This window comes from Hydrogenovibrio sp. (genome assembly GCF_965140365.1).
In the GTDB taxonomy this organism is placed as follows: Bacteria; Pseudomonadota; Gammaproteobacteria; order Thiomicrospirales; family Thiomicrospiraceae; genus Hydrogenovibrio.
This window is the reverse complement of sequence record NZ_OZ223196.1, coordinates 1,898,342-1,953,212: the sequence shown is the minus strand read 5'-3', so window position 1 is coordinate 1,953,212 and position 54,871 is coordinate 1,898,342. Positions and strand designations below refer to the sequence as shown.

The window sequence follows — 54,871 nt, the reverse complement described above, 5'->3', positions numbered from 1 at the left end:
TTGGGCGTGGATCATCTGGACGCCATCCCGCAAACCGCTTTCGGGTTCCCGGTGGATGTGGGGGATGAGGTGACGCAGTTAGCGCAGCGGTATGGATTGGCGAATTTACAAAACCGCCAGGCCTGGCCGGAATTGGTGTCGCATCACCCGAGCCTGTTTGCATTGCAGGCTTCCGCCGACGCGCTGCGCAACGAGGCGGAATATCGCAAGAATAAGGATAGCTTCCAGCTCGATGCGTTCGGCACCTTGGTGTACAACGATTCCGGCAATCATTATTACGATGATATGGAAGGGGCTCGCGGCGGAGTGCAATTGACCGTGCCGTTGTATTTGGGCGGCCGCACTGAGTCGTCGGTGTCCAAAGCCCGGTATCAATCGCAAAAACGCTTGGCGCAAAAGCGTCAACAGCAATTAAAGCTGGAAGCGGAAGCGAAAAATGCCTGGCTGGGATTGCAGACCGGTGTGGCGCGGGTCAAGGCCTTGCAGTCGGCGTTGGTGTCGAACCGGGCGGCCTTGAAAGCCACCGAGCAAGGGTTACAGACCGGACGCCGTAATATTCTGGATTTGCTCAATGCGCAGCGCAGTTTGCACAAAACCGAGCGAGACTTGCCGGTTTTGAAGGCGCAAATCGGTGAAGACCTGGCAAAATTTTATTGGGCCATAGGAAAAATGAGTGAAGAAAACAATCTCTGGCAGAAATAAAGTTGAGTAAACTGGGTCTACTAAATGAATGTTTTTTAAGTGTTTGAACCAACAATCTTTTGTATGAAAACAACAGGAGTAAAGCGTATGTCTAAGCAAAATCGAAGAGACTTTTTGAAGATGGCGGGTGCCGCCACCGCCGCGACCTTGACCGGTAATGTTCTGGCGTCCGACAACCCGTTCGGCTTCAAGGAAATGGCCGGAGGCTATCAGCAGGTCGCCGAAGGAAAATGCGGCAGCATGAAGGATAAAGAAGGAAAATGCGGCGGCATGAAAGATAAGGAAGGAAAGTGCGGTGAAGGCAAGTGTGGCGAAGGCAAATGCGGCGGCATGAAGTGATGATTCCGTAAACCCTGATCTTAAAAAGCCGCCCATTTGAGCGGCTTTTTATTTTAAGATGAGCCAAGATGGATGTGTCTTTAACGATTTGTAGATTTGAATAAGGGTGAGTGGATGACTTTACGATTTGAACCCACTTTGCAGGGTGTGGGCTTGGGATTACGTCGCGACTTTTTCGACGAGATTCTCGCCGACCCGGATTTCGATATTGATTTTCTCGAAATCGCCCCGGAAAACTGGCTGCGGTTTGGCGGGCGTCAAGGCCGTGCATTGCGTCAGTTGACCGAGCGTTATCCGTTTGCCTGCCACGGTTTGTCGCTCGACCTGGGCGGTCCGCATCCGCTTGATGAGGCTTATGTGCTGGAACTCAAAACGTTTTTCGAGCAGCACGATGTCCGAGTGTACACCGAACATTTAAGCTATTGCGGCGATTCCGGCCATTTATATGACCTGATGCCGATTCCGTTTACCGAAGAGGCCGTGCATTATGTGGCCGATCGCATCAAACGAGTGCAGGATTTGTTGGAAAGACCGATTGGGGTGGAAAACGTGTCTTTCTACGCCATGCCGAGCAATGAACTGACCGAAGCCGAGTTCATTAATGCGGTGGTGTCGGAGGCCGACTGCGGATTGTTGTTCGACGTTAATAACACCTATGTCAACAGCATTAACCATCGCTATGATGCACGTGAATTCATGCGGCAAATGCCGACCGAACGAATGATGTATTTTCACATGGCTGGGCATTTCGACGAAGCCGAGGATTTGAAAATCGATACCCACGGTCAGGACGTTAAACAGGCTGTCTGGGCGTTGCTGGACGATACCTATGCACAGCAGGGTGTTTTCCCCACCTTGTTGGAACGGGATTTCAATATTCCGCCGTTGACGGAGTTGATGCAGGAAGTGGCACAAATTCGAACCGCCCAGGCAAAAGCGGTCACAAAAACCGCTGCCAATGGCCCAGCGGAACACATTAGAAAGGAAGGCTGATGGACGAACTGGATTGGCAGGCTTTGCCGAACTTTCAGAAAATGCAATATCGCTTCGCAGCCCGCATTCGGGATCCACAAGGTGCAACCGAGACAGTCGATGATTTTGTCAAAAAGTCACCAGGCCTGGCGGAATCCGAGGTAGACCCGACTTTGCCGATCGAAGAGCGGCGTTGGAAAGCCTATGAGGATTTGTTTTTCAACAATGTGCAGGACTTTTTTTCCAAGTTATTTCCGGTGCTGAAATCGGTGTTAGGCGAAAAGCGGTGGGCAGAACTGGTGCGCGAATATATGCAGAAACACCGGGCCCGAACGCCGTTGTTTCACGAGCTGGGCGAAGAGTTTTTAGTGTTCTTGCAACAAGCCTATGAACCGCAGCCGCAAGACCCGGCGTTTATGTTGCCGTTGGCGCATTACGAGTGGGTAGAATTGGCCCTGTCGGTGGATGAAGCCGAGGGGTTTGAGAATCCTCCGGGTCTGACGGCCGATTTGGACGCGGTATACGAATTGTCGCCCGTGGCTTGGCCTTTGGCGTATGATTGGCCGGTGCATGAATTGGGGCCGGATGACATGCCTGAGTCGCCGCCGGAAATGGTCACCACGCTGCTGGTGTATCGCGATTCGGACGATGCCATTCAGTTCATGGTCTTGTCACCGGTGCTATACGAGTTCATTCAGCGTTTGGCGAATGTTGAGATTATTGAATCCGCCGAGGCTCCTGATACGGCTGCTGCACCGACGGCTCGAACCGTGTTGTTGGGCTTGGCCGAAGCCTTGCAGGTTCCGGTGTCGGACCTGGAAGGTTTTGCCCGGTCGGTATTGCAGGATTTAATTGATCGTCAGGTGTTGCGTCCTGTTCAAAGTCCGGCATTAAGCGGATAGGCACTTCATTTCGAACTTGGTTGCATCCAGCGGTTTACTGAATAAATAGCCCTGGCCTTCGTCGCATTCCAACGCCTTGAGAATATCCAATTGGTTGGGGGTTTCAATGCCTTCGGCCAACACTTTCATACCCAGACTGTGGCCCATTTTGATAATCGCGCGGACGATGGAGCGCGCTTCTTTATTGAATTCGATGTCATCGATAAAGCTTTTGTCGATTTTAATGCGGTCCACATTCAAGTGTTTGATGTACGACAGGGACGAATAGCCGGTACCGAAATCGTCGATGGAAATTTCCAAGCCTTTTTCCTGAAGAGTGCTTAGGCAGTTGGCGTTTTCGTTGTTACCGTTGCGCTGGATGTTTTTCATCATCACCGATTCGGTGACTTCGATGTCGATGCGGTTGGCGGAGAGTTGGCTTGTCTGCAAGATGCGTTCCACTAAATCGCCGAAATTGCCGGCCAGTAATTGAGTGGAAGACGCGTTAATGGCGACACGAGGTAATGCGACTTTGCAATGTGACCAGGCCTGGAGTTGATGAGCGGCGGTCTCCAGCACGAATTCGCCGATGGCGTTGATGAGGCCGAATTTTTCCGCCAGCGGAATGAATTCGTCAGGTGAAACCATGCGGTCGCTTCTCGGCCAACGCACCAACGCTTCAGCTCCAACCAATTTGAGGGCGTGCAGGCTGTATTGCGGTTGATAATGTACTTGAAATTCTTTTTCACGCACGGCCCGGTGCAAGCTTTCTTCGATTTCGTGCAGATAACTCAGCTGCTGGCGCATGTCTTTCGAGAACAGGCAATAAGGCGTGTGTTGCACTTTTTTAGCAGTGTACATGGCGTAATCGGCATGTTTGATCAGCGATTCCGGTGTCTCGCCGTGTTGTGGATAGGAGGCGATCCCGATGCTGCAAGTGACTTCGTGATTAGAGTGATGAATGTGATTGACTTTCTTCACTTGCAGGAACAATTGGTTGGCGAGTTCGGCTAATTCGGATGGGGTGTGGCGTGAGGTGACCAGTACGGCAAATTCGTCGCCGCCGAGACGCGCCAGAAACTCGCCTTCCGGAACCGTTTTCTTGAAAGCTTGGCCGACATGCCAAAGAAATTCGTCGCCAATGGTGTGCCCCAAATGATCATTGACCCATTTGAAATCATTGAGGTCGATGTAGTAGAGATGAAACGCTTCGGTCTCATGTTTTTCAATCATGTCTTGAATTTGATGATTGAAAGAATAACGGTTTGGAAGCTGAGTCACCGCATCGTAGTTGGCGGTGTAGGTCAACTGATTTTGAATGTTCTTCAACTCGGAGATGTCGGTCAAAATGATGGAGTAATAGCTGTCCGGTAAGCTTTTGTCTTGCAGCTTATGGATGTCAATCATCATGTATTGGTTTCGATAGTGATACATCGCCGCTTCACCGCGCCAAGATTTATGTACGGCGAGGTATTCCTGAATGGCGGGTAGGTTGAGTTCGCAGAAGGCTTTTTCCAGCATTTCCCAAACCGATAACGTATCACTTAAATCACCTGCCAGCCGTAATTCAGTGAGTTTTTTGTTACTGATATGCAATTGACCTTCTTCATCGAAGATACCGATGGCTTCGCTCAGGTTTTGCATGAGATTGCGGTCGAGTAAGAGTTCATGGGTACGTTGGTGAACCCGTTCTTCCAAATGGTCGCGCAGGCTATCTTGATTGCGCGCGTAGCGTTTGAGTTGGTCAATGGTCAGTAAGGCAATGATCAGTAAACTGACGATAATGGGGATGGCGACCAATAGAATCATACTGCGCATGTCCGACAGTATGGCCGCAAAGTTGGCCTCCGAATGGTTTGACGCGACTTGGTAATCGGCTTCCAAACGGTTCAGGGTGCTGATGACTTGTTTTTGAAGCGGCAGGGTGACATCCACCAGTTGCTTGAGTGCGGCATCTTTTCGGTCATCCATCAACAGAGTGTAAACGGTTTCCTGGAAACGGCGGTTACGGGTCATGATTTCGCCAGCGTCTTCGATGATGTCGATCTGGGAAGGGGCGAATGCATTTTCACGCAGCGCGCTCAGGTTCTGGATGACCATCTGTTCGTAGCGGAACATGTCCATATGCAGGGCGTCGATTTCAAACGGATCCTTGGCATTGATCATGCGCACCATCAGGATACTGCGCTGGGTGGCGGCATTGAACAGGGCATCCAGGTTGCTCTGGTAAGCGGTGTTTTCCTGGTGGGTTTCGAAGGCATTGGCGATTTTACTTTCGTAGTTAAAGAAAATGCCGGAGGAGATCGCCACCAGGATGATGACGAGGCTATAGCCGATGACCAGAAAGTGAATGAAATTGCTTGAATTCTTATACATAGCGGGTATTTTGATAGAATGGATTTTCATAAGCAATTTAAAAAAATTAATGATGATATGTGAAATTGTTGGTGCGTCAAAAGCCTGATTTCACGACGTTTCTTAAGGAATTAGCCCATGGTCGAAACGGAAAACTGTTTGTATAAAAGCGCCTTTTGGGTTCAGGCGGTTCAGAATTTCATTCGTAAGGATGGGTTAGATTCGGTGACGGTGCTGGCTTATGCTTCGTTGGTGGGGCTGGTGCCGTTTTTGACCATTATGCTCAGCGTGTTTTCGATGTCGGACAGTTTTCAAACCTTTGAAGATGCGGTGATGGACAAGGTGTTACATTATTTGTTGCCGGCTTCGACACCGATGGTGGAATCTTATCTGCTTCAATTTTCCCAGCAGGCGAGTAAATTACACGGGATTGGCATTTTCTCCATGCTGATGATTGCATTGCTGTTGCTGTGGACGGTCGACCAGAAAATTAACGCCATGTGGGACAAACATTTGCAGCGCAGTTGGTGGGTGAGCTTATTGCATTACATTGGTATCAGTGTCGTCGGGCCGGTGTTGCTTGGCGGGAGCCTAGTGTTGAGTTCGGTGTTGTTGGCCGCGCCGATTTTGCCGGGCGTGCCGTTGGAAACGGTGTTTTTGAATCAATTGCCGATTCTGATCAATGTGATCGGTTTCTGGTTTTTGTACCGTTTTGTGCCATTGCACCGGGTGCCTTGGCGCTATGCGTTGATGGGCGCAATTTTAGCCACGTTTGAGTTGGAGTTGCTGAAATACGGTTTTGGCCTCTATGTGAAGTGGTTTCCCACCTATAACCTAATTTACGGCGCGTTTGCGGTGATCCCGCTGTTTTTGCTGTGGTTGTATCTGCTTTGGTTCATTCTGATTTTCAATGCCTCGGTGGTGCACCAGATGATGGCGAAGCCGAAAGCCGCTTGAGGTATTTTGAGCGGTTTTGAAACAATTCGAGGAAAGGGCGGTCTTATTAAGCAACCCCCTGATTTAAACAGGGGGCAAAGGGAATCCGACGGGATGGAATCGAATGTCGAATAAAACGCTGTTTTTTGATCAATTGGTCCGAGCTTATGCGAAAGACCTGTTCCGTTATGCGTTCTGGATGAGCAAAGACGTGAATGTGGCCGAAGATTTGGTGCAGGAAACCTTTTCACGTGCCTGGAAAGCCTTGGATAAGTTGCAGGATGAGCAAGCGGCTAAAGCGTGGCTGATGACGATTCTGCGCCGTGAAAATGCCCGTCGTTTTGAAAAGCAATCACCGGAGTGGGTGGCGATGGAAGAGGCGATGATGCCCGACAGCGTTGAGCGTGAGCCGGAACGGCAAATGGAACGACAGGCGTTGTATCAGGCCATCCTGTCGCTGGATGCACAATTTAAGGAGCCTTTGTTGTTACAGGTGTTATGGGGGTTCAGCGGCGAGGAAATTGCCGACCAACTCGGACTGAAACTGGCGACCGTTAACACTCGTCTGTTCCGAGCCCGACAGCAACTTAAACAACAACTGGAACGGCCGCCCGTGACGGTCGGTTTGAAAGGAAATCGCACATGACCGAACTGGAATTTCGACGCAGACTGTTGGAGTCGCCGAACCAATTGGACGAGGCGATGCAAGCGTATTTGGCCGAACATCCCGACAAAGCGGCCGACGTCAAGGCACAAAAAGCCTTTGAAACGGAGTTGGTACAGACAATGCGGGTGACGCCGCCGGAAGGCTTGGAAGATCGTATTCTCTTAAAGAGCCGTTTCGAAGCGTCGCCACAAAACGATGGCAGCTGGTTCGGCAATTTGACGGCGTTTGCGGCGTCGTTTGCCTTGGTGGCGGTCTTTGCGGTTTGGCAGTGGCCGTTACAGCCGGGTGTCGGTTCAAACGGGCATCTTGCAGCGAACACGCAGGAAGCCTTGCTGGAACAAGCGGTGGTGGATCATATTATCGACCATGCGCGGGAAGCACCGGACTTGATGAAAGCACAACCGCTGGATCAAGATGAAGCCGCTTTGCAGAAATTGTTTGCCAAGGTGGGGGCGGTGTTGGATAAACCGGTGGACTTCATGAGCTATGCCGGAGAGTGCGAAGTGAACGGTCAGAAAGGACTGCATCTGGTGTTGCAGGAAGAAGCCGGGCCGGTGACGATTATTGTGTTACCGGGTAAACAGCTCACCACCATGCAGGCGTTTAATCGTTCCGGCTTCCAGGGGCAGATGATTCCGGTCAAAGGGGCGATGGTGGCGATTGTCGGCGATTCCTACCAGGAACTGGCGATGGCGCAAATGCACTTCTTTAAAGCGGTTCGCTTCGGTTAAACGCTCTTCATCGATGGCGAATGGCGTCTTTAACCAACCGGACGGCAGTGGCAAAATCGACGTTGCCATTCAATTCCCAACAGGGCAAATCGCCTAACATGGTCAGATAAGGTGCGGTGTCCGGCTCGATTTGATTCGGTAGAAACACATTCTGGCGGTCGGCATAGAAAGGGCCGGGGCTTTTGATGATGGCGGGCAGCAGATGCGGACTGTCGTTCAGCGTGGTTTCGGTCAGGCGCGTGGTTTCGGCGGAGCCGGATTGCCAGTTGAGAATGATCAATGCATTTAACGGGCTTTCGGCTTTGAAACAGTCCGGGTGGTACAGCCGGTTGACGTCGGCATCGTATTTTTCTTCCAGTTGGCGCAGTTCTTCGCGGGGCAATCGTAACAATTCGGCGCGCCGTTCGGCGGGAATCAAAGCGTGCAACCGCGGATTGTGAACGATGGTGCCGGGGTTGATGCGCGGTTGCTTTGGAATGCCGCGCATCCATAATTCACCAGGCCTGGCCGATTCGGTGATTGTCTGGTCGGCGAACAACAAACGGTCGTTGCTGATAAAGTGCTCGCCGTTTTCCAATAAATGCAACATCAAGGTCGATTTTCCGCCGCCGGACAGGCCGGCAATCGCGAGGCCGTGGCAGTTCAGTTGCAAGCCAGCGGCGTGGCCCAACAACCAACCGCGGCGCAGGTGTTCGTTCAAATATTGGGTGAGAATGAAGTTGATGATTTGGTTCGGATGGCTTTCGGTGGGGCCGAATGCCATCGGTTGGTCATGGCGTTGCCAGAACAGCATCCCGGTTTTGACTTTATAGATGAAACGTTGCGCTTCCAGGCCGTTGTCGAAATCCAAAAACGCATCTTTACGCCCGCTTTTGCCGGCTTCCCGCTTCCAGTCTTCCCAGTGTAATCCTTGATTCAAAAAGTGATCGGTTTCGTAAGCGGTCACGGTTTGGTCCGCTTGTGGGAAACCGTCGTTCAAATCGCTCAAATTGCTTAAAAGGTCGCCGAAATAGTGCTGCAGGGTGCTTAGAAGAGTTTTGGAATTGGATTCGATGGCCAGCGTCCAGCCGGGCAAACTTAGGGTGAGCCGTTGCGGTTGCAGCGGCGTGTTTTCTTGAAATTGGCGAATCTGTTGAACGAGATTGAGGGGCAAAACAGTTTCCTTGTTTGGTTTTCGTGCAGGGTTAAGAGGCGGTACTCAGTGTTTGAATCACATAATCGGCGTATTCCTTGGCCATATTCAAGCCCAACCCTTCGTGCGCGCCCTTGAAGCCACCAAAAGCGGAGACTTCGAAGCAGACCGGTCCGTCTTCGGTTTCAGCGATGTCGACGGTGGTGTAGCTCAAATCGAATTGCGATTGAGCACGATACGCCATCTCGATGATGTCATCCGACGGTTGCGCTTCGGCATATTTGCCGCCGGAATGGATGGTGGTGTTCCAACTGTCGCTACCGGACACACGGGCATAAGCACCGCGGTATTCACCGCCCAGAAACACCAGCCCCATATCCTTGCCGGGCAAGGCGAGTTTTTTTTGTAAGTAAAAGAAGCCCTGTTTGTCGTAATAGTCTTTCAGGCGTTGTTTGACGGCTTTTTTGCCGTCGTCGCAGCACAGGACTTCCATACCGCGAGCCTTGGTGGAAAACAGCGGTTTGAGAATGGCTTCGCCGAATTTTTCCACATACTCGAAAGCGGCGTCCAAATCTTCGGTAATGATGGTCGGCGGCATCGGAATATCGGCTTTGGCCAGTGATACGGTGCAACTCATGCGATCCACCAAACGGATGATTTCCTGAGGTTTGGAGAAAATCCGCACGCCGCATTTTTCCACGAACCGTAGAATTTCCAAACGATCGATGACTGTCGGGCTGTAGGTCTGGGAAATCTTTTTGATAATGATGCCGTCCAACTGACACAGGCAGCGGCCTTCATAGCGCACCGACGGTTCGCTGAGGTCGGCCACGACTTTTTCGATGTCGATGACCCATCGAAAGCCGGTTTGGGCTTCGATTTCGTCGGCCAATACTTCGGTGGACCATTTGCCGGGAATGCCTACCACGGCGATTTTTAGATCGTCTTTAATCATGGAAAATCTCTTTCGGTATCCGGTAAGTCGTTCGTTCTGCTTCCGTCAGGCGAATGACTTGTTCAATCAGGTAACGACCTCGAAAATGCATGGCTTTGGCGTGCTGTTTATCCAGCACGAAGCGCGTTGAGGTCAAAAAAGAACGGCTTAATCCTAAAGCCATCCGTAGGTGGTAACTGGTATCGTCAATGCTTTCGGCATAATCTTGGCCGAATTCGTAAATCGCCTGCATGGTTTGAGCAATCAGTTTGCGGACCTGAGGATCAAAATTCGACAGACGATAGGCCGATACCATCAGGACTGACAAGTCCTGTACGAAGTCGAGGTACTCGGAACGGTGCAGGTCGATGAAATTGATGTCGTTATCGACCGGGTCGTAAATGATGTTGTCGAGATTGAAATCGCCGTGGATGTAAACGCCCAGCGGACAAGGCAATTCGGCTTCCAGCGCTTCGGCGTCATCGACCAGGACTTCAAGTGTCGGACTTTTTACGCCGTTGATGCTGACCGATGGTGCTTGGAACTCGGGGTGAACTTCGTAAACGTCTTTCAAACGCTTGCGCAATTGCGCCATGAAGTTAGCCGGATAGGGTTGGTCGGCGCGGGTTTCTTCCCAGATTTGGGTCAGGGTTTCAAACAGTCGGTTCAGCGCCGCTTTCAGGGTTTTACGGTTTTTCTGCAACAGAAGTTTATCAAACGTTTCGCCGGTCAGATACTCGAACAGCAGGGCCGCTTTGTTGCCGCTTTTATGGTAGGAATAGACTTGCGGGGCGATGCCGGGAAACTTTTCGTGCCAGTTTTCGATGCCGGTTTTTTCTTCCTTGAGTTTGGCTTTGTCACCTTCCTTGAAAACGGCGAGCATTTGGCCTTCCGACTCTTCGGCCGTCATGACGCCGGAAATGGTGCATCCGGATTTGGTTTCGCCCATGGCGCGAATGGTGAGGTCGTCTTGCTGTGGGTTGAGTTGCAGGGCAGTCAAGGTCGCTTCCAGTGAATGGTAACGGTCGATTTGAATCATCTGGCCCATATTGGCGGAGATGATGCCTTCACCGATGCGCAGCAGCGCTTCGCCCATGTCGCTGATGTCGCGAATGATGAAACTGGCGTGCAAGAGCGCTTCGGTCTGTTGGCCTTTTTTGAGCCGGATTTTGTATTTTTCGAGTTGCTGGTCGCAGCGTTTGTCGATGTGGACTTTCAAGCGGCAAATGTCGATGGCGAGCATGGAGGCGTCGGATTCGATGGCCGGTTCAATCAATTCCAGCCCGACTTGCAAATCGTTGAGGGCGCGGAAAACATTTTTTTTGCGCAGCAGCTTCAACGCGGTGCTGGATTGTTTGGCCTGGAAAATAATCGCCTGCAACTGACGGGAAAGCGATTTCAAACCGTGGTTGATGTGTTCGTAGCTTTGAACGGTGATGCGGATGTCTTTGTCGGTTTGCTCGCTCAGATAGGCCGCGGCACGGTTGAGCAGGTTGACGTGGTAGTTGTCGATGTAATCCACGCGTTTTTGACCGTTTTCTGCTTGGCGCAGGTCGCCTGTTTCCAAAAACAGGGTGACGGAATCGAGTTGTTTTTGCACTTCGATAATCAAAAAGCGCAAAGGGTCGTAAAGTTCCGTAAGTGGTTGCATCTGGCTGTTCGGCTACTGAGTTCGGGTTATTTTTTGGGTTTTTTCGGGTCGATAAACAACGGCAAGTCTTCGAAGTCGTCGCTTTGATCGGAGGACCAGCTGATTTTGATATTCAGGGTCTGGCCTTTTTTCGATTTATCGGCTTTGATTTTGAGGTTCGCCAATTTTTGCGGGGTCAGCATGAACTCTTCCTCTTCATCGCTGAACTCGATGGCGCCTTTTTTAAACCCCTGCGTGATCGCTTTTAAATAGCTGATGATGGCTTCTTTATCTTGCAGAGATTCGTGTTCGAAGTATTTACTTTTCTTAGCCATACCCTACCTTCTATTGCTACCTATTGCTGTTTCAGCTGTTTGGGGTGGAATTGTTTGGTCATGGGAAAATCGCTGCTGAGCGCAGAGACCATGCCGTCGGCATAGAAAATTGTAACAGCTTCGCCGGGGGTTTGTAGGTTAGATTTACGGCGGCAATTGGCATTGAGTTGGGTGTCGCACTCAAAATTCAATAGACCTTGGCGAAGAAATAACTGTTGGCCTTCGCGGTGACTACGGTGGCCGTTGACGATGGCGAAGATGTGGTTGCGGCGTAAAATGTCGCTGCCGCGTTCGGTTAAAGGCCAGTCGTTGGCGCGGTATTTGGTGCGGAACACATTACCGAATTCGCTGTAGTACATTTCGAAAATTCGACCCTGATTCATTTGTTCGCGAAAGGTCTGGTTGAGTTCGTCGGCACTGTGCGCTACCAGTTTTTCGGCGAACTGATCGTCCAGACCGGCGTGGCTGAAACAATAGCTGCCCGCGAGGTGAATCAAGTCCAGCGATTGGAAAAACCACGCGAACTCGCCGTCCGGCTCTAGGAACAGTTCCTTCGCTTTGGTCACCGCCTGGTAAATCTCCGGCAGGCTTAAACCCTGTTCGCCGCAGGCGAGGATGAAATCATCCTGTTTTTTACGAATCTGTTTCAGTTCTTTATCGATTTTGCTTTTCGGCATGGTGTGTTGCGCGTAGGCCGGAAAGAAATCGAACCAGTCCTCGGATGGAAACAAACGCTGGCGAATCACCGAATCGGCCAGGCCTGGTAGTTTTTCTCCCTGACAATAATGACGGTGGATTTCGGCAAACAAGCTGGCGGTTTTGCGCCCCATGCGGACGAAAAAGTGGGCTTGACGCAGGTCGTCCATAAAGTCGGTCGCCAGCAGCCCGGCGTAAATACGGATGTCGTGGTTACCGGCCAGCAACACCAGGTCGCATTCGGCGTGTTTGAGCTGGGCAATCAGGCGGAACAAGGCCAAGTTGCTCGGCCCTTTGTCGAAGCAGTCGCCGCCGATGATGATTTGTCCGCTGCGCCCCTTCGTGGTGAGGGTAATCTGTTCGACGGTGCTGTCGAGCGTGACCAGATAACTCAGTTTCAGCGAACGTAAAAAAGCGTCGGCATCGGCGTGCAGATCACAGAAAAAATAGGTATCTTTTTTCGGCGCCAGCCAGTTGTCGGTCGGGAATGGCACTTGTGGGTGTGGCTGAGGTTGCCAGGCGGTTGCGGTCGCAGCGTACATAATGAATTCTCCTTAATCAATCATCGACGGATTGGCGCGGGCGCGTTGTTTCCATTCGCCGTGGCAATGCTGCCAATTTTGCGAAGGGGTTCGGTATTCAAAATACAGTGGGCGGGCGTGGTACATGGACTTTTGGGCGATGTCTTCAAACGACAGCAGGCCGAGCAAAAACGCGGCGTGTCGAAAGGAAGCCCCGTGCCCCACGACGATTTTTAAGGTCGGCGATGTTTCCGTTTGTGCCAGTGAGGCGAAGGTTCGGTTGATATGCCCCGCGACACGTTCGCCGGCCGACAGTAAGGATTCCGCGCCGTGTACCGGCAAACGGTAATGGCTGTCGGATTTCCAGTTCAATGGTGGCGCTTCTGTTCTCGGGTCCTGTTCCAGCAGGTACTCGATTTCGGTGACACTCAGGTTTGCCAAAGCGCCGACAGAGCGTTCGTGCAATGTTTCATGTTCAACGACATGACCCTGGAAGCCGGTTTGGCTTTTGAGCTCGCGCTGTAAAATGTCAGCGGTTTGCCAGGCGCGTAAAGAATGCGATGAATCGATTGCCGGATGAATGTTGAGGTTGTGGTCCTGGGCGTAACGATGTACGTCTTCGGCGGCGCGAGCGGCCTGTTGTTGGCCTAAAGTCGTCAGGGCACCGTGTTGTAACGCGCTGGGCGTATTGGGTTTTTGATGGTATTCCCCGTGTCTGAGGAACGCCAAAATGTGCGTCGATTGGTTCATTCCGGCCAGTTTAGAGCCGTTATTTGAAAACCAGGTGATAAGCGGATGACAGTTTTATAACAATTGAGGCAAGGTCGCTTAAAGAGAGGAAATAATAAAGCCCGCTTAGGCGGGCTTTATAGGTGGCGTTGAACGGCTTGGATTACAAGGAGAAGTCGTTGAAATCGTCTTTGCCGACGGTGGAGTCCACCTGGCCGACCAGGTAGGAGCTGATTTCCGACTCCTGCGGGGCGACCTGAACGTTGTCGGACACCAGCCAGTTGTTCATCCACGGTAAAGGGTTGCTCTTCTGTTCGAAAATCGGATCCAATTTCACGGCGCGGATACGGGTATTGGTGATGTACTCGACGTAGTCTTTCAAAATGCCGGCATTCAAACCGATCATGGAGCCGTCTTTGAACAGATACTCGGCCCATTCTTTTTCCTGTTCAGCGGCTTCGCGGAAAATTTGATACACCTTGTCTTCATTTTCCTTGGCGATTTGCATCATTTCCGGGTCGTCTTTACCTTCGCGCATCAAATTAATGATGTGTTGGGTGCCAGACAAATGCAGGGCTTCGTCACGGGCAATCAGCTTAATGACCTTGGCGTTGCCTTCCATCAAGGAGCGCTCGGCGAAGGAGAAGCTGCAGGCGAAGGAAACATAGAAGCGAATGGCTTCCAGTACGTTGACCGATACGATGGTCAGGAATAAGGCGGTTTTCACTTCTTTACGGAAGGCGTCGTCTTTCTCCAAATCGATTTCTTCGGCATACATGCGGTTGGTCAGATAAATCAGGTGGTCGTAATGTTCGGTGACGCTGATAGCACGCTTGACGATTTCGTCATTGGTCACAATGTCGTCGAACACCAAAGCCGGGTCGGATACGATGTTACGGATAATGTGTGTGTAAGAGCGGCTGTGAATGGTTTCCGAGAAAGACCAGGTTTCAATCCAGGTTTCCAGTTCCGGAATGGAGACCAATGGCAGCAGTGCGACGTTCGGCGAACGACCTTGTACCGAATCCAGCAGGGTTTGGTATTTCAGGTTGCTGATGAAAACATGTTTTTCGTGTTCTGGCAGGTCAGCGTATTCTCCTCGATCACTCGATAGGTCGATTTCTTCCGGTCGCCAGAAAAAGCTCAATTGTTTTTCGATCAGTTTTTCAAAAATCGGGTGCTTTTGCTGGTCGTAACGCGCCACATTGACGTTTTGGCCAAAGAACATCGGTTCTTTCAACGCATTGTTGGAAGAACGGCAAAAGGTAGAATAAGTATGTTTATCGTTACAGCTCATAAAGAAGTTTTCCTGCCAAAAATAAGCAAAAATAAAAGGGTTTTCCAGCGTGGAATTTTGATTACGCAATAGAATGAAATTGTAGCGTATTTTTTGCGATGGTGACATCAAGTTTTTGCAACATCGAGTGTGAGCATTGTACGCGAAAAAATTATTATTGCAATTAAGAATTATTATTATTTAATCAGTCTTAAAGGGCCCAAGCCATTCCAATAAAATGATCGTTAAAGCGGGTAAGAAAGAATTGAGCGGTCATTTATTTGTCATTTGAAAGCCGCACCGGTTGGCCGTTTTTTTTGGTAATATAAAAAATAAAACAAAATTTTAACGGACTCTTTTGAGTTGGATTGGGGTCTGTTTTGACTGTGTGGACTGAGATAAATGGGATTTAAAAAAGAATTGAAGTGGTTGAGGGGGCGACGCATTGCTGTGTGCGAACCGGATGCGCAGCGCTTTGCCGATATTGAAAATTTTTTGAAGCGCTATGGCATCAGTGTCGCGGCCTTCAATGACGTGGATGCCGTGGTCGCGGAAATTGAAAAGCGTCGCTATTCCACTCATCGTGTGTACTTGGCGATACTGATTGATTTTCAGTTGGCCGCTCAGGTGGAGGCAGCCTGGCAGGAAACAACGCACGATAATCCCACGATTCTGAAAACCCCGGTGGTATTGATGCGGCGCGATGATGAACTTTCTCAAGCGCTGCCGCTCATTGGCAAAGGTTATTTCCGTTTTCAATTGGCACAACCGGTGCAGCCAAAAGCCATGCTGCGATTGTTGAATCGCTTGAATCGTTGGAAAAAGTGGCGGGAAGAGTTAGCCGTGCCGCCACGCCCCAGTGCGGTGTTGAGCCACTGACTGACTTTTTAATCGGCCGAGTTTAACTTTCCAGCTGGGCTTCCAGTCTTTCCCAGCGTTCAAACGCGCTTTCCAACTCCGCTTCGCAGGCATTCAAACGTTCCAATACCGCCTCATGCCCGGCTTCTTGATAAAACTCGGGTTCGCTGATTTGCATTTGTAATGCTTCTAATTCTCTTTCCAGCGTTTCGATGGTTTCCGGCAAGGCATCGTATTCCCGTTGATCTTTATAACTCAACTTTTTCGGTTTCTTGGTGGGGGTATTGGTGCTGTTTTCACCAGGCCTGGTGGATTCTTTGGTTTTTGTTTGAGTGTCCGTTTTTTGAGCGGGGACGTCGTAGTGCGCCGGTCGCTGGCGCAACCAGTCGTCGTAACCGCCAACGTATTCATTCACCTCGCCCGGTGCGTCGAACACGATGGAACTGGTGACCACGCTGTTTAAAAACGCCCGGTCGTGGCTGACAATGAGCACGGTGCCGGGGTAGTCCAGCAGCAATTCTTCCAGGAGTTCCAGGGTTTCAATGTCCAGGTCGTTGGTGGGTTCGTCCAATACCAGCAGGTTGGACGGTTTGGCGAATACGCGTGCTAAAAGCAGGCGGTTGCGTTCCCCGCCGGATAAGGCCTTGACCGGTTGACGGGCGCGTTCCGGGCTGAACAGGAAGTCGCCTAGGTAGCCCATGATGTGTTTACGCTGACCGTTGATTTCAATGTAATCCGATTCCTCTAATACACTGTCCACAACGGCTTTATTTTCATCGAGCTGGTCGCGGTGCTGGTCAAAGTAAGCAATCTTGAGATTGGTGCCGAGTTTGATGTGGCCGGATTGCGGTGTCAATTGGCCGAGCAGAAGTTTCAGCAAGGTGGATTTTCCGCAACCGTTGGCACCGATAAAACCGATTTTGTCGCCGCGTAAAATCATGGTGGAGAAATGGTCGATGACGGCTTGGTCGGGCCAGGCAAAGGAAATATCGTCCACTTCGATGACTTGTTTACCGGAGTGATTGGCTTGGTTGTATTGCAGGTTGGCTTTGCCTTGTTGCTGGCGGCGCGTCTTGTGGGCTTCGCGCAGTTTTTCCAGTGCTCGAACCCGGCCTTCATTGCGGGTACGGCGCGCTTTGATGCCTTGGCGAATCCAGGCTTCTTCCTGTGCCAGTTTTTTATCGAATTCAGCGTTGGATTTGGCTTCGGATTCCAGTTGAGCGGCTTTGCGCTGCAAGTAGGTGGCGTAGTCGCATTCCCAGTTGTGCAGGTGGCCGCGATCCAGCTCCACAATGCGCGTCGCTAAGGCTTGCAGGAAGGAGCGGTCGTGGGTGATGAATACCAGACTGCAGGATAGGTTTTTCAAAAAGTCTTCCAACCACTGAATGGACGGGATGTCCAAGTGGTTGGTCGGTTCGTCCAGCAAGAGAATGTCCGGGTCCTGAATCAGGGCTTGCGCCAGCAGGACTCGGCGCTTCATCCCGCCGGACAGTTCGGAAAACTCGGCCTCGGCGGGTAGGGATAATTTTGAGATCAGGGTTTCCACTTTTTGATTCAAATCCCAACCATCCTGGTCGTCAATGGCTTGCTGGGTGCGGGTCAATTCGTCTAAGGTTTTTTCGGAGCCTTCTTCGCCCAGTGATGTGGTTAATTGATGAAACCGTTCGATTAATTGACCGATATTGCCCAGGCCTTGTGCGATGATGTGGAAAACACTGCCTTGAGTATCGTTGGGGACTTCTTGTTGCAGTTTGGCGATTTTGACGCCGTCTTGCAAAATCCGGCTGCCATCGTCGGCTTGAAGACTACCTTCAATGACTTTCAGCAAGGTGGATTTGCCTTCGCCATTGCGCCCGACGATACAGACTCGTTCATTGGGTTCGATTTTGAAATCGATGCCGTCCAATAGTGTTTGGGTACCGAAACTGAGTTGCGTGTCGCGTAGGAAAAGCAGTGCCATAAATGTATTAACGCCTTCAAATTTGCCGAGTTGAGTGTCACTAGGGGAGCATTTTAATCCAGTGGCGGGGATTTCGCACCCATGTTGCCGTCTTTTTATGCCGGGCTGGTGATGTCTTCGATGTAAGAGCACAGCACCCGATCATCGTTTTCGAGCGTGGTGACGAAACTGGTGATGCGCAAGGTTAATTGTCGGCCGTCTTTATGGAAGGCGCGGCGCACAACGGCTTCCAGGTTCGGGGTGGCGTTGCGAATATGGCGCTCAATGGCTTCAATGCTGGCTTGGCGGTCGTCTGGATGGAAAAACCGGGTATAGATCTGTCCGGAGAGTTCCTGGCTTTGGTAGCCGCAGAGTTCGATCATTTTAGCGTTGATTTCGACGTTGTTTGAGTTGAGATTGAACAGGGACAGCGGTACCGGTGCGTTGGCAAAGGCTCGCTGGTAAAGGGTTTCCGGGTGAAACTCGATGTCCGCCAGTGCCTGAAGCTGTTTCGGTAGTTTCTGTACCGCGGAGAGGTCGGTATGCGTGCCGATGATCTTATAAGGGTGGCCGTTGGCATCGCGTTCGGCTTGGCCCCTGGCGAGAATCCACACTTGGTGGCCGTGTTTGTGGCGCATGGGGAAGACGGCTTCGTACCATTCAGTCTCGCCGGAAAGGTGTTTTTCCAGGTTTTTATGCACCGCTGTGACGTATTTTGGGGGCACGCGTTTTTCCCATTCCATCATTTTATCTTCGAGTTCGTAAGGCTCGTAGCCGAGTTGTTTTTTCCAGGTCGGGGAGTAGAAAACCGTGTTGGTACCGAGCAGGAATTCGAAAAAACCGACGTTTAACGAATCCAGTACCAAATTGAATTGGTGTTTGTTTTCACGGCTTTGGGCTTCTTCCAGGTGGCGTCGCGTGATGTCTTCCCAGCTTAATACCAGCTGTCTAGGCTCGTGAGTCTCGTCAATCAGGACCAGTTCTCGAATCCATTTAATTTCACCGTTTTGATTGAGAATACGAAATGGCAGGCGTTCGAAGCTTTGGGTTTCCTGGTGCGCGGCATAGGCATTCAGTTCACGTTGGTAACGTTTACGGTCGTCGGGGTGCACCCAGTCGAGCAATTGCATGGGGCGGTTGTCTGAGAGGTCAATCAGTGCGTGTAGGCCTTCTGAGTGATGCACCACTTCATAAGGGGGATCCGGTTGGCAAACCAAGCAGGCAATTCGATGGCGGTTGAACAGGGTCTCGAATTGTTTCGAATAGACGCTGAGGTTTGAGTCGGTCATGAGGTCTCCTCGGGTTAGCGTGGTTTTACCGATAGAATGAGATTATTGCTGGAGTGAATTTCACGCATGGTGATCTCGCAATCGCTCATGTCTTCCCAATAGCGGATGACTCGGAGGGTTTTTTCGGGGGTGCCTTTCCATAGGTTGAACAGTAATAATCCACCAGGCCTAGCGAGTTTTTCCAGAGCGAGTAAAAAGATGTCGTCGGTGAACTCCGCCGGCATGCTGTCGCCATCATAGAGATCAATGACAATGACATCGTAGGCTTCGGTTTCCTGTAAAACATACATATAGGCGTCCGCTTCTTGTGTCTTAATGAGCGGCGTGTCCGGCAGGTGAAAATACCGGTAGGCGATATCGATGACCGCCGGGCGCAGTTCGACCACGGTTTGCTGGCATTTCGGAAAAATGTGATGCATTTGCGCGGGTAGGCTGCCGCCGCCCAGTCCCAGTGTCAGCATTCGGTGAATGGGCGCAGAATGTTCCAAAATGGTTTCCATCAAGGCTTCTTGATATTCAAATGCGAGTGTCATGGGGGCGTTGAAATAGAGACGGCTTTGTTCGACACGCGTGCCAAAATACAGGCTGCGCGCCACTTGGGTGTCGACGACTTCAATCAAGCCGAAGCCGTCTCGGACACAGTGGATGATTTGCCCTTTGGGGGTGTTTTTGCGACGGCGTTTGGACGCTATTGAAGCCACCATAAGCGTGCTCTCAGTCCATAAGGCGTGGTGTAGCCGACTTCGACAAAAGAAACGTCGCCGTTCGGGCCGATAATAAATGAGGCCGGTACGGCACGTGCGCCGAAGGCTTTCATCAGGCGGCCGTCAAAGTCGTTGACGATTTGATCGGGGTTCATATTGTGTTCTTTTGCAAAGGCCAGGAGTCCGTCATCATCCATGGATTGGGTGGCAATATTGATGACCGGGTAATCTTTGGAGAGCCGTTCAATGCTGTCGCGTTCCAATTGGCAAATCGGGCACCAGGTGGCCCAAAAATGCACCATGACGGGCTGGCCGCGGTAGTCCGCTAATCGAATGGGTTGCCCGGTAATGGATTCGGTGTCGAAGGCCGGCGCCGGGCCTTGGACGACGTCGCCTTGCATGTAGGGTCGAAGAGTGAAGTAAACGATGACGAGGAACAACGCAAACAGTAAGTTTTTGACCCATTTTCGCTGCCAAAAGGCAAGTTGCACTGAGTTCTCGGAATCGATGTTGGGCGGTTTGGACATTTTCATGGTTCTTGCAAGTTTTGGGTGGCGGATTTGGGTAAAATTATCGCCGTTCATATTAGCCTAATTCAGGGACAAAACAAAGGATAAACACAGAAAACATGAAAGCGGATTTTTGGCATCGAAAATGGGAAAACGACGAAATTGGTTTTCATCAACCGGGGGTGAATGGACTGTTAGAAACCTATTGGTCACAGCTTGCGCTGTGTCGTGGCGATGCGGTTCTGGTGCCTTTGTGCGGCAAGTCGCAAGATATGGTTTGGCTGCATGCCGCCGGGCATCCGGTACTGGGTGTGGAATTGAGCGAAAAAGCCCTGGCGGATTTTTTGGTTGAGAATGGGTTGCAGGGGCGGTCGGCTCAACACGACCGTTTTTGTGGTTACGAACTCGACGATATGACTTTGTTTTGTGGGGACTTTTTTCATTTATCCGCTGACGATTGCCAGGCGATTAAAGCCGTTTACGACCGAGCGGCACTGGTGGCCTTGCCGTCGGAAATGCGGGTGCGATATGCCGAACACATGAAAACGATTTTGGATAAAGCCGTTCCGATGTTGTTGATTGGATTGGATTACGATCAGGCTTTGAAAGCCGGACCGCCGTTTTCCGTGCCGGAAAGTGAAATTCGTGATTTGTTTGGTGACCGTTACCGAATCGAGGTATTGCATTCGGACACGTTTGAGCGCAAAGGCGTGGCCACCACCGAAACGGTGTATCGATTGATGCCGCTTAATCCGGCATGATTTGGTTGAAATTCTCGAAGTAAGGAAAGGCTTTCGGGTCGATTTTATCCATTTTCGGACTGACATGGACAGCGGCCAGTTGATAAGCAATGCCGAAGCTTTTGGCGGATTCCAGCGCGTGGAGGTTGTCGTCGACCAGTAAAGTGTGTTTCGGGTCGAAATGCACCTTGTTTTGAATGGCCGTCCAAAGGGCACCATCTTCTTTCGGCATACCGAAATCATGGGCGGAAATCATTTCATCAAAGTAATGACCGATTTCGGTCATCTCCAGTTTGATGGCCAGGCTGTCACGGTGGGCGTTGGTGACCATAATGACGTGTTTACCCAAAGTTTGCAGGCGTTGCAGGAAGGTGATGACTTCCGGGTGTGCTTGAATCATGTGTTTGAGTTCATGCTTCAGATCGGCAATGGGCAAATCGAGCTGTTCGCTCCAATAGTCCAGACAATACCAGTTTAAGGTGCCTTGCTGGGAGTGGATTTTCTCGCGGATGATGCGTTGGGCTTCGTCTTCGGTAATTTGATTCCGCTCGGCGTACATTTGTGGAACGTAGGTCATCCAAAAGTGCCAGTCGAAGTGTAAATCCAGCAAGGTACCATCCATATCAAGCAAAACCGTCTCGATGTCATTCCAGGGGATGGCGGGGCCTTGAGCGGTGGGTTTAATTCGCATTTTAACTCCTATTTTCGTATGATGCTCGCTATGGAAACGAAAAAATCGCCCGTTATTCTAACGAAAAAAAACTGGCTAACACGCGGATTTTCACCGTAGAGGGATTGGATATTCTCTATGGGAATGACACACAAGTGCAATTTGAGCGCCTGGTCAGTTCCGCGCATGGGGCTGTTTTGATTGTACCGGTTTTGGATGATGCCTTAGTGTTGATTCGTGAGTATGCCGCCGGAATGGAACGCTATGAACTGGGTTTCCCGAAAGGGAAAATCGATCCGGGTGAAGATTGGCGGCAGGCGGCGCTGCGCGAAAGTCAGGAAGAAATCGGCTTTTACCCCGAACAGGTATCGCTGTTGGACTCCCTTAGTTTGGCGGCCGGTTATATGACCCATCAAACGCATGTGGTTTTGGCGGAAGAATTGCGCCCTCAAAAGGCGGAAGGGGATGAACCGGAACCGTTGGAAGTGGTTCACTGGCCACTTTCCGACTGGAAAGCCCTGTTAGAACACCCTGAGTTTTCAGAAGGTCGCGCTTATGCGGCGTTGATGTTGGTATTGCGCCATTTAGATCGGATTTAAGGTTGTGGTTTAAGGGCTGGTGTAACGTCGGGCCGCAAGATGCTATCGAAACTAAAAAACCGCCAGGCCTTTATACCCTTTAGGGTGTGGCGGTTTTTCGTTTAAGTCTTTTGGCTCGCGGACTAGGTTTTTTGCATAAAGGTGTCAATACGGTCCAGTGCGTTCACCAAATTCTCCATGCTGGTGGCGAAAGAGATGCGTAGATGGCCGTCGGCACCAAAGCCCGAACCGGGAACCGCCGCGACTTCGACCTCTTCCAATATTGCGGTCGCAAAATCGGCATCGGTGTCAAAGCCTTTTTGCTTCATGGCATCGCGGACGTCCATAAAGGCATAGAAAGCCCCAGCGGCCGGAATGCACTTGAAACCGGGAATTTGATTGATACGTTCCACCACGAAATCGTGGCGTTTTTTGAATTCCACCAACATGGTTTGAATGCAACCTTGGTCGCCGTTCAGGGCTTCCACCGATGCGGCCTGGGAAATCGAGCACGGGTTGGACGTGCTTTGTGATTGCACTTTTCGCATGGCTGCGATGATGTCTTTCGGGCCGCCGGCGTAACCGATGCGCCAGCCGGTCATCGAATAGGCTTTGGAGACGCCGTTCATCACTACGGTGCGATCGGTCAGCTCTGGGCTGACTTCCAGAATGTTGGTGAACGGCGTGTCGCTGAGCAGAATGTGTTCATACATGTCGTCTGAAGCAATCAGGATGTCCGGGTGCTTGGCGAGCACATCGCCCAGCGCCTTGAGTTCTTCCGCAGTGTAAACCGCACCGGTTGGGTTGGACGGACTGTTAATGACCACCAACTTGGTTTTTGGGGTAATCGCGGCTTCCAATTCCTGAGGGGTAATTTTGAAACCCTGCTCAATCCCGGCTTCAATGATGACCGGTACGCCTCCGGCCAATAGGGCCATATCCGGGTAAGAGACCCAGTAAGGGGCTGGAATAATCACTTCATCGCCGTCGTTCAAAACGCCTTGGCACAAATTGTAAAAACTTTGTTTCCCACCGGACGATACCAGTATTTGGTCGGCTGCAAAGGTGAGGTGATTGTCACGTTTGAATTTGGCGATAATGGCGTCTTTCAACTCCGGCGTGCCGTCCACGGCGGTATAACGGGTCTGGCCGTTTTCGATGGCGTGAACCCCGGCGGCTTTGATGTGGTCCGGTGTGTCAAAATCCGGCTCGCCAGCGCCCAGGCTGATAATGTCTTTTCCGGCGCGTTTCAGCTCGGCGGCTTTGGCGGTAATCACCAAGGTCAGGGAAGGTTTGACTCGATTAACACGATTGGACAGACGTGACATAAATTTTCATCTCATTCAAGTTGGTGGACGGTGCCAAACAAACCGGATGTTTCAATGGTATCGCGATTCCCTCTGGTTCTTAAAATGTATTTTAGGATTCAAACGGGTTTCGGTTTTGTTCTGCTCGGCACTCAGGTAAAATGTTACGGTCATTTTACAACCAATTCAGCCTTTTTTTAAGTGAAAAATTCAGTGTTTAGGGCGGTTTTGGCGTAAATTTTCTTTAATCGGCAACCGAATTGCTCGGGCCGACAACAATTTGTTTTTTAACGAACCCGACGCGGAGTCTCGACGAGCCCATGGCCAAAGCATTTGAAATTGTTTCCTCTTACCAACCGGCTGGCGATCAGCCGAACGCCATTGCGCAATTGGTGGAGGGGCTGGAAGACGGGGAAGCCTTTCAAACCCTATTGGGGGTGACCGGCTCCGGAAAGACGTTTACCATGGCCAATGTCATTGCGAAAGTTCAACGGCCAACCATTATTCTGGCGCACAATAAAACGCTGGCCGCGCAGTTGTATGGCGAGATGAAAAGTTTCTTCCCGCACAATGCGGTGGAGTATTTCGTCTCCTACTACGATTACTATCAGCCGGAAGCCTATGTGCCGGCCTCCGATACCTACATTGCCAAAGATTCCTCGGTCAACGAACAGATTGAGCAGTTACGGTTGTCGGCCACCAAGGCGTTGATGGAGCGCAATGACGTGGTGCTGATCGCCACCGTTTCGGCCATTTACGGGTTGGGCGACCCGGATTTGTATTTGAAAATGATTCTGCAGTTGCGTCTGGGGGACACCATTTCGCAGCGCGATATTCTGGAACGCTTGACGAGCATGCAATACACTCGGAATGACGTGGAGTTGTGGCGAGGGTGTTTCCGGGTGCGGGGCGATGTCATTGATGTTTTTCCGGCCGAAGCGGAAGAATATGCCATTCGCATTGAATTGTTTGACGACGAAGTGGATTCGTTGGCCTGGTTTGACCCGCTGACCGGTGAAGTCCTCAGCCGCCCGACCCGCATCACTGTTTATCCGAAATCCCATTACGTGACCCCGCGGGAGCGGGTGCTGGAAACCATTGAAAAGATTAAGGATGAACTGGTGGTTCGGTTGCAGGAACTGCGCGACGCCAACAAGCTGGTGGAGGCTCAGCGTCTGGAAGAGCGCACCCGTCTAGACATCGAAATGATGATGGAATTGGGCTACTGTTCCGGTATCGAAAACTATTCGCGTTATTTGTCCGGACGCGGCCCGGGCGAACCGCCGCCGACTTTGCTGGATTACCTGCCGAAAAACGCCTTGATGTTCATTGACGAAAGTCACGTGACCATTCCGCAAATTGGCGGCATGTATAAGGGGGACCGGTCGCGCAAAGAAAACCTAGTCAACTTCGGTTTTCGTCTGCCGTCGGCCTTGGATAACCGCCCCATGCGGTTTGATGAATTCGAGCGCATTATGCCGCAGACCATTTTTGTATCCGCCACACCGGCAAAGTACGAGGCCGAACATCAATCGAAAATCGTCGAACAAGTGGTGCGGCCGACCGGCTTGCTGGATCCGGTTTTGGAAGTGCGCCCGGCGCTGACGCAAGTGGACGATTTGTTAGGCGAAATCGGTTTGCGGGTGGATAAAGAGGAACGTGTTTTGGTGACGACCTTGACCAAACGCATGGCGGAAAACCTGACCGAATATTTGGAAGAGCATAATGTGCGGGTGCGTTATTTGCATTCGGATATCGATACGGTGGAGCGGATTGAAATTATCCGCGATTTACGACTGGGCGAATTTGATGTACTGGTCGGCATCAACCTGTTGCGGGAAGGGTTGGACATTCCGGAAGTATCTCTGGTGGCGATTCTCGATGCCGACAAAGAAGGCTTTTTACGTTCGGAAAGGTCTTTGATTCAAACCATCGGCCGGGCGGCTCGAAACGTGGCGGGTAAAGCCATTTTGTATGGCGATAAAATCACCGATTCGATGCAACGGGCCATCGATGAATCGGAGCGCCGCCGCGCCAAGCAAATTGAATTTAATGAGGCTCACGGTATTACGCCACAGAAGTTGAATAAGAAAGTGGCGGATATTTTGGAAGACTCACCTTACGCGCCGCGTGCGGGGGCTTCGGCGGCCAAACTGAAAGCCGCCGAAGCCGAAGCGGATTATACAACCGAGAAAGCCCGGTCCATGACGCCGGCGGAATTGGCATCGGAAATCAAGCGTTTAGAGAAACAAATGTATAAGGCGGCCAAGGATTTGGACTTCGAGTTGGCGGCCAAGTTGCGAGACGACATTAAGGGGTTGAAAACTTCTATGGTTGGTGTCGGCGATTTGCGTTAAAATAGTAAGAATATCGCTTAATTTTTTAAAGAAATCTGAATGTTATACGCGCTCGTTTCCAAAAAAGGATTTATGAAACACGACAGCACTTCTCTTCAAAGACGCTTTGGCGGCCTAATAGCGGCGATATTAGGGGCTTGGATGTTGGTTTTTCCGCCGGCGGTTGTCGCGGAAGACACCACTTCGGGCAGTCAAGCATATCAAGCGCGTTTTGAGCAGGCGATTCAAGCATCGCAGTCTGGCGACATGGATGGTGCGATTCAGTTGCTTCAAGCACTTTTGAAAGATTATCCGCAGGATTTAGCGGCCAGTAACAATTTGGCCGCCGCGTACATCAAACAACATGAGTATGGTAAGGCGCAAAAAGTCCTGGAGTCGGCGTTGAATGCGGACCCGAAAATCGCGTCACTTCGAAAGAATCTGAACCAAATTTACGCTTACCAAGCACAGCAGGCTTATCAGTCGGTTTTTGAAAAATCCCAAGTGGATTTGCCGCAGGGCCAATGGATTTTGTCGGCGGGCACCGAGTTGAAAACACCGGAACAAGCGCAGTTAGCGCTGGTGGAAAACAATATGAAGCGGGTCGCGAACCGTGTTGAAAGTTGGCGTCAGGCCTGGGTGGAACAGGATGTGTCCCGTTACCTTGGCTATTACAGCCCGGATTACGCATCGGATAATTATAATAATCACCAGGCCTGGGCAAAAAGCCGGGATCGCAGTCTGACTCGCCCGAATTATATTCGTATTCAGCTGGACCAGATCGAGGTGGTGCCTTTGACACCGAAAACCATTCAAGTGACTTTCTGGCAGGCCTATGAATCGAATACGTTTAAGGACCGGGTCCGTAAAAAACTGGTGTGGCAGAAGCAAAATGAGCAATGGAAAATCGTACAGGAAAACGTGCTTTATGACTGAGTGCTGTGTGCGGGAAAAGTGGCGGAAATATGGCTTTAAGCGGGCCATGACGGCGTTGTGTTTTGCCGGATTGTCGATGTCCGTTTCGGCGGAGGACGGCGCTTTACAGGCTGAACACTCATTGCTGTCCGGCTTGGTGGCGGTGAAAACGGCTTCGTTCGATCAAGCGGTTTCCCAAGCTCAAACCTTGGCCAAGGATATGCCGGAATACAAACTGGCTCAATTGGTCAAGGCCGAGTTGTATGCCATCCGTGCCGGCAAAGCCGATTGGGTCGAGCAACAGCGGCGACGCAATCAACGCGAAGCCGAGTCGCTGTTGTCAGAAGCCAAAGTGCGTTGGCAGCAGCAGGAAAATGACGGCGTTAATCAAAATACCACTTGGGATGCGCTTTTGACGCAATACGTTTTGAAGACCAGTGATGAACCTTACTTAGTGATTGTCGATTCCGAAGCGCATCGTTTGTTCCTGTACCGTAAAAATGAAAACGGTTATCAGGAAGTGGTTAACTATTATGTCACGCTGGGTGAAAAAGGCACTGGCAAACAAGTGCGCGGCGACATGAAAACCCCCATCGGTATTTACAGAATCGAGAAAGAGTTGCCGGATTCCAAATTACCGGAACTCTATGGTGTGGCGGCTTTGACACTGGACTATCCCAACAGTTGGGATAAGCAAAAAGGTCGAACCGGTTCGGGCATTTGGCTACACGGTACTCCGCGTGACACCTTTAGTCGAGCTCCTTTGGCGAGCCGGGGGTGCGTGGTGTTGAATAATCCGGCGATGGAAACACTGGTGTTTAAATACGGTTTGTTGCCATCGACTCCGGTGATTATCGCGCAGAATATTGAACGTAATTTCATTGAACGCAATGATGAAAGTAAGCAACTGGTGTTGTCGCAAATCAATCAATGGTTACGTAGCCAGAACGACTATCACGTGGATTGGGCACAGGTGAGTGTTTATGCTTATCCGGGTGAAAAAGGCGTGTACTATGTCAGTTTCCCCGTTGACGATGGACGCAGGTTGGTGGAACAGTATTGGCAACGTCAGACCGAAGGGCGTTGGCAATTAGTGTTTGAAACCGAACAGGAATCCAAAAACGCGCCGAAAGTGTCGAAAAACCTCGCCTTGTCCAGCAATCCTTAACCGCTTTCAGTTTCCTTTTCACCCCGTTCAATCGAGTGGGGTGGGCTTACAGATCCCACTCTTTTTGTTCAATTTTTTCCGCAACCCAGTTTTCCAGATCCTGAAGCATGTGATTGATTTCCGTTTGATTCGGCATGCGTCCGGCCGATTTCAATTCCAGCGTTAAAACCGGTATATTAAGGTGTTCACCCGCGTAACGCCCCAAGGAACCAGGGTAGGTACCCAGGGCGCGGTGTTTGAGGTGCCCGATTTTATTGGGTTGGGCATGTTCCGGTCCGTCGTAATCCAACAATCCATAAGGTGCATGCACTGAAATGATGGCGGTGGGCTTGAAGCGTTCAATTAATTGCACCATCCATTGGGTTTCCGGTTCGCTGCCCGCCGTCGGCCCCGGATAACGACGCTTATTCATACGATAGTGGTTTTTCCAGGTTCGAATGGCCAGTTCATCCCAGTCAGGGGAGGGGAAATTACGGTTTAAGTCAACACCGTCGGCATTCTGGCGGGTGGCCGGGCTCCGGAAAAGTCCGTCCGGGTTGGCCAGTGGCAGAAACAGCCAATGGTATTCGGTTTGGCTTTTCGGGCTTAACAGCGCTTGCAGCCATAGGTAGCTGACACTGATGGCTGCGTATTCGTCGCCATGAATGCCGCCGATAAATAAAATACGGCCTTTGGGAGGCTGGTTTTCAATCGGCAGGACTTCTTTATAGGTTAAAGGACGTTGTTCAACCGTTTTATGCTCGATGCTTTGGTTTAGATGTAAGTCTAGACACCCTTGGTAGTCGACGGTGCGCAGCTTATTGGCGAAGTCCTTGCAGAATTTGGTAACGGCGGATGTGGAGGGGGATGCCGAAGCCGTTGCTTGAATGCCAAATATCATCAAACCGCCCCAAAAAGCGACATGGATGGCTTTTGACAGGTTGTTTGCGGTCAGGTGAAAAGGATGGTCAAGCGGTTTGCGTTTCATATCGAGCGTTTTTCGCCGTTTTGATTTTTTCTTAAGGGGCTATTTTAGCTCAGGCGACGCCACGGCGTTAAATTTTGTGTATCACCGGTTCGAAGCCTTTGGCTTTATAGGTTTTCCAACGTTCACGCCCCATTTGAATTAATCGCTCGGATTGATCCAACACTTCAATGGTGCGACTGTATTGTTCAAAGGCTTCGGGAAAAACCGGGTGAATATTGAGCAGTACATCCTGGCAGGGCGAGGAAATCGACTCCGTCCACAAACGGATGGGGGCGGAAAGGGTGTCCGATTCCTCACCGAGGACGTGCGGAATAAACGCTTGCGGTTGGTATTGCCAGAGCTGGAGGTCGAATCGGGTTCGAGCCTGCTCTTCATCGAAACGAACGTCGCATAAGCGATTTTCACGGTGGATTTTATTAACGAGTTTGGCAATGAAGGCTTCGCGTTCTGCGTCGCCATCGCTGCTCAGTACATAAAACACCACGTCCTGTGTGTCCGACATAAAATCCCCGTTTAACGAGCGGCTTGGTTCATCAAAAAGTCAACTACGGCTGCAACCGGACGGCCGGTAGCGCCTTTGTTTTTACCGCTGACCCAGGCCGTGCCTGCAATGTCCAAATGCGCCCATTCGACGTCTTTCGTGTAGCGCGCCAGGAATTGCGCGGCGGTAATGGTCCCCGCCGGGCGTCCGCCGATGTTGGCCATGTCGGCGAAGTTGGACTGCAACTGTTCGTCGTATTCGTCACTCAACGGCATTTGCCAGAAACGGTCGTAGGTTTTCTGTCCGGCGGCCAACAGGTCGTCAACCAGCGGCTGGTTGTTGCCCAAAACGGCCGACATTTCATGGCCAAGCGCAATGATGCAGGCACCTGTCAAAGTCGCCATGTCGATCACTTTTTTCGGCTGGTAGGTTTGTTGTGCATAGGTCAGCGCATCACATAAAATTAAGCGCCCTTCGGCATCGGTATTGAGAATTTCAATGGTTTGACCGGATAGGGATTTGACCACATCCCCCGGCTTGATGGCGTTGCCGGCCGGCATATTTTCGGTGGACGGGATCACTGCGACCACATTCAGTTTCGGTTTAAGGCGTCCCAACGCTTCAAAGACCCCCAGTACCGTGGCGGCACCCCCCATATCGTATTTCATTTCATCCATGGATTCGCCGGGTTTTAATGAAATCCCGCCGGTGTCGAAGGTCACGCCTTTGCCGACCAAGGCAATGGGGGCTTCGTCTCCGGCGCCTTGATAAGACAAGCAAATCATTTTCGGTGGCGTGTGCGCGCCTTGCGCCACGGCCATAAATGCGCCCATGCCCATTTCAATCATTTCATCCTGGTCAAAAATATTGACGTCAAATCCGTGCGTTTGGCCTAATTTTTGTGCGGTTTCGGCTAGGTAGGTTGGCGTACAGAAATTACTTGGCATATTGGCCAAGTCCTGTGTTAATGCCATTCCCAAGGCGGAAGATTGCGCCTGTTCCAATTGTGAAACGTTGTTTGCCGATGCTTCGGCCGGGAACGTCATGCCGTTCAGTTTTGGCTCTTTCGGTGTTTTTTTATTGCGGCTTTCGTGTTCGTAATCGTACAGGCTGCGTTGGAAGGCCAGCGCATTCTGATAAATGGACCAGGCCTGGTCATTTTTGGCGGGCTGCACGTCGGTCAAGGTGTTAAGAACCTCTTGGGCCCCGGAGTTATCCAATGCTTTGGCGGCGGCGTTTAAGCTTTCCAAATAGGCTTTGACAGTCAGTTTACTGGTGTCGCCGAATCCGACCAGCAGCACGCGGCGGCAGGGGACGCCTGCCGGTTGGAACACCATTTGGGTTTGTCCCGGTTTGGCCAGAAAGTCTCCTTGTTCGAACAAGCTTTCGGTCAGGCCATTCAGCTGAAATTCACGGCCCAGGTCGCTGGTTTGCCCTTTGTCGAATACCGGTAAAAGCAAGGTGTCGAACGCATTCAGATCGGCGTTTGAAGAGAGACTAAACTGGATTTGTTTCATGTCGCGGAATTCCTTCTTGTATAATCGTGAAAACAAATGAATCTTTCGCCTGGCGGGCTGCGAATCGGTCCGCCAGATGCGTGCGTTTTCAATTGGTTTGATGGCGGCTAAGCCGCTTTGAAATATCTCATTATTCTAACGCTTTGGTGTCTGTTTTTGCGAATTCTTGATAAATATCTCTACAAAGAATTATTTGCGACCTTCTTCGCTGTTCTCTCGGTGCTGTTGCTGATTACGTTCGGTACCGAAGCCACCAAACTGCTCGCGGTGGCGGTTGAGGGCACCATTCCTTCCACCATTATCTTCAAGGTGCTGCTGTACAAAATTCCGCCGGCTTTGGAGGTGATTTTGCCGTTGGTGGCGTTACTGAGTGTGATGTTGGCGGTCGGACGCTTGTATCAGGATCAGGAGATGGTGGTACTGCAAAGTTGCGGCGTGCCGATGCGTTATTTTCAGAAGCGGGTGTTTTGGTTTCTGTTACCGCTGGCTCTGGTCACCGCCTGGATTACCTTATGGGTAACGCCTTGGAGTTATCAGCAGGAACGTCATTTAGTGGCGGAAGCGCAGGTGACGTCTCCGCTGGCCGCGCTCGTACCGGGGAAATTCAACCCTCTGCCGAACGGCGAAGGGGTGTTTTACACCCGTACCATTGACGATGACGGGGATTTGTCATCGGTTTGGCTGCGGTTGAAAACCGAAGAACAGGATGTGTTGATGACGGCACCGCAAGGTCGGTTCGAATGGATTGACGGCAAGCTGGCACTGGTGTTGTTGAACGGTCATAGTTATGAAGGCCTGGAAAAGGGCGACGCTTTCACGGCAAGGGAGTTTCGGCGTTTTGAAGGCTTTCTGCCGGAGATTCAGGTGACACCGCCGAGCCAGAAAAAATTTGAAATCGCCAGTATGCAATTATGGCAATCAGCCAACCCGGATTATCAAGCTTTATTTCAATGGCGGATGGTGACGCCATTCAGCATTGTGGTGTTAGGACTGCTTGGACTGAAAATGAGCCGTTCCGGCCCGCGGGAAGGGCGGTTTGCAAAAGTGTTTTTCGCGCTGGTGCTGTATGTGGTGTATAACCAGTTGCTGGTGACCTTTCGTGAGGCCATCGCCAATGAGTCTTTGCCGACGGCCATCGGTGTCTGGCCGATTCCGGTGTTGTTTTTGGCTTACGCGCTTTATCAGGGCTCCTTGAAACCAAGTTGGTTTGAGTGGCCGGATATGCGGCGCTGGTTTAAAAAGCCCGCGGAGTCCAAATCATGAATGTGAAGATGAATTTAATTGAACGTTATCTGGGGCGCGTTCTGGTCGGGCACACTTTATTGGTGCTGATGGTCTTGCTGGTGATTTTGGGCTTCTCCGAATTCATGATTCAAGTCGGTAAGCTGACCGATGAGTACACCTTTGAAAAAGGCGTGATTTATACGGTTTTAAAGTTGCCGGTGTACGGATATGAGATCTTCCCGGTGGCGTTATTGATTGGGACCTTGATCGGCTTGGGCGGCTTAGCCAACCATGCCGAATTGACGATTTTGCGCGTGACCGGTTGGTCCATTGGGCGTATTTTCTGGGGGGTGATGAAATCGGCGTTCATTCTTTGGATATGCGCGGCGGTCATCGGAGAATGGGTAGCACCGGCCAGTGAGAGTTATGCCAAAAAAATGCGCGGCGAGGCATTGCATAAAAGCTTTTCCATTGGCGCATCCGATGATTTCTGGATGCGGGAAGGAGAGCGTTATATTCACGTCGGCCAGGTAATCTCTGATACCCAGTTTTATGATGTGCGCATTTACGATATGCAAGACGGTGAATTGAAGCAGACCATGGTTGCCAAAACGGCGCGTTTTAAAAATGGGGAATGGCACTTACTGGATGTGGATGGGCAACGTTTGGACTGGACAATGACCCCGTCTCGTTTGGCGGATAAACCAGATTGGAAGCGTTTGGATTTCACGGCTTTTAAAGAGGTTTCTCAGCCGGTATCGCTTCCGGTGACGCCTGAGTTATTGCAAACCTTACACGTCGAAACCCGTTATATGGGCATTTGGGATTTATATCAATACATCGATTTTCTGGAGGCGAACGCTTTGGATGCCGAACCTTATAAACTGGCGTTTTGGCGCAAGGTGGCCATGCCGTTTGTGATTCTGGGGATGATTGCGTTGGTGTTCCCGTTGATTTTCGGGTCGCAACGTCAGGTGAGTATCGGTCAGCGGGTGTTTGTCGGTATTATGATTGGTATGAGTTTCCATCTGTTGAATCAGATTTTCGGTAACCTCAGTGTTGTCTATCAGCTCCCGGCCATCGTCGGGGCGTTTCTACCGTCTATTGTGTTGGTGTTGAGTGCGCTTTTCTTATTGCGGCGCTTGCATTAAGCCTTGTTTATCACCGCCCGGCCGGTGGTTATCTTATCTTTTGACCTGATCTTTAACTCAGGGTTCCGCTTAATAATCCAGTTCGATTTGAACCTGTTTGAAGACGGTGTCGACCGTGATGGCATCCATGCAGACTGGTTCGGTGCAAGGTGTTTTCCGGTGGTTGGCGGCGCTGACGCAAGGTGAGCAGGCTAGGCCGGCGAAAATCGGTGTGCTGTTGCCCAGAGAACCGTACAGTTTTGGCGTTTCCGGTCCGAACAGAACAAAAGTTTTAAGCGGGGTAATGGCCGAAAAATGGCCTGGCCCGGAATCGTTGGTGACCATCAGTCGGGCAATGCTGTACAAAATCGGCATTTGCAGAAGCTTCAATTGCCCAGCGAAGTTAATGCAACGTTCGTGACCGACTTGCTCCAGAAGCTGTTGCGCTTCTTCGCGTTCGTTAGGCGCGCCGGTAATCAACACCAGCGCATTCGGGTATTGAGCCAAAATCTGTTGCATCAATGCGATGAAGTTGGCTTTCGGCCAACGACGTTGTGGCAATAAATCGCTGGCATTTGGGTTGATGAGCACCAGTTCATGCGCCTCACGGTCGTAATCGGCATAACAGTCGGTGACCTTTTGGTGCACGAATGCCTTTTCGTCTTCACTGAAGGTGACTTGATCCAAGCGGATGTGGTCGTCGCTGATCAGCACCTTGGCATAAGGCACTTCCGGTTTCGGCGCTTCCAGGGCATGAATGAGCGCCATGAAGTTCTTGGCGATGTGGATGTGCGGGTTGTAGCTGACTTTATGGGTCAGCATCTCACCGCGATACAAGCCTTCGCCGTGGAAGTTATGGTAGCCAACGCGGTTGTTGGCGCCGCTGAAGCCGGTCAGCAAAGCGGACACCCGTGAAAAAAGTTCGAGGTCGATGGCGGTGTCGATACGGTTTTTACGACACCAGAACAGGTAACGTACCGCGTCACGCATCAGTGTGAATAAGTTGTCTTCGCACAGGGTAAAGATGTTTTCTTGCGGGATCGTATTCAACAGGTCCAGGCTGGGTTTGTTTTTACTGAAAATCACGAAAAATAGCTTGGCGTCAAACACTTTTTGAGCACGTTTCATGGCCGGGTCGGCAATGATGGTGCTGCCCATTTCCGAGAGTTCCACAAAGAGGATGTTTTTTGGTGTGGTGGGCTGTTTGCCTTTTAACCAATAAAGGGTTTTCAACACATAGGTGCTGACGAAGGTCAGTGGAATCCCCAAGTGGTGATCGATTTTTCGCATTAAATCTACATTCATGGCGTTATTGTAAGTCTTTTTATCTTGTTTCGGGAAAATTGCTTAGAGGTATTTGTGTTGGCTGGTCAGGTAGAAATACAGTCCCGGCAGCGCGCTGAGAATCAGAATCAAGCCATAAAGCAGCGACATGGCCAATACCAGGTTTTCGTCAATCCCAATCATCATGAATAATGCTACCAGTGCGCCTTCGCGTACGCCCCATCCCGCGAAGGAGATCGGCAGTAAGGTCAGCAAAATCGCAGGCGGAATAATCACTAAGTAAGCCACCAGCGGTTCGTTGATGCCCACACTGTGGCCAATGCCGAAAATCGCCACCATCGACAAAAGGTGAATCACAATCGACAAGCCTAGCTGCTGGCTGATGCGTTTCGGAGTCTTGTAGATGAAACGGAAGCGCTCGGATAACTCGTAGAACAGACGGGTCAGGCGGTAGCGTTTGAAAATATCGAATTTATGGATCGCCATTAGTACGAAGAGGCCGAACAAGGACGCGACCAAAATGCCGTTGATGGTCATAAAGACTTCGTAAGGCATGAGGTTGGATTCGATCATATTGGCGAACAGATTTAACAGCAGCAAGCCTACCAGACCGACAATGCGGTCAATGAACACGCCGTAAAAGGCTTCTTTAACCAAGCCGCCGTGCGCGGTGACTTCGGCAATTCGGTAGGCGTCGCCACCGATGCTGGTCGGTAATACCTGATTGAACAGGCTGCCTTTGAAATAACTTCGGAAATAAAACCCGAAGCTGTGTTGGAACTTCAGGATGCCCATAATCAACGACCAGCGATAAGCCGCTACGGTTTGGCTGAGCATCTGGACGACCAAGGCGGCCAACAGGAAAGTGCCGTTGGCGTTAAGAATGGTGTCCCAAACCGTTTGCATATCGAACTTATATAAAATAAAGCCGATAATCGCGATGGAGAGACCGAGTTTAATGAGGTTGCCCAAACCGTGTTCCTTACGTCATATGAGTTTTGGGAAGAAATTGCGGGCTATTATCGCAAAACCGAAACGAAACTGCGAATCGAAGTGATGCACAATGTTCGCGAACGCTTTTTTTAAGTCGGCTGTTGTCACTGTTTTTTCTGGACGAAAGGGAGTTGCGCCGCCCAGCCGGAGTATTGCACCGGCTGGAACCCTTGGCAGTGATATAAATGATAAGTCACGATGGTGATGTCGCCATGCAATGCGGGCATCTCTGCAAGCGGCTGGCATTGCTGAAAATGCCCAGGCCTGGCCGTTTCCGGTGGATGATCCTCATAGGAGGGGATTAGCAGCAAGCCATCGGAACCGGCTGGCGGGTTACCGAACCAAAGGTCAAATTGGTCGAAACGATTGTCGGTGACGTACACCGGTTGCGGGTAGGCATACCAGGCGATACGGCTGGCTTGTGACCAGTTGGCCGCGAATAATGGCGGTTGCTGTTGGTCGTTTTGAAAACTTTCCGCCATGGCAATGGCTTGTGGCCAGGCATGCAGTTCTCGAACCGGGTTTTCATTGGCGGGGAACGGCATCCAAGGTACCGCCAACTGGCTGTTGAGGGCCAGACTCCCTGCCAGAGTGATGGCGGAACTGACGTAAACGAATACACGGGTGGCTTTGTGTTGCCTGTGTCGCCATAGCCAATACACCACCGCCGGGCTAATGAAGAGCCAGGCCAATTGCGTCCAGTGCGGCAGGCTCATTTCGTAACCGGAATTCAGCGCGAAAAGCAGAATGATTGGTAGCGCGAAGGCGGCCAACAGACGAGCATTTTCACGGTGCGCCTGGAACCAGGATGACACCATCAACCAAAGCCCGATCACGAATAAGGCTAATGAATAAACGCCCAATTGCGCCAACTGGGTGTTGACGGCTCTGAGCCAATCCCAATGGTCGTGATGTTGGCCGTGATTTAATTGGTAGAGAAATGAAATCCAGTCATGGGTCGCATTCCAATACAAAACCGGCGTAATCATCAGTGCGGTTAAAGCCATCGCCAGCCAGAGGCCTTTGTCTTTCAGCCAGTAAAAACGCTTTTCCACCAACATGACCAGCAACAGGGACAATACCAGAGTAATCGCGGTGTATTTCGATAAAGCGGCCACGCCGAGCCAGAAACCAATCCACAGCCAGTTTTTCAACGAGTTGCTGGAATTCAGTGGCGACTCCCGCAGGTTAAGCAAGTGCCAAAGTAGCATCAAACTGGCCAGCATCAATGGCGTGTCCGGTAACATCGAAATGCTCAGTAATTGGAACATAATGGCGCTGTTGACGAGTGCGAGGGTCCAGAAGCCGACCCAGTGAAAACTTGGGAACAGGCGTCTGGCCAATTTGTAAAGCATCCCGTTGGCGAGTGCGAAGATGATGGCCGGTAAAAGTCGTAATCCGAGGTCGGAATGGGTAAAAGGCACCATCAAGGCATTGAGCCAGCCCACCATCGGCGGGTGGTCGAAGTAACTCCAGTCCGGCTTCAGGCCATAGAGCGCGTAGTGGGCTTCATCGACACTTAAATTCAGTTGGCCGGCCAGTAATAAATGCCACACGCTGACCAACAGCACCAGCCAGAAAGCCGCGCGTGCCGGACGGTCAAGGGATGAAAAAGCGCTTGTCATCGGTTTCATAAATTCGGTCATTCCGTTTCGGTTAAGAGTGTCTTATAGGGTTCGCCGGCAATTTCCTCGACAAATCGGGGCACCAAATAGCCCGGCAGACGGCGGCGAAGCTGTTCGAAAATCGCCCAGGCCTGGGGTTTTTCAATGTAAAAGTCGCCCGCGCCCGCGACCTTATCCAATAGGTGACAATAATACGGTAAAACGCCCTGTCGGAAGAGTTTTTTGCTCAAGGCCGCCAAGGTGTCGGCCGAGTCGTTCACGCCTTTTAATAATACCGATTGGTTCAGTAATGTCACCCCGGCGTTGCGGTATGCCTGCAAGCACGCGGCGGTTTGCTCACTTAACTCGTTGGGATGGTTGCAATGCACCACCAATACCGTTTGCAACCGGCTTTGTGACAGCTTCGCCAACAGCTGTGGCCGGTTGGCGCGTTCCGGTGCCACCACCGGGGTGCGGCTATGAATGCGTAAGGTGGTTAAATGCGGTATGGTTTCCAGTTCATCGATGACATCCACCAGGCTGTTTTCCGACAAGGTCATGGGGTCGCCGCCGCTGAGTATCACTTCTTCGATGTCGGTTTTGTGTTTCAGGGTCTCAATGGCCGCTTGCCAGTGTTGTTTCTTGGCCTGTTCGTAGGGAAAGTGGCGGCGGAAACAGTAACGGCAGTGGATGTCGCAACGTGGGCTGGCAATCAACAGGGCGCGACCGTGGTACTTATGAATCAAACCCGGCTGCGGGTTGGATTGCAAATCGCCCACCGGGTCGGTGACAAAACCGGGCACGTTTCGCCGTTCGGCCAGGTCTGGCAGAATTTGTCGTAACAAGGGGTCGTCGGGTTGGCCTTTTTCAATTTGATGTGCAAAGTGTTTCGGCACTTTCAGCGGAAAGGGGCTGTCGATATCCAGCGCCAGGGAATCCGGCGCGAGTTCGATTAAATCGCACAATTGTTCGATGGATTGAATCATGTGGTTCCGTGTTGTTCTGCCCATGAACGAATCGGACCCGGTTTCCCGGTTTTGTGAGAAGAAACTACCTTCACGGGTGGAGTTGCGTTAAAATATGCGGCTTATTTTACATGAAATGGTCTAAAGGGCGCCTCTATTAATTCCCGGTTGAATTCTGCGGGACTTAAAGACCACTTATTCTAGGCGTGCGGCACCGACCTTAGTCATTCTAAGGTCAAGACGCATAACAACGAAGAAGTGGTCTTTAAGCCCCGCCCAAAGGGGCTTATCCAAGTTATTCAACTCCGCGTTGCGAACGCTTGCCAGGTCTGGACATGACGGCACGTTCACGCCTTGATCTGAATAACTTGGCGTTGCCAGAATCAATCTGGAATTAATAGAGGAGCCCTAAAATAGTTAAATGCGCGCCGCCGCCTGTTTCGCGGCGTGAATGTAAGGGTGAAAAATCATGGCAACAGTCAGTACGAACGAATTTAAAAACGGTTTGAAATTTTTAATGGACGGTCAACCGTGTACCATTGTGGACAATCAAATTGTTCAACCGGGGAAAGGTCAGGCGTTTAACCGTGTGAAATTTCGTAACCTGATTACCGGACGCGTGTTGGAAAAGACGTTCAAATCCGGTGAAAAAGTCGAAGCGGCTGATGTCATGGACACCGAATTGCAATACTTGTACAACGACGGCGAATTCTGGCACTTCATGGACCCGGATTCGTTTGAACAGTATCAAGCCGGTGAAGCGGCCTTGGCCGATGTCAGCAAATGGTTGATTGAGCAGGACATCTGCACCGTGACCTTGTGGAACGGCGACCCGATTTCCGTATTGCCGCCGAAACAAGTGACTTTGGAAGTCACGGAAACCGACCCGGGCTTGAAAGGCGATACGGCCGGAACCGGCGGTAAGCCGGCGACTTTGTCGACTGGTGCTGTGGTGCAAGTGCCGTTGTTTATTCAAATCGGTGAACAGGTCGTCTGTAATACTCAGACCGGGGAATACGTTTCCCGCGCCAAGTAAGTTGACGGTTTTCAATCGAGGCGAAGTATGACATCGATTGACCATTTAAAAAAACGCTCGCAGGCTTTGAAAACCCTGCGGGCGTTTTTTTATGCTCGTTCGGTCATGGAGGTGGACACGCCAATGTTGTCTGCGTCCGCAACACCGGACGTGCATTTGCGCTCGCTCGCTACTCAGGTTCAGGTGCCCGGTCAGGCCGACCCCAGCCGGTTTTATCTGCATACCTCGCCGGAATATCCGATGAAGCGTTTGTTATGCGCCGGCAGTGGCGATATTTTCTATCTCGGCAAGGTGTTTCGCGACGGGGATGTCAGTCGTCGGCACCAAGTCGAGTTTACACTTTTGGAATGGTATCGCCTGGGGTTCGACTTGCCGGCGATGATGGACGAAACCGTCAAGGTCGTGCAAACGCTGCTCGGCGAGCGGGCGGTGGAAATGATTTCCTACGAAGAGGCCTTTGCCGCCTACGCCGGTTTGGATGGTATTCATGACGCCAATGCCGAAAAGTGCCAGGCCTGCTTAAAAGCGCATCAGGTGCCGGAAATCGTGGGTGTGGACGCTGACGACAAACCTTTATGGGAGCAGTTGGTGTTGACCGAAGTTATTGAACCGCAATTGGGGCGGGAGAAAATCACCTGTTTATATCATTATCCGTCCCGCGAAGCCGCGCTGGCACAAATTCATCCGCAAGATGAGCGTTTAGCCTTGCGGTTTGAGGTGTTTGTCGACGGTATGGAATTGGCCAATGGTTATCAGGAGTTGGGCGATGCCAGCGAATACCGCCGTCGTTTTGAAACCAGTCTAAAACAGCGCGAAGACAATCATTTGCCCAAAGTGCCGTTGGACGAAGCCATGCTGACCGCATTGGCCTCGGACGGTTTACCGGCGTGTTCCGGCGTGGCTTTGGGGGTGGATCGCCTGTTAATGTTGGCCTTTCAGGCCGAAGACATTCGCGAGGTTGTGCCATTCGCCATCGAAGAGGCTTAGGGCAAAAGAGGACTTGACAGGCCATGTATAATGGCTTAATGAAGCTGTAATCGGAAGGACGTGTGTTCGATACGCTAAAGGCTTCGAAAACAATAACATCGACGATCGATTTCCAGGAGAACTCCATGTCAGATTTGCCTATCACGCAAAGATCCGTAATGACCTTATTTTCAGATTCCAAAGGCCCAAGCTCACACCGTGTGCGTTTGATGGCGCAAGAAAAGGACATCCCTTTGGAAATCATCGAAGTGGATACCAGCGAGGGCATTCCGGAAGACCTTCTGGAGTTGAACCCGTATGGCACTTTGCCAACCTTAGTGGACCGTGATTTGGTGTTGTACGACCCGCAAGTCATTGTTGAGTATCTGGACGAGCGTTTCCCGCATCCGCCGTTGTTGTCGGTCGATCCGATCTCCAAAGCGCGTTCTCGTCAGATGTTGCGTCAAATCGAACAGGAATGGTATCAGCTGGCTGAAACCATTGCGAACAGTGACGATGAAAAAGAAGTCAAGGAAGCGCGCCGCGATTTGCAGGAACGCCTGATACAAATGATTCCGGTGTTTGAGCATCAGCCGTATTTCATGAGCGATGAATATTCATTGGTTGACGTGAGTTTGGCGGTTCTGATGTGGCGTTTGCCGTACTTGGGGATTGATCTACCGAAGTCTGCCAAGCCGGTCATCGACTACGCTGAAAAAGTGCTGGAACGTGAAGAGTTCCCGGACAGCTTGTCCGACGACGAACTGGATATGCGAGAAGTGGTTTAAAGCGAGCTTGATGATGATTTCCAATCGCCCTTATATGATTCGTGCCATGTTTGACTGGATTGTCGATAATGACTGGACGCCACACGTGCAAGTGGATGCCAATTATCCGGGGATTGAAGTGCCGATGGATTTTGCACAGGATGGCGTTATCGTGTTGAACGTACACCCGAATGCCATTCGCGAGTTGCAGTTTGCCAATGATTGGTTCAGCTTCAAGGCGCGCTTTCAAGGTATCGAAAGACGGTTGGGCTTCCCGCCGGAAGCGGTGTTGGCGATTTTTGCGCGTGAAAACGGCCAGGGCATGCCGTTTCCGCCGGAACCTTATCCGGAAGAAACGCAGGAGGCTCCATCCAAACCGCCGATGTCGGCGGTGAAAGATTCCGGTGTGTCTGACGAAACCTCAGAGAAAACCACTCAAGAAGCCGACAAAGACGGGAAAAACAACAAGACGAATAAACCCAAAAAAGGGTCGCACCTATCGGTGGTTAAATAAACGGCTTAATGTCGTTTCAAGCAAACGGTTGAAGACATTTCATTTCCGGAAACGCCCGCATTAACGCGGGCGTTTCTGTTTCTGGAAACAGTAGTTTTAAATTCGGCCCCGCATCCATGGTGAAATACACCATCACGCCTTCCTGACGCAGTTGCCAGACTTGGTGCATAGCGGCGACCGATTCCGGTTGCCAATACAAAATGGGCGGCCAAGTGGCGATCATGGTGGCATGCATCGCCAAGGCATTGTTTTCCGCGGTTTCGCCCAGTGTTTGAAAGTCTTTGTCCAGAATAGCACGGTGAATTTTCACCAAGTCCTGTTCCGCTTTTTTCGGCCAGGCCTGGTACAATTCGCAATGATTGACCGTCTGTTGCATACCTTGCGTTGAACCAACGGATTTGGCGGAGATATCGATTTCCAGCAACCCGACACAAAACTCCGGCCAGGCCTGGTCAATTTTCTCGGCATAGCTGTCCAAGCCGTCTTCTCGTTCCCCTTTATGCCAGATGGCAAATCCCTCGTACAAAGAGCGACTGGCGCTGCCGCTGCCCAGGCGGGCCAGTAATGACAAGTCGCGGGAAGAGAGTTGCCATTGAAAACAGTCGTCCAGCGCTTTAACCAAGGCCGCGTAACCCGATGCCGATGAAGCCAGTCCGGCGGCCGTCGCGACCGTGTTGAGCGTTTCAACGTGAAAACCGCCGCGAGCGTTGGGGCGAAAGAAATCCAGAAAACGACTTAGGCGTTTGGCAAAGGGCGCTTCTGGAGCTACTTCTTCACCATTCAAAGTAATCGAATCGGGGCCGTTTTCATGCCAGCTTAAACGGGTTTCGGTGCCGAGTTCCGGTAAGCTGATGGATAGGCTACTGTTGGTTGGCAGGTTGAGTGGCACATCGCGTTTGCCCCAGTATTTACTGAGTGCGATATTGACCGGCGCTTGGCCAAAACCGGTTTTGACGGGTGAGTGGTTTGCGGGTAGTAAGTGTTTGATGAATTCAGTCGGTGTCATGGTGTTTCAAAGGGTCCGTGTCTAATTAAAGTCGGTTAAGGTGTCTGAACGTCCAAGCCTTTCGGGTCAAGGTTAATGGGCAAAGGGTCAAAGCCGGGCAGGGCATTGCTGAGTTGACCGAATCCCAAAACGCAATCGCCCAGGCCGGAACCGGAAATTTTACTGGCGGCGATGCCTGCATCCTGACGCAAGCGGTAAACCAAATCCGAGAGCACCGGGTCGTTGACGCCTAATGCGTCCATTAAGCCTTGGTAGCTATTGACTAAGCGGTAAAACCCGGCTGAGTCGTCATTCTGTAAAGCCTGGTAGGCCGCTTCGGTTGTCTGGCCCATGAGTTGGTAAAGGTTTGCCAATAGTTCAGGTTGGTGTTGCCAATCGTCGGCCACTTTCTGCAGAACCTCGGCCGTCGGCGTTTTGTAGCCGCAATAGACCAATGTTAACGCGAGGTCCGCGTTTACGGATTCGACGGTTTGCGTTTGCGGGTCAAACAGGACCACACCGCCGGTTAGGCTGGCCGCCAAATCCGTGCCGGACCCTCGCCCTTGCAAAGTGTGTATCAGGTTTAATCCGGTTTGAAAGCGCTCCTGGAAATCGGGCGTTCGCCCGGTAAGGGCGTCCAGCCCGCCCAGTAACGCCGCCAATAGGGCGGCGGAACTGCCCAGTCCGAGCGTGGATTTGAAGTCGCTTTGAATGGTAAGCGTCAGCCCGTGGGGCAAGGCCGACTGATAATGGCGCAAGGCGGCCAGTACCCACGTTAATTTGGGATGTTCGCCCAAGCTGTCGAGGTCGGTTTCGTAATCGCCCAGCTCTGACAGAATATGGATTCGCCGGTCGGCCCGAGGTTCCCATTCAATTTGCAACCGTTGGTTCAGCCCGCAAGCAATGGCTTTTTCACCGGCCACAACGCTGTGTTCGCCCATCAGCATAATGTTAGCGGGGGCACTAGTGATGTACTTCACATTGACTCCCGGTTTCATTGAGTTTTAAAGGGTAGTAAGGGTAACCGTAAGCATCGCAAATCTCTGCCGGGGCTTCCGGGCCGATGCAGAGCACTACGCCGGCTTGGTCGCCGCTGATGCTGCCCGCGCCGCATATTTTGGCCGAATAGTCGCTTTGGTGCAGTGCCGCAATGAAAGCCTTCACCTTGTCCGGTACCACGCCAAGCTTCTCCAGTAACGCTTGGTTTTTGTGGACGGCATCGTTTAGTTTATCGGCATCGGAGGATTGCCAAGCGGCCTCCATTTCCGAGGCAAGGTGTTTGAAATCATCCCAAATGGGGCTTTGGTGTGTGAAGTGTTTATGGACGTGGTTGACGGCTTGCCCGGTGGTGGAGCCGGGCTTTCCGGTATCGACCACCCAGGCATTGAAGTTTTGGTGGGGCAGCTGCTGTAACGGTACGCCTTGTTGAAAACGCAGTAGCCCGCCTTTGTAAACCGTGGCCGGGTCCAGTCCGCTGGATGCCCCGTGTTGTCGGGATTCCACTTGTTGTGCCAGCGCCAGAAGGTCAATTTCGGTAATGTCGATTTGGTGGTGGACGAATAAGCTGTGCAATAAGCTGATGATGATGGACGCCGAGCTACCAAGCCCTTTACCGCTCAGATTATGTGAGTGTAACTTGATTTGCCAATGCCCCGGCTTCAGGCGTTCAAGGTTGTGGAATTGTTGGAGCGTTAACAGCACCAAATCCACCGGCTGTTGCAGTACGGTCTGAATCGCAAGGGTATTCTTTTCGTAAAGGGCATAACGAGACTCGATATGCGTCACGCGCTTTTGCCAGGTTTGATATGGGTACGCCATTTTTTGATTGAAGTCGGTCAGCTCAATTTCCAGAAAGGGTTGATGATCTGGTGTTTCAAGCGGAATGAAGTCAATCTCACAAACGGTGTCCAACGCCACGGCCATGCACAAAGCCGGAGCCCCGAACAAAACCGAGTGTTCGCCGGTAAGGATGAGCTTGGCGGGCGTGGTACAGACAGTCTTCATGCGCGTTCCGTTTGTTTCGTTCCGCTTATTATAACGAATGCCGCTCGAAAACGAGTCCAGTTTCCTTTTTTCGAAGGTTTGCATAATCTTTTCACAATGTCCTTCAGCCCACGAAAAACGCTTGTTTTAAAGGAAAAGTGCTGTAACGGCGGTCGGGTTTTGGGTGCGCCTCCCAAGCGAGCGTTTTACTTGAGGGTAAAAATCTTTAGAATTAAAAACTGTATCTCCTAAATACGTTAGCGCGGGTCACAAGGGTGTTGGCTCGGCATGAAAACCTCTGTCTTTGACTTAAACACTACTTTGGAGCGAGTATGAAAATGAAAAAACTAACGCAATTGAGCTTGGCCGCCGCTATTGGTGTGTCTGCCGCTTTGCCTGTTCAAGCCGAAGATATGGCTGTTAATGTCAGCCGTCTGACCATGGATGTCGCCAATAAAATCGCAACGGCCACGATTGAGGCTTGCCGTGAAAAAGGCATTCCAGTCAGTGTCACCGTTGTCGAGCGTAACGGAATTCCACAAGCGAAGTTACGTGACACCATGGCTCCGCCGGTTTCCTGGTCCATCAGTGAGAAAAAAGCCTATACGGCCGTGATGTTCAACGTGAAAGGTTCTCAATTAAGCGGACGTGCCAACAGCCCGTTGCAAACCATGGGTGAAGGCTTGGCCTTTATGGCCGGTTCCGTTCCGATTACGGCTGGAGGCAAACTGTATGGCGCTGTGGGTGTCAGTGGTGCGCCGGACGGTATGGACGATGAAAAATGTGCGGCGGCCGGTGTGGAAGCCGTACAAATGGATTTGGAAATGATGTAATCACGTCATGATCGTGATTTAAAAATCGGCCAGGCCTGGTCGGTTTTGTTTCTCCTTAACCGGCCCGAGTGCCGGTTTTTTTATGCTTGTCTGGCTGACCCAACTCAAAGGAATATCGTCCAGCGCACGGGAGGAGGATAATTTTTCATTCGAGGCTAGACTTTGTGAGAATTTGACAGTAAAATACGCCACTTCTTTCGGATAGCTGTCTGAGCGGTTGAAGGAGCACGCCTGGAAAGCGTGTATAGGTTAATAGCCTATCGAGGGTTCGAATCCCTCGCTATCCGCCATTATTTTCCTTTTCTTAATTGTTTGTGACTTTCTAAGTCAGCCCAATATTCCCAATACCAGTAATATCGAACCGGCACTGACTAATGTGGTGAGGTAGACCAGTTTTGAGGCCAAATGTGCATCGCATCCATAGCGTGCGGCCAAGACAACGCTTAATAAGGCCGAAGGCATTGCAGCTTCCAGTAACATCACATCCTGTTGCCAGTCTTGCAGCGGTATCGCCAAAGAAGGCAGCCACACTAGGAATGGACTCACCAGCAGTTTTAGCAAAATCGCGATGGTGGCTAAGCCGATCACGGCTCCTAGGCCATGAAACTGCAGCATGACCCCAATGGTGAGAATGACGAAAAAGGTATTGGCTTGGGCGATTAAATGAATGGCCGAAAAGACTTCTTTGAAAAAGAATCCTTCCAAGGGGGCTTGTAATTGCCCATAGGCGAAACCGGCCAGAATGGACAGAAAAATCGGGGATTTGGCAAACACCCAAAGACTGCTTGCCACCGAGCCGACTTGACCTTCCTGTTGCCCAAAGTGAATCGCGACTAGTGTGCCCACGGTAAACAAGCCGACCCCGACACCCAACTCAGAAATAAAGACGGCTTCGGACAAGGCTTCGATATTGTTGGGAAAAAGCTGCCCAACCAGAGCGTAGCCCAGTAACGCTGAACTGCCGAAAGCCGACGCCAGCATAAAACTGCCTAGTTGCGCTCGTGACAACTTAAGAGCACGGCCCAGCCACCAGGCCAAAGCTAATAAAACCACTTCGGCGACGAATAGAAACAGCACCACTAGGGCATAATCCCATTGCAAATCGCGGGCATGGGCGAGGGCGTAAAAGATGGTGGCCGGGAGTGTTATGTGGGTAACGATGCTGGCAAAAAGAGGGCCATGATCGGCTTTCAGCAATCCAGCGGTGCGTAAAGCGACCACCAGTGAAATCAGAGCAATCAATACAGCAATGGCCGGAAAGGTATTCAGCGACGACATGTAACCCCTGTTAGAAGCAAGAGATGCTTTGTTTAGGATATTAACGTAACGTCGATTTTAGCAGGAAGTTATTTTTGCTGGGCGGAAAAGGTCGTGCGTTAGGCCGGCTGAGAGTTTGATTCGTAGCGACGGATATGGTTTTCGATGCCTGCCAAACGGAAAGGCCCTTTATTGTTGTGCGGGAAAGCAATATTTTCCACATCGCTGTCGGTTTGATGGTAAAACGCCAGATATTGTTGGTAATCCAACGGCTGACGAGAATCGATCTGTTGGCGATGGCTTTCGGTCATTAAGTGCTGTTGGTATCCGGGCTGGATGATGCCGCTGAAAAATTCCGCGACACAGCCGGAACCGTAGCTGAAGAAGCCAAAACGCTTGCCGGTCAAATCCTGAACGGCGTTATCCAAAAACGAACAGAAACCAATGAATAAAGAGGCGCTGTAGCTGTTGCCCACCAGACGGTTGTAAACTTGTCCTGGCGCGGTTTGTTCGCGGAAGGTATCGGGTGTCAGCTTGGCTCCGACTTTTTTGACCAGTGTTTTATGCGCTTTTTCGGTCATGCGCGAAAAGGGAATGTGGTAACAAAAGGCATCGAAATCGTCAAAATGACGACCGGTTTCTTCCACGAAATGTTCCCAGGCCTGCTTCAAGCTGTTCAGGTACACTTTGGTGGAGTATTTACCGTCCACCAATGCGGTGGTGCGTTTGTTCGGGCGCCAGAAGTCCATGACATCGTCGGTGTAATAGCCGGAACCGGGTTCGATGGCCAGAATGCGCGGTGCTTCTTTGACCAGCATGGCGACGGCTCCGCAGCCCTGAGTGGCTTCGCCGGACGAGTCCACGTCGTATTTGGCGATGTCGGCGGCAATGACCAGAATGGTTTCCTTCGGGTTGGCTTTGACCATGGTGGTGGCCATTTGCAACGCCGCGGTGCCGGCGTAGCAGGCGTGTTTGAATTCCACCACTCGGCAACGGTTGGATAGATTCAACAAACCGTGCAGGAAAGCGCCGGCGGATTTGGATTGGTCCACGCCCGATTCCGTGGCGAATAACACAGCAGTGATGGCGTTACGGTCGATTTGTTCAATAATCGGAGCCGCCGCTTTGGCGGACAAGGTCACGATGTCTTCATCCGGCGGCGCAATGGACATTTGTTCCTGGCCGATACCAATGTGGTACTTATTGACGTCGGTTCCTTTTTCCTCGGCAAAGGTGTCCAGCCCCAGAGCGTAATCCGAGGTCGCGAAGTGAATGAGATCAATACCTACTTTCATGCGTTAAAAGGAAATTCCGTTACGGCTCTATCAGTGAATCGTTTAAAAATACATCCGCCAGTGTCGGTGCGCCCAGCAGAAATTGCGCGGTGCGGAATTCCTGCTTCAATTGTTCTATTTTTGCTTGAGTTGCAACGGTGGAATCCATCGCCGGTTTCAGTAACGGCGCCGCTACCCCGCAAATTTGGCCGCCCATTATAACCGATTTAATCATGTCGATGCCATTGCGAATTCCGCCGCTGGCAATAAAGTGCGCTCGGTCCTGAAACGGGCGGGCTTGCAGCAGGGCTTGCGGCGTGGTTAACCCCCAATCTTGAAAGGTTTCGCCCAAACTGGCTTTCGGGCTGGAATGCGCCCGGTGCGCTTCGATGCGGCTCCAGGAGGTGCCGCCGCGCCCGGCGAGATCGAACCATTGAATGCCGGCGGACAAGCCCCGTTCGATGTCTTTAGCGGATAAACCGCAACCGACTTCTTTCAGAATAATCGGCACCGAAAGGGCTTCGGCCAGTTGCGCGATTTTATCCGTCAACTGAGCGAAATTGGTATTGCCTTCCGGTTGAATGACTTCCTGCAAAGGGTTGAGGTGCAGGTAAAGCGCATCCGCTTCCAGAGTGTCCACCATGCGTCGCGCTTCGTCCAGGCCGAAGCCGTAATTCAATTGCACGGCCCCCATATTGGCAATCAATGGCACCGATGGCGCGTATTGACGCAGTTCGAAGCTGGCGCGGGCCGAATCGTGTTGGATCATGGCGCGTTGCGATCCCACGGCCATGGCGACTCCACTGGCTTCGGCCGCTTCGGCCAGACGGCGATTAATGGCTTGCAAAGTCGCGGAAGCACCGCCGGTCATGGAGGAAATCAGTAGTGGACTGGACAACGGTTTGCCAAGAAAGTCGGTACGGCTGTCGATATCGGCGAAGTCGCATTCCGGCAGGCCGCGGTGCGTCAACTGGATGCGCTCAAAACCGGATTGTCCACGCTCGATCTCGGCATCCTCTAATAAATAATGGATGTGATCCTGCTTGCGCTGTGTGATGTTCGAATCGGTCATGATGCCGCCGTTAATCAGAGTCGGCTTGACGTTCAAGCTTTAAATGTGCGGCCATCAATTCGCCGGGATTGGTTTGGGCCGCCAGTAACGACAGCTCACCGCATAAAGCGGTGGCGCCGGCAATGCAGGCCAGGCGACGGGCATTTTGACCAGGCCTGGCGGTTTTGTCGTCACAGCCCAATTGTTTGAGGTTGTCCAAAACGAAGTCCAAGCCTTTACCGTTGCCGACGGTGCCGACAATCAGATTCGGTAAGGTGGTGGAAAAATACAGGTCGCCGTCCGGCGTGACTTCCGCATGGTTGATGGCTTGTGAGCCTTCGACGATATTAGCGGCATCCTGTCCGGTGGCGAGGTAAAAACCGAGCAGCATATTCGCCACATGGGCGTTGGCACTGCGCAAGCCGCCGGAAACAATGCTGCCGATCAGGTCTTTTTTGATGTGCAAATCCACCAAGGCTTCGGGGGTGGTTTTCAGAAAACGTTGGCACAGTTTGCGGGGAAGGGTGGTTTCGCACACCACGTTTTTACCGCGTCCCAGAATGCCGTTGACCGCGGAGACTTTTTTGTCCGTGCAGTAATTGGCGGAAATGGAAACATAATCCAGTTCCGGGTATTGTTGCAGAATCCACGGGATCAGACGATCGGCGGCATTGGTGACCATATTGTGGCCGGAAGCGTCGCCGGTGTGGAACTCCAAACGTAAATAAATCAGTTTGCCGACAATTTGCACATGGGTGTCCAACAGTTTCGCAAAGCGGCTGGATTCCGATACGACGGCCTGTAAGTCATCCTGACGTTGTTGCAAAGCGCGGGTGTCGCGCAGGGCAATTTCGGCATTCGGTGCTTCCAGCAGTACCGAGCGGGTCATCCGTTCGTCGATGACGGTGACGCGAATGCCGCCGGCATGGTGGGTCACGCGCGCGCCACGTGCCACGGAGGGCCATAATGGCGATTCATAGGTCGCCATCGGCACCATTAGGTCGTCGGTGTTCACCTCGCCGATGAGTTTGAACGGACCGACCGACTGCATGGGAATCTGTGCAAAGTGCGTGGACATTTTGTCGGATGATTCATTTTTCATATTGGGGTATTATATGCGAACTTAAGCAGTGATTGATTGAAAAAATGATGGTGAAGCCTGGCTTTTCGGATATCGAAACCGGATGTTGGGAACCATCGAAATGAAAAGGAAAGTAAAAATGGCATTAGCGACCGCAAGACACATTCTTGTCGACACCGAAGAAAAAGCGTTAGCGTTGAAAAAACAAATTGAAGAGGGTGCGGATTTTGCCGATGTGGCGCGTGATAATTCTCAGTGTCCATCCAGCCGTAGCGGTGGCGATTTAGGACAATTCGGACCGGGCATGATGGTGCCGGAATTTGATAAGGTCTGTTTTTCGGCCGAGGTCGGTTCTTTGGAAGGGCCAATCAAGACTCAATTCGGTTATCACTTGGTAGAAGTGACGGATAGAACCGAATAAACCACTCGGTTTGACTCACCTTTAAAAACGGCCAGGTCTGGCCGTTTTTTAGTTTGTGGGGTTGGTTAAATTAACTTAGCCCTCGCCTTCGCGACGTTGACCGCAGAAGAAACCTAATCCGACACTTGGGGACTGGAAGGTGATGACGCTGCCTTTCGGGAAATGAAAGACATCCCCGACTCGGGCATGGACTTCTTGACCGGTTTCGTCGGAAATGATCATTTCGCCTTCGACGATGATTTTCATTTCATGATAGGTGTAGGTGTACACCAACGGCTCATCGGATTTCTCCATTTTGAAAAAACCGCCGACAATGGTCTTGTCCGGGTCTTCGGAAACCACCAAATCCGTTAGGAAGGCATTGCAGTTATTAACGCCCATGCTCGGGATTTCGGTACGTTTCGTCGCTTGTGGGTAATGTGTCATCGCCATGACGTTCTCCTTTACTACAGTTTGAGTGCGTGATAAAAATCGCCCGGCGCTGCCGCCGAGCGGGTAAACAATGATTCGTGTGTATCAGTTTTCCAAATCGAACTGTTTCAGCCAGTCCAACAGGATGGGGTGATAGCGGGTTAAGCCTTTGTATTCAATCAACTCTTCCGGCAGGGTTTTCATGACGCGGTGCATGCGTTTGGCCCATTCCGGGTTGGTGACTAGGTCGTTCATGCTGATCAGGTAGGTGCGGATGCTGAACATCAGCGCATTGCTTCGCGGCATGCGATCCAACACCTGAAGTTCGACGCGAAGATAGACTTTTTCGCCGACGTTTTCCGGCGTGACGCTGTCGCGGTCGGTGCCCCAGTTCGGATAGGTTTCCGGTGAGGTGTCCATACGGGCGTTGATGGTCAGTGTCCAGTTCAAACGACGCACCGGCTGGTTGACGGGGATGGCGGTCAGGTATTTCAAGGCCCGATCAAAGATGCCGGCCTCATGCGCCAGAGGGACTGGACCATGCCATTGCGAAAAGCTCATACCAGCGTCGAACGCTAGAGACCAATCCGCTGGGCAGGTGATGATGCCCGCGTCCATAAACAGGTCGTTGTCCCGTTGGTCGAGCAGGGCGATATCGCCTTGCACCTGACAGCCCATGTATTCCATCGGGGGTTGCGGTAGCGTTTGGCTGTCGCCGAAGGTGAAGGTGTCTTTGATGCTGAGTAGTTTGTTTTCCCATGTCCAATGTTCTCCATCTTTTTCTAACGTGAAATAATTCGGGTAATCTTGCGCCATGGTCGTCATGGCGCGGTCGATGAAATCCCAACAGGCAAGGTCCATGTGCTCCATGGCCAGGCAGCGTTTCGGGTTTTCGGCCAGAACCTGTTTGCGTTCCGCCATTTCCGACAGGTAGTGTTCGTCGATGTCGAACAGGTGTTCGTAGACCGAGCCTTCCGGTCCGGGCAGGGCGTGGGGTTCGATATTGACCGAATACATGTATTCGTCTTCCGGAAAGGGGAACGGAAAGCGTTTAATGGCTTCTTCACTGTTGGTGTAGGTGAAATCGTTCCGGAAGGTTTGTACGGGTTTGGGTGCTAATCTCATCGTCAATTTCCTTTGTTTAAATGTCTAGATGTAACCGGCCGGACTTGGCGCGTGACACGCAAGGCATAATGCAACGGTTGCCGGCCTTTTCTTTTTCGGACAGGAACTCATCCCGATGTTCGATATCGCCATCCAATACCGGACTCATGCACTGGCCGCAAACGCCGCCACGGCACAGGTTCGGTATTTCGACTTCGTTGGCCTCCAGCGCTTCCAGAAGCGATTGGTCTTCCGGTACATAAATGGTTTTGCCGGATTTCTTCAATTCCGCTACAAAGGGTTTGCCGGGTTTCGGCGCGGCAAAGGCTTCGTAATGGATGTGGGACGCTGGCCAACCGGTTTGTTGGCCCCGGTAACGCACCGTATCGATCAGCGATTCCGGCCCGCAGATGTAAAGATGCGTTCCTTGCGGGCATTGGGCCATGATGTCGGCGATCTCCGCCCGGCTGGAGGTGATGGAATCGTAGGTGTGCAAACGCTCGCCAATCATCTCGCGGAGTGCTTCCACATAGGCGCCAGTCTGAGTGCTGCGATACATATAGTGCAGTTCGAAGTCCGCGTCTCGACGAAGCATCTCTGGAATGTACGACATAAACGGTGTGATGCCGACACCCCCGGCGAAGAAGACGTGTTTTTTGGCTCGCCAGTCCGGCGAGAACAGATTGTTCGGCGGTGTAATCGTCAATTCGTCGCCTTCGTGTACCTTCTGGTGCATGAATTCGGAACCGCCACGCGATTCGGGTTGCAAGCGAACTGCTATGCGATATTGACGGTTGTCCATCGGGTCGCTCAACAAGGAGTAAGCGTTGCGGATGGTTTTACTCTCGGCCTGCATTTCCACCACAATGTGGGAACCGGGTGAAAAGGGAAAGAATTCACCGTCAACCGGCGTCAAGGTGAATTCCTTGATGGTCGGCGCCACTTTACGGACGGCGCTGACATTGACTTTCATAGCGGCACTCATTAGCTCAACTCCTCTGTTTCGGGAATGTCGTTCGGGTCTTCCGCATTGATGATGACACCGACGTAGGCCGCATGGATGCGGGAAAAATGGTCACGAACCAACAATAGGCGGCCGCAGCCCGGGCATTTGTAAGGCGAATGGGTCACGCCCTCGGTGCGGGTGTAGCAATGGGTGCAGAACAGCCGTCTCTGGTTGGTGACGGGTTCGAACATCTTCACTTGTTCCGACGCCAGACCGGCGCGGGTGGCGAGGTTGTGGATGTCCCACAAAAACGATTCGTTTTGTCCGGCCACGTAAATATGGCTGGAAATCGGCAGGTCGGCAAACTGCTCGCCGAAGACTGTGTCGATGCCATCTTGCGATACGAAACGGCTGTTGTCGGGCAGGCTTTCCTGAGTGTCGTCGCCGACAATCCAGCAACTTTTATCACTCGGGCAGGCCTGGTAGATTTTCGCCAATTTGTCGAAGCTGCCGGTTTGCGCGATGAACAGATGTTTTTGCACGGCCGGGTCTATGCGGATGTCTTCATAGACCGGCCGACTTTTGATACTGGGAACGGGTTGCATAAACGCCTCCTAATTTTTGACCGTGTTATTGGTTGGACGCGATTTTTTCATCCTGAGGGCCGTCCGCTAGGTATGCCTCAAGCGAATCGTCCAGCGCATCAATCCACGGTGTGTGATGTTTTGGCGACATGGTGCCGGTCATCAAAGAACGGTAGGAGTGATCGCGGAAGGTCATGATGTTTTCCTTCTTGTGGTGTTTCCATTCCAGGAAGGTCTGGTTGACGGCTGGAATATCGAAAGACGGATAATCGGTGGCGTCAATCAGTTCTTGGATGTAGTCGCCTTGGAAGGTATACATTTCTTCCGCAGTTTCCAGCGTCAGTTCCTTTTCCCGCCAGGCCTGGGAGTTTTGGGTCATTTCCGCTTTGCTTGGCAATGGAATGCGTCCGAGAATGATGTCGCGGACATACCAGGCCTGGGCGTCAAACATATTGAAGGTGTACCACTGGTCTTGCATGCCGAGATAAAAGAACTTCGGATTGTCTTCCCAGACCACGCCTTTATAGAGGTCAAGCGGCCAAAGGCGGTTGTCCGTCACCAAGCGTAGGGAATCCGGCAGATATGGGAAGTGGTGCAAATATCCGGTACATAGGATAATGGCGTCGATTTTCTTGGAACTGCCGTCGGCGAAATAGGCACGATGGGTGTCGACGCGCTCCAAAAGCGGTCTTTCTTCCCAGTTTTCAGGCCATTTATAATTCATCGGTGCCGAGCGATAACAGGTGGTGATGCTTTTGGCGCCGTATTTATAACATTGTGATCCGATGTCTTCTGCCGAGTAACTGGCACCGACCAACAGGATGTCTTTGCCTTTGAACTCCAAGGCATCGCGGAAATCGTGAGCGTGCAGGATGCGGCCGCCGAAAGTCTGGAAACCTTCGAATTCAGGCACTTTCGGTGTGGAAAAGTGGCCGGAGGCGGAAATCACATAATCGAATTCTTCGGAATAGATTTCGTCTTCATTGTGGTCTTGAACCGTGACGGTGAAGGTTTCGGTGGCGTCGTCGTATGAAACGTTGCGGACCACGGTATTGAAACGGATGTAATCGCGGACACCGGCTTTTTCGACGCGGCCTTTAATGTAATCCCACAGCACTTCACGCGGCGGGTAAGAGGCGATGGGTTTGCCGAAATGTTCGTCGAAGGTGTAATCCGCGAACTCCAAACATTCCTTAGGCCCATTCGACCATAGGTAGCGATACATACTGCAATGCACCGGTTCGCCGTTTTCGTCCAGGCCGGTGCGCCAGGTGTAATTCCACAAACCGCCCCAATCGCTTTGCTTTTCAAAACAAACCAGTTCAGGAATATCCGCTCCTTTGGCTTGGGCGGATTGGAAAGCTCTCAGTTGTGCCAGTCCGCTAGGGCCTGCTCCGATAATTGCAACACGTTTTGTCATGGTGATGTCTCCTAATGAAATGAATAGATAATTCTTTTAAAGAAAAAAAGTTTCTTTGCTTCGTTGGGAGATAAGTTAATGGATTTATCCGGGGTTGGATATTCCTAAGAGTTAGTAACTCTAAAAGGGTAACGGGGTATGCGAGTGGGGTAGTCGGTGTGTTAAAGCAGGGTGTCCAAGGCGAAAATCACCCCTTCAATGCCGAGAATGGAACCGGTGTCGGA

At 51.5% G+C, this 54,871-nt stretch carries 55 protein-coding genes and 1 tRNA gene (2 of these 56 cut by a window edge); 22 read left to right on the top strand and 34 right to left on the bottom strand.

Going from position 1 to position 54,871, the window contains the following annotated elements; all coding sequences use genetic code 11:
- The 4 genes from AC0KH7_RS09320 to AC0KH7_RS09305 all read left to right on the top strand — a co-directional run.
- Window positions 1-702: the 3' portion of a TolC family protein gene (locus AC0KH7_RS09320; protein ID WP_472372807.1), read on the top strand. 645 nt of this gene lie to the left of the window's left edge; only the last 702 of its 1,347 coding nucleotides appear in the window; its start codon lies off the left edge, out of view; it ends in the stop codon at window positions 700-702.
- 87 nt (window positions 703-789) lie between these two features.
- Window positions 790-1,041, top strand: a complete 252-nt coding sequence (locus tag AC0KH7_RS09315; RefSeq protein WP_472372805.1) for a twin-arginine translocation signal domain-containing protein — start codon at window positions 790-792, stop codon at window positions 1,039-1,041.
- Window positions 1,042-1,155: 114 nt separating this feature from the next.
- Window positions 1,156-2,034, top strand: coding sequence for an HvfB family MNIO-type RiPP peptide maturase (locus AC0KH7_RS09310; RefSeq protein WP_472372803.1), 879 nt, complete (start codon window positions 1,156-1,158; stop codon window positions 2,032-2,034).
- Window positions 2,034-2,915: an HvfC family RiPP maturation protein gene (locus AC0KH7_RS09305; protein WP_472372801.1), complete on the top strand. Its 882-nt coding sequence runs from the start codon at window positions 2,034-2,036 to the stop codon at window positions 2,913-2,915. Before AC0KH7_RS09310 ends, AC0KH7_RS09305 begins: the two co-directional genes overlap by 1 nt.
- Here the strand turns inward: AC0KH7_RS09305 and AC0KH7_RS09300 are convergent.
- Entirely contained in the window at window positions 2,904-5,270 is a 2,367-nt protein-coding gene (locus tag AC0KH7_RS09300) for a putative bifunctional diguanylate cyclase/phosphodiesterase (RefSeq protein ID WP_472372799.1), read from the bottom strand. The two genes, AC0KH7_RS09305 and AC0KH7_RS09300, sit on opposite strands and share 12 nt — an antisense overlap.
- Window positions 5,271-5,387: 117 nt before the next feature.
- Here AC0KH7_RS09300 and AC0KH7_RS09295 point away from each other — a divergent pair, with 117 nt between their 5' ends.
- The 3 genes from AC0KH7_RS09295 (at window position 5,388) to AC0KH7_RS09285 (ending at window position 7,583) form a co-directional block, all read left to right on the top strand.
- Window positions 5,388-6,206: a YihY family inner membrane protein gene (locus tag AC0KH7_RS09295; protein ID WP_472372797.1), complete on the top strand. Its 819-nt coding sequence runs from the start codon at window positions 5,388-5,390 to the stop codon at window positions 6,204-6,206.
- A 103-nt stretch (window positions 6,207-6,309) separates the two neighbouring features.
- Window positions 6,310-6,831 (top strand): sigma-70 family RNA polymerase sigma factor, encoded by a 522-nt coding sequence (locus AC0KH7_RS09290; protein ID WP_472372795.1) that lies wholly within the window; start codon window positions 6,310-6,312, stop codon window positions 6,829-6,831.
- Complete coding sequence (locus AC0KH7_RS09285) at window positions 6,828-7,583, top strand: DUF3379 family protein (RefSeq protein WP_472372794.1); 756 nt, start codon at window positions 6,828-6,830, stop codon at window positions 7,581-7,583. Before AC0KH7_RS09290 ends, AC0KH7_RS09285 begins: the two co-directional genes overlap by 4 nt.
- 7 nt (window positions 7,584-7,590) lie before the next feature.
- On the opposite strand, the gene AC0KH7_RS09280 is transcribed toward AC0KH7_RS09285, so the two are convergent.
- The 7 genes from AC0KH7_RS09280 to nrdB form a co-directional block, all read right to left on the bottom strand.
- Window positions 7,591-8,736, bottom strand: a complete 1,146-nt coding sequence (locus tag AC0KH7_RS09280; protein ID WP_472372792.1) for an HprK-related kinase B — start codon at window positions 8,734-8,736, stop codon at window positions 7,591-7,593.
- A gap of 31 nt (window positions 8,737-8,767) precedes the next feature.
- A complete protein-coding gene (locus AC0KH7_RS09275) occupies window positions 8,768-9,670 on the bottom strand; it encodes a GAK system ATP-grasp enzyme (RefSeq protein ID WP_472372790.1) in 903 nt (300 codons plus the stop codon).
- Window positions 9,663-11,300 (bottom strand): phosphotransferase family protein, encoded by a 1,638-nt coding sequence (locus AC0KH7_RS09270; RefSeq protein ID WP_472372788.1) that lies wholly within the window; start codon window positions 11,298-11,300, stop codon window positions 9,663-9,665. Before AC0KH7_RS09270 ends, AC0KH7_RS09275 begins: the two co-directional genes overlap by 8 nt.
- A gap of 26 nt (window positions 11,301-11,326) precedes the next feature.
- Window positions 11,327-11,614, bottom strand: coding sequence for an amphi-Trp domain-containing protein (locus AC0KH7_RS09265; RefSeq protein ID WP_472372786.1), 288 nt, complete (start codon window positions 11,612-11,614; stop codon window positions 11,327-11,329).
- 20 nt (window positions 11,615-11,634) lie between these two features.
- Window positions 11,635-12,852 (bottom strand): metallophosphoesterase, encoded by a 1,218-nt coding sequence (locus tag AC0KH7_RS09260; RefSeq protein WP_472372784.1) that lies wholly within the window; start codon window positions 12,850-12,852, stop codon window positions 11,635-11,637.
- 12 nt (window positions 12,853-12,864) lie between these two features.
- On the bottom strand, window positions 12,865-13,581 hold the full coding sequence (locus AC0KH7_RS09255; RefSeq protein ID WP_472372782.1) for a histidine phosphatase family protein: 717 nt from the start codon (window positions 13,579-13,581) through the stop codon (window positions 12,865-12,867).
- A 142-nt stretch (window positions 13,582-13,723) separates the two neighbouring features.
- Window positions 13,724-14,857 (bottom strand): class Ia ribonucleoside-diphosphate reductase subunit beta, encoded by a 1,134-nt coding sequence (nrdB, locus tag AC0KH7_RS09250; RefSeq protein WP_472372781.1) that lies wholly within the window; start codon window positions 14,855-14,857, stop codon window positions 13,724-13,726.
- Window positions 14,858-15,238: 381 nt separating this feature from the next.
- On the opposite strand from nrdB, the gene AC0KH7_RS09245 reads away from it, so the two are divergent.
- Window positions 15,239-15,715: a hypothetical protein gene (locus tag AC0KH7_RS09245; protein ID WP_472372779.1), complete on the top strand. Its 477-nt coding sequence runs from the start codon at window positions 15,239-15,241 to the stop codon at window positions 15,713-15,715.
- 22 nt (window positions 15,716-15,737) lie between these two features.
- Here AC0KH7_RS09245 and AC0KH7_RS09240 read toward each other — a convergent pair whose 3' ends face one another.
- The 4 genes from AC0KH7_RS09240 to AC0KH7_RS09225 all read right to left on the bottom strand — a co-directional run bounded on the left by AC0KH7_RS09240 (window position 15,738) and on the right by AC0KH7_RS09225 (window position 20,159).
- Entirely contained in the window at window positions 15,738-17,654 is a 1,917-nt protein-coding gene (locus AC0KH7_RS09240; protein ID WP_472372777.1) for an ATP-binding cassette domain-containing protein, read from the bottom strand.
- A 95-nt stretch (window positions 17,655-17,749) separates the two neighbouring features.
- Entirely contained in the window at window positions 17,750-18,922 is a 1,173-nt protein-coding gene (locus AC0KH7_RS09235; RefSeq protein ID WP_472372775.1) for a PAS domain-containing protein, read from the bottom strand.
- Window positions 18,923-18,936: 14 nt separating this feature from the next.
- Window positions 18,937-19,626: a spermidine synthase gene (locus AC0KH7_RS09230; RefSeq protein WP_472372773.1), complete on the bottom strand. Its 690-nt coding sequence runs from the start codon at window positions 19,624-19,626 to the stop codon at window positions 18,937-18,939.
- The gene (locus tag AC0KH7_RS09225) at window positions 19,611-20,159 is read right to left on the bottom strand and encodes a redoxin domain-containing protein (protein ID WP_472372771.1); all 549 of its coding nucleotides are present in this window, start codon (window positions 20,157-20,159) and stop codon (window positions 19,611-19,613) included. Before AC0KH7_RS09225 ends, AC0KH7_RS09230 begins: the two co-directional genes overlap by 16 nt.
- 95 nt (window positions 20,160-20,254) lie before the next feature.
- Here AC0KH7_RS09225 and tmpT point away from each other — a divergent pair, with 95 nt between their 5' ends.
- Window positions 20,255-20,896: a thiopurine S-methyltransferase gene (gene tmpT / locus AC0KH7_RS09220; RefSeq protein ID WP_472372769.1), complete on the top strand. Its 642-nt coding sequence runs from the start codon at window positions 20,255-20,257 to the stop codon at window positions 20,894-20,896.
- Here the strand turns inward: tmpT and yrfG are convergent.
- Window positions 20,883-21,566, bottom strand: a complete 684-nt coding sequence (gene yrfG / locus AC0KH7_RS09215; RefSeq protein ID WP_472372767.1) for a GMP/IMP nucleotidase — start codon at window positions 21,564-21,566, stop codon at window positions 20,883-20,885. The two genes, tmpT and yrfG, sit on opposite strands and share 14 nt — an antisense overlap.
- A 104-nt stretch (window positions 21,567-21,670) precedes the next feature.
- On the opposite strand from yrfG, the gene nudE reads away from it, so the two are divergent.
- Window positions 21,671-22,144: an ADP compounds hydrolase NudE gene (nudE, locus tag AC0KH7_RS09210; RefSeq protein WP_472372765.1), complete on the top strand. Its 474-nt coding sequence runs from the start codon at window positions 21,671-21,673 to the stop codon at window positions 22,142-22,144.
- A gap of 122 nt (window positions 22,145-22,266) precedes the next feature.
- On the opposite strand, the gene AC0KH7_RS09205 is transcribed toward nudE, so the two are convergent.
- On the bottom strand, window positions 22,267-23,451 hold the full coding sequence (locus AC0KH7_RS09205) for a pyridoxal phosphate-dependent aminotransferase (RefSeq protein ID WP_472372764.1): 1,185 nt from the start codon (window positions 23,449-23,451) through the stop codon (window positions 22,267-22,269).
- A gap of 299 nt (window positions 23,452-23,750) precedes the next feature.
- Between AC0KH7_RS09205 and uvrB the strand changes: the two genes are divergently transcribed.
- From uvrB to AC0KH7_RS09190, 3 genes are read left to right on the top strand one after another with little or no spacing between them, the layout of a single operon-like run.
- The gene (uvrB, locus tag AC0KH7_RS09200) at window positions 23,751-25,787 is read left to right on the top strand and encodes an excinuclease ABC subunit UvrB (RefSeq protein ID WP_472372762.1); all 2,037 of its coding nucleotides are present in this window, start codon (window positions 23,751-23,753) and stop codon (window positions 25,785-25,787) included.
- 39 nt (window positions 25,788-25,826) lie between these two features.
- Window positions 25,827-26,702, top strand: coding sequence for a L,D-transpeptidase Cds6 family protein (locus AC0KH7_RS09195; protein ID WP_472372760.1), 876 nt, complete (start codon window positions 25,827-25,829; stop codon window positions 26,700-26,702).
- Window positions 26,695-27,849, top strand: a complete 1,155-nt coding sequence (locus AC0KH7_RS09190) for a L,D-transpeptidase family protein (protein WP_472372758.1) — start codon at window positions 26,695-26,697, stop codon at window positions 27,847-27,849. Before AC0KH7_RS09195 ends, AC0KH7_RS09190 begins: the two co-directional genes overlap by 8 nt.
- Before the next feature lie 46 nt (window positions 27,850-27,895).
- Here AC0KH7_RS09190 and AC0KH7_RS09185 read toward each other — a convergent pair whose 3' ends face one another.
- From AC0KH7_RS09185 to AC0KH7_RS09175, 3 genes are all read right to left on the bottom strand, one after another.
- Entirely contained in the window at window positions 27,896-28,816 is a 921-nt protein-coding gene (locus AC0KH7_RS09185) for a M14 family zinc carboxypeptidase (RefSeq protein WP_472372756.1), read from the bottom strand.
- 67 nt (window positions 28,817-28,883) lie between these two features.
- On the bottom strand, window positions 28,884-29,318 hold the full coding sequence (locus tag AC0KH7_RS09180) for a DNA polymerase III subunit chi (RefSeq protein WP_472372755.1): 435 nt from the start codon (window positions 29,316-29,318) through the stop codon (window positions 28,884-28,886).
- A gap of 11 nt (window positions 29,319-29,329) precedes the next feature.
- Window positions 29,330-30,814 (bottom strand): leucyl aminopeptidase, encoded by a 1,485-nt coding sequence (locus AC0KH7_RS09175; RefSeq protein ID WP_472372753.1) that lies wholly within the window; start codon window positions 30,812-30,814, stop codon window positions 29,330-29,332.
- Between the two features lie 156 nt (window positions 30,815-30,970).
- On the opposite strand from AC0KH7_RS09175, the gene lptF reads away from it, so the two are divergent.
- A complete protein-coding gene (gene lptF, locus AC0KH7_RS09170; protein WP_472372751.1) occupies window positions 30,971-32,077 on the top strand; it encodes an LPS export ABC transporter permease LptF in 1,107 nt (368 codons plus the stop codon).
- Window positions 32,078-32,085: 8 nt separating this feature from the next.
- Complete coding sequence (gene lptG, locus AC0KH7_RS09165) at window positions 32,086-33,189, top strand: LPS export ABC transporter permease LptG (protein ID WP_472372749.1); 1,104 nt, start codon at window positions 32,086-32,088, stop codon at window positions 33,187-33,189.
- 69 nt (window positions 33,190-33,258) lie between these two features.
- Here lptG and AC0KH7_RS09160 read toward each other — a convergent pair whose 3' ends face one another.
- From AC0KH7_RS09160 to epmB, 4 genes are all read right to left on the bottom strand, one after another.
- Complete coding sequence (locus AC0KH7_RS09160) at window positions 33,259-34,473, bottom strand: glycosyltransferase family 9 protein (RefSeq protein WP_472372747.1); 1,215 nt, start codon at window positions 34,471-34,473, stop codon at window positions 33,259-33,261.
- A 42-nt stretch (window positions 34,474-34,515) separates the two neighbouring features.
- Entirely contained in the window at window positions 34,516-35,424 is a 909-nt protein-coding gene (locus AC0KH7_RS09155) for a lysylphosphatidylglycerol synthase transmembrane domain-containing protein (protein WP_472372745.1), read from the bottom strand.
- A gap of 125 nt (window positions 35,425-35,549) precedes the next feature.
- Window positions 35,550-37,079, bottom strand: a complete 1,530-nt coding sequence (locus tag AC0KH7_RS09150) for an ArnT family glycosyltransferase (protein WP_472372743.1) — start codon at window positions 37,077-37,079, stop codon at window positions 35,550-35,552.
- Between the two features lie 8 nt (window positions 37,080-37,087).
- Window positions 37,088-38,035 (bottom strand): EF-P beta-lysylation protein EpmB, encoded by a 948-nt coding sequence (gene epmB / locus AC0KH7_RS09145; protein ID WP_472372741.1) that lies wholly within the window; start codon window positions 38,033-38,035, stop codon window positions 37,088-37,090.
- A gap of 448 nt (window positions 38,036-38,483) precedes the next feature.
- Between epmB and efp the strand changes: the two genes are divergently transcribed.
- The 4 genes from efp (at window position 38,484) to AC0KH7_RS09125 (ending at window position 41,297) form a co-directional block, all read left to right on the top strand.
- Window positions 38,484-39,050 (top strand): elongation factor P, encoded by a 567-nt coding sequence (gene efp / locus AC0KH7_RS09140; protein ID WP_472372739.1) that lies wholly within the window; start codon window positions 38,484-38,486, stop codon window positions 39,048-39,050.
- A gap of 27 nt (window positions 39,051-39,077) precedes the next feature.
- A complete protein-coding gene (gene epmA, locus AC0KH7_RS09135; protein ID WP_472372737.1) occupies window positions 39,078-40,037 on the top strand; it encodes an EF-P lysine aminoacylase EpmA in 960 nt (319 codons plus the stop codon).
- Between the two features lie 125 nt (window positions 40,038-40,162).
- Complete coding sequence (locus tag AC0KH7_RS09130; protein WP_472372735.1) at window positions 40,163-40,804, top strand: glutathione S-transferase N-terminal domain-containing protein; 642 nt, start codon at window positions 40,163-40,165, stop codon at window positions 40,802-40,804.
- 10 nt (window positions 40,805-40,814) lie between these two features.
- A complete protein-coding gene (locus AC0KH7_RS09125) occupies window positions 40,815-41,297 on the top strand; it encodes a ClpXP protease specificity-enhancing factor (RefSeq protein WP_472372733.1) in 483 nt (160 codons plus the stop codon).
- A gap of 16 nt (window positions 41,298-41,313) precedes the next feature.
- On the opposite strand, the gene mvaD is transcribed toward AC0KH7_RS09125, so the two are convergent.
- Genes mvaD through AC0KH7_RS09110 form a run of 3 tightly spaced genes read right to left on the bottom strand, consistent with a single transcriptional unit; the run spans window position 41,314 to window position 44,286 of the window.
- The gene (mvaD, locus tag AC0KH7_RS09120; protein WP_472372731.1) at window positions 41,314-42,303 is read right to left on the bottom strand and encodes a diphosphomevalonate decarboxylase; all 990 of its coding nucleotides are present in this window, start codon (window positions 42,301-42,303) and stop codon (window positions 41,314-41,316) included.
- A gap of 35 nt (window positions 42,304-42,338) precedes the next feature.
- Window positions 42,339-43,262 carry a mevalonate kinase family protein gene (locus AC0KH7_RS09115; RefSeq protein ID WP_472372729.1) on the bottom strand — a complete coding sequence of 308 codons (924 nt, stop codon included), beginning with the start codon at window positions 43,260-43,262 and terminating at the stop codon, window positions 42,339-42,341.
- Window positions 43,246-44,286, bottom strand: a complete 1,041-nt coding sequence (locus AC0KH7_RS09110) for a mevalonate kinase family protein (RefSeq protein WP_472372727.1) — start codon at window positions 44,284-44,286, stop codon at window positions 43,246-43,248. Before AC0KH7_RS09110 ends, AC0KH7_RS09115 begins: the two co-directional genes overlap by 17 nt.
- A gap of 311 nt (window positions 44,287-44,597) precedes the next feature.
- On the opposite strand from AC0KH7_RS09110, the gene AC0KH7_RS09105 reads away from it, so the two are divergent.
- Both AC0KH7_RS09105 and AC0KH7_RS09100 read left to right on the top strand, forming a co-directional pair.
- Window positions 44,598-45,098 (top strand): GlcG/HbpS family heme-binding protein, encoded by a 501-nt coding sequence (locus tag AC0KH7_RS09105; RefSeq protein WP_068650458.1) that lies wholly within the window; start codon window positions 44,598-44,600, stop codon window positions 45,096-45,098.
- 199 nt (window positions 45,099-45,297) lie between these two features.
- Window positions 45,298-45,388, top strand: a tRNA-Ser gene (locus AC0KH7_RS09100).
- A 37-nt stretch (window positions 45,389-45,425) separates the two neighbouring features.
- Here the strand turns inward: AC0KH7_RS09100 and AC0KH7_RS09095 are convergent.
- The 4 genes from AC0KH7_RS09095 to AC0KH7_RS09080 all read right to left on the bottom strand — a co-directional run bounded on the left by AC0KH7_RS09095 (window position 45,426) and on the right by AC0KH7_RS09080 (window position 49,782).
- Entirely contained in the window at window positions 45,426-46,376 is a 951-nt protein-coding gene (locus AC0KH7_RS09095; RefSeq protein WP_472372725.1) for an AEC family transporter, read from the bottom strand.
- A gap of 98 nt (window positions 46,377-46,474) precedes the next feature.
- Entirely contained in the window at window positions 46,475-47,650 is a 1,176-nt protein-coding gene (locus AC0KH7_RS09090; RefSeq protein ID WP_472372723.1) for a hydroxymethylglutaryl-CoA synthase, read from the bottom strand.
- Between the two features lie 19 nt (window positions 47,651-47,669).
- Entirely contained in the window at window positions 47,670-48,701 is a 1,032-nt protein-coding gene (gene fni / locus AC0KH7_RS09085) for a type 2 isopentenyl-diphosphate Delta-isomerase (protein WP_472372721.1), read from the bottom strand.
- Between the two features lie 10 nt (window positions 48,702-48,711).
- Complete coding sequence (locus tag AC0KH7_RS09080) at window positions 48,712-49,782, bottom strand: hydroxymethylglutaryl-CoA reductase (protein ID WP_472372719.1); 1,071 nt, start codon at window positions 49,780-49,782, stop codon at window positions 48,712-48,714.
- A 118-nt stretch (window positions 49,783-49,900) separates the two neighbouring features.
- Here AC0KH7_RS09080 and AC0KH7_RS09075 point away from each other — a divergent pair, with 118 nt between their 5' ends.
- Complete coding sequence (locus AC0KH7_RS09075; RefSeq protein WP_068650448.1) at window positions 49,901-50,182, top strand: peptidylprolyl isomerase; 282 nt, start codon at window positions 49,901-49,903, stop codon at window positions 50,180-50,182.
- Window positions 50,183-50,257: 75 nt separating this feature from the next.
- On the opposite strand, the gene AC0KH7_RS09070 is transcribed toward AC0KH7_RS09075, so the two are convergent.
- The 6 genes from AC0KH7_RS09070 to AC0KH7_RS09045 form a co-directional block, all read right to left on the bottom strand.
- Window positions 50,258-50,614: a cupin domain-containing protein gene (locus AC0KH7_RS09070; RefSeq protein WP_068650447.1), complete on the bottom strand. Its 357-nt coding sequence runs from the start codon at window positions 50,612-50,614 to the stop codon at window positions 50,258-50,260.
- A gap of 84 nt (window positions 50,615-50,698) precedes the next feature.
- Window positions 50,699-51,718 carry a heme-dependent oxidative N-demethylase family protein gene (locus AC0KH7_RS09065; RefSeq protein WP_472372717.1) on the bottom strand — a complete coding sequence of 340 codons (1,020 nt, stop codon included), beginning with the start codon at window positions 51,716-51,718 and terminating at the stop codon, window positions 50,699-50,701.
- A 16-nt stretch (window positions 51,719-51,734) separates the two neighbouring features.
- The gene (locus AC0KH7_RS09060; RefSeq protein WP_472372715.1) at window positions 51,735-52,682 is read right to left on the bottom strand and encodes a PDR/VanB family oxidoreductase; all 948 of its coding nucleotides are present in this window, start codon (window positions 52,680-52,682) and stop codon (window positions 51,735-51,737) included.
- Window positions 52,682-53,248 (bottom strand): dimethylamine monooxygenase subunit DmmA family protein, encoded by a 567-nt coding sequence (locus AC0KH7_RS09055; protein WP_472372713.1) that lies wholly within the window; start codon window positions 53,246-53,248, stop codon window positions 52,682-52,684. The genes AC0KH7_RS09060 and AC0KH7_RS09055 overlap by 1 nt, the downstream gene beginning before the upstream one ends.
- Window positions 53,249-53,273: 25 nt before the next feature.
- Window positions 53,274-54,647 carry a flavin-containing monooxygenase gene (locus AC0KH7_RS09050; protein ID WP_472372711.1) on the bottom strand — a complete coding sequence of 458 codons (1,374 nt, stop codon included), beginning with the start codon at window positions 54,645-54,647 and terminating at the stop codon, window positions 53,274-53,276.
- 161 nt (window positions 54,648-54,808) lie between these two features.
- Window positions 54,809-54,871, bottom strand: partial view of a PAS domain-containing protein gene (locus AC0KH7_RS09045; protein WP_472372710.1) — the 3' portion only. It continues 726 nt past the right edge of the window; the window shows 63 of its 789 coding nt (coding positions 727-789); the start codon falls outside the window, past its right edge; the stop codon is at window positions 54,809-54,811.

What these genes read in the sequence shown, in the direction of transcription:
- lptG (WP_472372749.1), top strand. Translation starts at nt 32,086, where the DNA reads ATGAATTTAATTGAACGTTATCTGGGGCGCGTTCTGGTCGGGCACACT.
- AC0KH7_RS09290 (WP_472372795.1), top strand. Translation starts at nt 6,310, where the DNA reads ATGTCGAATAAAACGCTGTTTTTTGATCAATTGGTCCGAGCTTATGCG.
- AC0KH7_RS09065 (WP_472372717.1), bottom strand. Translation starts at nt 51,718, where the DNA reads ATGAGATTAGCACCCAAACCCGTACAAACCTTCCGGAACGATTTCACC.
- AC0KH7_RS09075 (WP_068650448.1), top strand. Translation starts at nt 49,901, where the DNA reads ATGGCATTAGCGACCGCAAGACACATTCTTGTCGACACCGAAGAAAAA.
- AC0KH7_RS09275 (WP_472372790.1), bottom strand. Translation starts at nt 9,670, where the DNA reads ATGATTAAAGACGATCTAAAAATCGCCGTGGTAGGCATTCCCGGCAAA.
- efp (WP_472372739.1), top strand. Translation starts at nt 38,484, where the DNA reads ATGGCAACAGTCAGTACGAACGAATTTAAAAACGGTTTGAAATTTTTA.
- AC0KH7_RS09240 (WP_472372777.1), bottom strand. Translation starts at nt 17,654, where the DNA reads ATGGCACTGCTTTTCCTACGCGACACGCAACTCAGTTTCGGTACCCAA.
- AC0KH7_RS09160 (WP_472372747.1), bottom strand. Translation starts at nt 34,473, where the DNA reads ATGAATGTAGATTTAATGCGAAAAATCGATCACCACTTGGGGATTCCA.
- epmB (WP_472372741.1), bottom strand. Translation starts at nt 38,035, where the DNA reads ATGATTCAATCCATCGAACAATTGTGCGATTTAATCGAACTCGCGCCG.
- AC0KH7_RS09060 (WP_472372715.1), bottom strand. Translation starts at nt 52,682, where the DNA reads ATGAGTGCCGCTATGAAAGTCAATGTCAGCGCCGTCCGTAAAGTGGCG.
- AC0KH7_RS09305 (WP_472372801.1), top strand. Translation starts at nt 2,034, where the DNA reads ATGGACGAACTGGATTGGCAGGCTTTGCCGAACTTTCAGAAAATGCAA.
- AC0KH7_RS09235 (WP_472372775.1), bottom strand. Translation starts at nt 18,922, where the DNA reads ATGACCGACTCAAACCTCAGCGTCTATTCGAAACAATTCGAGACCCTG.
- AC0KH7_RS09110 (WP_472372727.1), bottom strand. Translation starts at nt 44,286, where the DNA reads ATGAAGACTGTCTGTACCACGCCCGCCAAGCTCATCCTTACCGGCGAA.
- nrdB (WP_472372781.1), bottom strand. Translation starts at nt 14,857, where the DNA reads ATGAGCTGTAACGATAAACATACTTATTCTACCTTTTGCCGTTCTTCC.
- AC0KH7_RS09150 (WP_472372743.1), bottom strand. Translation starts at nt 37,079, where the DNA reads ATGAAACCGATGACAAGCGCTTTTTCATCCCTTGACCGTCCGGCACGC.
- AC0KH7_RS09205 (WP_472372764.1), bottom strand. Translation starts at nt 23,451, where the DNA reads ATGTCACGTCTGTCCAATCGTGTTAATCGAGTCAAACCTTCCCTGACC.
- AC0KH7_RS09190 (WP_472372758.1), top strand. Translation starts at nt 26,695, where the DNA reads ATGACTGAGTGCTGTGTGCGGGAAAAGTGGCGGAAATATGGCTTTAAG.
- uvrB (WP_472372762.1), top strand. Translation starts at nt 23,751, where the DNA reads ATGGCCAAAGCATTTGAAATTGTTTCCTCTTACCAACCGGCTGGCGAT.
- AC0KH7_RS09245 (WP_472372779.1), top strand. Translation starts at nt 15,239, where the DNA reads ATGGGATTTAAAAAAGAATTGAAGTGGTTGAGGGGGCGACGCATTGCT.
- AC0KH7_RS09050 (WP_472372711.1), bottom strand. Translation starts at nt 54,647, where the DNA reads ATGACAAAACGTGTTGCAATTATCGGAGCAGGCCCTAGCGGACTGGCA.
- mvaD (WP_472372731.1), bottom strand. Translation starts at nt 42,303, where the DNA reads ATGACACCGACTGAATTCATCAAACACTTACTACCCGCAAACCACTCA.
- AC0KH7_RS09175 (WP_472372753.1), bottom strand. Translation starts at nt 30,814, where the DNA reads ATGAAACAAATCCAGTTTAGTCTCTCTTCAAACGCCGATCTGAATGCG.
- epmA (WP_472372737.1), top strand. Translation starts at nt 39,078, where the DNA reads ATGACATCGATTGACCATTTAAAAAAACGCTCGCAGGCTTTGAAAACC.
- AC0KH7_RS09315 (WP_472372805.1), top strand. Translation starts at nt 790, where the DNA reads ATGTCTAAGCAAAATCGAAGAGACTTTTTGAAGATGGCGGGTGCCGCC.
- AC0KH7_RS09255 (WP_472372782.1), bottom strand. Translation starts at nt 13,581, where the DNA reads ATGAACCAATCGACGCACATTTTGGCGTTCCTCAGACACGGGGAATAC.
- AC0KH7_RS09095 (WP_472372725.1), bottom strand. Translation starts at nt 46,376, where the DNA reads ATGTCGTCGCTGAATACCTTTCCGGCCATTGCTGTATTGATTGCTCTG.
- AC0KH7_RS09310 (WP_472372803.1), top strand. Translation starts at nt 1,156, where the DNA reads ATGACTTTACGATTTGAACCCACTTTGCAGGGTGTGGGCTTGGGATTA.
- AC0KH7_RS09090 (WP_472372723.1), bottom strand. Translation starts at nt 47,650, where the DNA reads ATGAAAGTAGGTATTGATCTCATTCACTTCGCGACCTCGGATTACGCT.
- AC0KH7_RS09260 (WP_472372784.1), bottom strand. Translation starts at nt 12,852, where the DNA reads ATGTACGCTGCGACCGCAACCGCCTGGCAACCTCAGCCACACCCACAA.
- AC0KH7_RS09225 (WP_472372771.1), bottom strand. Translation starts at nt 20,159, where the DNA reads ATGAAAATGTCCAAACCGCCCAACATCGATTCCGAGAACTCAGTGCAA.
- AC0KH7_RS09105 (WP_068650458.1), top strand. Translation starts at nt 44,598, where the DNA reads ATGAAAATGAAAAAACTAACGCAATTGAGCTTGGCCGCCGCTATTGGT.
- AC0KH7_RS09080 (WP_472372719.1), bottom strand. Translation starts at nt 49,782, where the DNA reads ATGAAAAATGAATCATCCGACAAAATGTCCACGCACTTTGCACAGATT.
- AC0KH7_RS09300 (WP_472372799.1), bottom strand. Translation starts at nt 5,270, where the DNA reads ATGTATAAGAATTCAAGCAATTTCATTCACTTTCTGGTCATCGGCTAT.
- AC0KH7_RS09125 (WP_472372733.1), top strand. Translation starts at nt 40,815, where the DNA reads ATGATGATTTCCAATCGCCCTTATATGATTCGTGCCATGTTTGACTGG.
- AC0KH7_RS09130 (WP_472372735.1), top strand. Translation starts at nt 40,163, where the DNA reads ATGTCAGATTTGCCTATCACGCAAAGATCCGTAATGACCTTATTTTCA.
- AC0KH7_RS09070 (WP_068650447.1), bottom strand. Translation starts at nt 50,614, where the DNA reads ATGGCGATGACACATTACCCACAAGCGACGAAACGTACCGAAATCCCG.
- AC0KH7_RS09230 (WP_472372773.1), bottom strand. Translation starts at nt 19,626, where the DNA reads ATGGTGGCTTCAATAGCGTCCAAACGCCGTCGCAAAAACACCCCCAAA.
- tmpT (WP_472372769.1), top strand. Translation starts at nt 20,255, where the DNA reads ATGAAAGCGGATTTTTGGCATCGAAAATGGGAAAACGACGAAATTGGT.
- fni (WP_472372721.1), bottom strand. Translation starts at nt 48,701, where the DNA reads ATGACCGATTCGAACATCACACAGCGCAAGCAGGATCACATCCATTAT.
- AC0KH7_RS09265 (WP_472372786.1), bottom strand. Translation starts at nt 11,614, where the DNA reads ATGGCTAAGAAAAGTAAATACTTCGAACACGAATCTCTGCAAGATAAA.
- AC0KH7_RS09295 (WP_472372797.1), top strand. Translation starts at nt 5,388, where the DNA reads ATGGTCGAAACGGAAAACTGTTTGTATAAAAGCGCCTTTTGGGTTCAG.
- AC0KH7_RS09285 (WP_472372794.1), top strand. Translation starts at nt 6,828, where the DNA reads ATGACCGAACTGGAATTTCGACGCAGACTGTTGGAGTCGCCGAACCAA.
- AC0KH7_RS09180 (WP_472372755.1), bottom strand. Translation starts at nt 29,318, where the DNA reads ATGTCGGACACACAGGACGTGGTGTTTTATGTACTGAGCAGCGATGGC.
- AC0KH7_RS09055 (WP_472372713.1), bottom strand. Translation starts at nt 53,248, where the DNA reads ATGCAACCCGTTCCCAGTATCAAAAGTCGGCCGGTCTATGAAGACATC.
- AC0KH7_RS09270 (WP_472372788.1), bottom strand. Translation starts at nt 11,300, where the DNA reads ATGCAACCACTTACGGAACTTTACGACCCTTTGCGCTTTTTGATTATC.
- yrfG (WP_472372767.1), bottom strand. Translation starts at nt 21,566, where the DNA reads ATGCGAATTAAACCCACCGCTCAAGGCCCCGCCATCCCCTGGAATGAC.
- AC0KH7_RS09185 (WP_472372756.1), bottom strand. Translation starts at nt 28,816, where the DNA reads ATGAAACGCAAACCGCTTGACCATCCTTTTCACCTGACCGCAAACAAC.
- AC0KH7_RS09195 (WP_472372760.1), top strand. Translation starts at nt 25,827, where the DNA reads ATGTTATACGCGCTCGTTTCCAAAAAAGGATTTATGAAACACGACAGC.